This is a genomic window from Vibrio sp. SBT000027, assembly GCF_963894355.1.
Classification (GTDB): domain Bacteria; phylum Pseudomonadota; class Gammaproteobacteria; order Enterobacterales; family Vibrionaceae; genus Vibrio; species Vibrio splendidus.
Genome location: NZ_CAWQGD010000001.1, coordinates 865,073 through 922,743, shown reverse-complemented (window position 1 = coordinate 922,743; position 57,671 = coordinate 865,073). Strand labels below are relative to the sequence as shown.

The window sequence follows — 57,671 nt, the reverse complement described above, 5'->3', positions numbered from 1 at the left end:
CACTAACCCGACCGTTCAAGCATTAGGTAAAGGCTCGACAGCTACTGATACCATCACCGTTCATTCTGCTGATGGCACGCCGCATCAAGTGACTATCACAGTAAATGGCACTAATGACGCCGCTACTGTCAGCAGTGCGACCGTCGCCATCGATGAAACCGACAAAGCGGTAACGACATCAGGTACGCTAACCAGTACTGACGTGGATAATACAGATAATACCTTCACGCCGGATTCCGTTGTTGGATCTAATGGTGACCTGACTATTGATGCCAATGGTCATTGGACGTTCACTGCGAACAGTGCGTTTAACCAATTGAATGTCGGCGATAAGGTCGAAGAGACCTTCACGGTGTCGTCTATTGATGGCACACCGTCTACCATCAAGGTGACGATTAACGGGACTAACGACGCCGCTACTGTCAGCAGTGCGACCGTCGCCATCGATGAGACTGACAAAGCAGTAACCACATCAGGAACATTGACCAGTACCGATGTAGACAACCCAGACAATACGTTTACGCCGGATTCTATTTCAGGTACCAACGGTGACCTGACTATTGACACCAATGGTCATTGGGTGTTTACCGCCAACAGCACGTTTAATCAATTGAATGTCGGCGATAAAGTCGAAGAGACCTTCACGGTGTCGTCTATTGATGGCACACCTTCGACCATCAAAGTCACGATTAATGGCACTAACGATGCCGCGACAGTCATTACCGCAACAGTCAGTGTGGATGAGACTGGTAAAGCAGTAACCACATCAGGCACCCTAACCAGTACCGATGTAGACAACCCAGACAACACGTTTGCGCCGGATTCTATTTCAGGCACCAACGGTGACCTGACTATTGATGCCAATGGTCATTGGATGTTCACCGCCAACAGTGCGTTTAATCAACTAAACGTTGGCGATAAAGTCGAAGAGACTTTCACTGTCTCTTCCATCGATGGCACATCATCGACCATAAAAGTGACGATTAACGGTACTAATGACGCAGCTACTGTCAGCAGCGCGACCATTGCCATCGATGAAACTGACAAAGCGGTAACGACATCAGGAACCCTCACCAGTACCGACGTGGATAATCCAGATAATGCGTTCACGCCGGATTCTATTTCAGGCACCAACGGCAACCTCACCATTGGTGCTAATGGCCAATGGACCTTCACCGCCAACAGCGCGTTTAATCAATTAAACGTCGGCGACAAAGTCGAAGAAACCTTTACCGTCACTTCCGTTGATGGCACACCTTCGACCATTAAAGTCACGATCAATGGCACTAACGATGCTGCTACTGTCAGCAGCGCGACCATTGCCATCGATGAAACTGACAAAGCGGTAACGACATCAGGAACCCTAACCAGCACCGATGTTGATAATCCAGATAACACATTTACGCCAGACTCCATTGTTGGAGCTAATGGTGATCTCACTATTGATGCTAATGGTCATTGGGTCTTCACCGCCAACAGCGCGTTTAACCAATTGAATGTCGTCGATAAAGTAGAAGAAACCTTCACTGTATCGTCTGTTGATGGCACACCCTCGACCATCAAAGTGACGATTAATGGCACCAACGATGCAGCGACAGTCAGTACCGCAACAGTCAGTGTGGATGAGACTGATAAAGCGGTAACGACATCAGGAACATTGACTAGTACCGATGTAGACAACCCAGACAATACGTTTACGCCGGATTCGATTGCAGGCACCAACGGTGACCTGACTATTGATGCTAATGGTCATTGGGTATTTACTGCCAACAGCGCGTTTAATCAATTGAATGTCGGCGACAAGATCGAAGAGACCTTCACTGTCTCGTCTATTGATGGCACAGCGTCAACGATCAAAGTGACAATTAATGGCACCAATGATAAAGCGACGGTCAGTACCGCAACGGTCAGTGTGGATGAAACTGACAAAGCGGTAACGACATCAGGTACGCTAACCAGTACTGACGTGGATAACCCAGTCAATACCTTCACACCCGACTCGATTACTGGATCTAACGGCGACCTGACTATTGATGCTAATGGGCATTGGACATTCACAGCCAACAACGCGTTTAACCAATTAAACGTCGGCGATAAAGTCGAAGAGACCTTTACTGTATCGTCTGTTGATGGCACATCCTCGACCATCAAAGTGACGATTAATGGCACTAACGATGTAGCGACAGTCAGTACCGCAACAGTCAGTGTGGATGAGACTGACAAAGCGGTAACCACCTCAGGCACGTTAACCAGTACCGATGTTGATAATCCAGATAACACATTTACGCCAGACTCCATTGTTGGAGCTAATGGCGACCTAACTATTGATGCTAATGGGCATTGGGTGTTCACCGCCAACAGCGCGTTTAATCAGTTAAACGTCGGCGATAAAGTCGAAGAAACCTTCACGGTGTCGTCTATTGATGGCACACCTTCGACCATCAAAATCACTATTAATGGTACCAATGATAAAGCGACAGTCAGTACCGCAACGGTAAGTGTGGACGAGACTGACAAAGCGGTAACTACTTCAGGAACATTGACTAGTACCGACGTGGATAACCCAGATAATGCGTTTACTCCGGATTCTATTGCAGGCACCAATGGCGACCTGACTATTGATGGTAATGGTCATTGGTCGTTCACCGCGAACAGTGCGTTTAATCAATTGAACGTCGGCGATAAAGTCGAAGAGACCTTCACGGTGTCGTCTGTTGATGGCACAACGTCGACCATCAAAGTGACGATTAATGGCACTAACGACAAAGCCACTGTTAGCAGTGCAAGCGTCGCCATCGATGAAACTGACAAAGCTATAACTACCTCAGGAACGTTGACCAGCACCGACGTGGATAACCCTGACAACACATTCACTCCGGTTTCGCTCACAGGAACCCACGGCGGCTTAACCATTGATGCCAACGGGCATTGGGTGTTCACCGCCGGCAGTGCGTTTAATCAGTTAAATATCGGCGACAAGATCGAAGAGACCTTCACGGTGTCATCCATCGATGGCACACCGTCGACCATAAAAGTGACGATCAATGGCACCAATGATAAAGCTACTGTCAGCAGTGCGACCGTCGCCATCGACGAGACTGACAAAGCGGTGACAACCTCAGGCACCCTAACCAGTATCGACGTCGATAACCCAGATAACGCATTCACACCGGATTCGATTACTGGCACCAACGGCAACCTCACCATTGGTGCCACTGGCCACTGGGCATTCACTGCCAACAGCGCATTTAATCAATTGAACGTCGGCGATAAGGTCGAAGAGACCTTCACGGTGTCGTCTATTGATGGCACACCGTCCACTATCAAGGTGACAATTAACGGGACTAACGACGCCGCTACTGTCAGCAGCGCAACCGTTGCCATCGATGAAACTGACAAAGCGGTAACGACATCAGGAACATTGACCAGTATCGATGTTGATAATCCAGATAACGCATTTACGCCAGAATCCATTATTGGATCTAATGGTGATCTCGCCATTGATGCCAATGGCCACTGGGTATTCACCGCCAACAGCGCGTTTAATCAACTAAACGTTGGTGACAAAGTCGAAGAAACCTTTACGGTGTCGTCTGTTGATGGCACACCGTCGACCATCAAGGTAACGATTAACGGTACTAACGACACCGCTACTGTCAGCAGTGCGACCGTCGCCATCGATGAAACCGACAAAGCAGTAACGACATCAGGAACATTGACCAGTACCGATGTAGACAACCCAGACAATACGTTTACGCCGGATTCTATTTCAGGCACCAACGGTGACCTGACTATTGATGCCAATGGTCATTGGGCCTTTACAGCCAACAGCGCGTTTAATCAATTGAACGTCGGCGATAAGGTCGAAGAGACCTTCACTGTCTCATCTGTTGATGGCACACCTTCGACCATCAAAATCACTATTAATGGTACCAATGACAAAGCCGTGATAAGCGGAACAAGTGCCGGCGTGGTAACCGAAGAATCTCAGCTTAAAACCTCTGGCTCACTGACTGTGACTGATGTTGATGCCGGTCAAGCACACTTCTCCAATACCGATATTGCTGGGACTTTAGGCACCTTACACCTCACTAATTCAGGGACATGGACTTACGACTTAGATAACACCAACCCAACCGTTCAAGCGCTAGGTAAAGGAACAACCGCTACCGATACCATTACTGTTCATTCTGCTGACGGCACACCACATCAAATTACTATTACGGTTAATGGTACTAACGACAAGGCCATCATTGGCGGGACAAACTCTGGTACAGTGACTGAAGAATCTCAACTTCAGACGTCAGGTACACTGACCGTCACTGACGTAGATACTGGTGAAGCACACTTCTCCAACACTGATATTGCAGGCACATTAGGCACTTTACATTTAACTGATAACGGCACTTGGACTTACGATTTAGATAATACGAATCCACAAGTTCAAGCCTTAGGTAAAGGCGCGACAGCGACTGATACTATTACTGTCAACTCAGCAGATGGTACGCCGCATCAAATTACCATTACGGTGAATGGGACTAATGATACGGCTGTAATTGGTGGGACTTCTGCAGGCGCAGTGACCGAAGAAACGCAGTTACAAACCTCAGGCTCGCTGACTATTACAGATACCGATACCGGTGAAGCACACTTCTCAAATACAGATATTAAAGGCTCGCTTGGGACATTGCATTTAACCGATGCTGGGCAGTGGACTTACGATTTAGATAACACAAACCCAACGGTGCAAGCCCTAGGTAAAGGCGCTGCAACAACCGATACCATTACAGTTACTTCAGCAGATGGTACAACTCACCAAGTGACCATTGCCGTTAATGGAACTAATGACAAGGCTGTTATTACTGGCACAAATACGGGAGCAGTTACCGAAGATCAAGATTTAACAAATCAGTTGAATGTTCACCCAAACTACATGCTTACACAAGGCAAGCTATTCATTACCGATGTAGATACGAATGAAGCTACATTTCCGATGCAATCTGGCATTGTTGGCGACCACGGGATCGGCTCATTTACACTTATACCAAGTGGCATTTGGCTATTTTCCGCAGATTCAAAACAAGCGGCTGTTCAGGCTTTAGGTGTTGGTGAAACTTTAACAGAGTCGACAACAATAACCTCGGTTGATGGCACACAGAAAACTATTTTGGTAACCATCAATGGTACCAATGATGCACCTGTTATCACCCCTGTTGCGACGCAAACGGTAACCGAGGATGGCAGTAAAACCATTACCTTCCATGCAACGGATATTGATACGACGGATACGTTGACCCCGAGTGTGTCAGCGACACACGGTAGTGCCTCGCTGAATGCGCAAGGTGAAATCGTGTTTACGCCTGATGCTAATTACAATGGTCCTGCTATAGTTGTTCTTTCAGTGACTGATGGGCATACGACAACCAGTCAAACTATCAATGTTGATGTAACACCGGCAAACGATGCGCCTGTTATTAATTCGATTGTGCCAGTGAACGCCACTGAAGATGGTGCAGTAGTCACAGGTCAACTCACCTCAACGGATATTGATGCGGGTGATACTGCAACCTTCACAACCACATCAACACAGGGTGGATTTACACTCAATGCAGATGGTAGCTACAACCTAGACCCAACAGATGCAAGCTTCCAACACCTTAAAGCAGGTGAGATAAGCACGTTCACTATCCCTGTTACCGTGACCGATTCTGCAGGTGCAACAGATACTAAAGATTTAGTGATTACGGTGACGGGCACGAATGATACGCCGGTCATTAGTGGTGTCGATACGGGGACATTAAAAGAAGATGTGAGCGCTAATCCTCAGAGTAATGAACTGACTGCGACAGGTAAGTTAGATATTGTCGATATAGATACAGGTGAAGGTAGTTTTGTATCCCATGGATTTAACAAAACGGCCCTACAAGGTCATTATGGTAAATTGGAGATCAGTCAAGATGGGAGCTGGAGTTACTCTGCCGATAATTCTCAAACAGCGATTCAATCCTTAGGCGAAGGTGAGCAGTTAACAGATACAATTAAAGTGACTTCGAAAGACGGTACAACGCATGATGTCGTGGTAACCATCAATGGCACTAATGATAAAGCCGTGATTGGCGGATCTAATACTGGCGCAGTAACAGAAGAATCTCAACTTCAGACCTCAGGCACACTGACTGTCACCGATGTCGATACAGGCGAAGCACACTTTGCGAATACTGATATCCAAGGCACCTTAGGTACATTACATCTAACAGATAATGGCGCTTGGACGTACGACTTAGATAACACTAACCCAGCAGTTCAAGCGTTAGGTAATGGCGCAACCGCTACTGATACCATTACCGTTCATTCAGCCGATGGCACACCTCATCAAGTCACCATTACGGTGAACGGCACTAATGATAATGCTGTGGTAGGTGGAGTAGATACTGCAAGTGTCACTGAGAAAGCGGCTGGAGATAATATGTCACCAGATCATGCTCAATCGGGTATGGCGACACTTCGAGTTAGTACACTAAACGCTAATGGACATTTATCTGTGATTGATCCTGACTCTGGTCAGTCTGGCTTTGCTGATAATAATGTGGGGTATAACTATCACGGTACATATGGTGACTTAATTTTAAATCCAAATGGCGATTGGAATTACTATGCCGATGCTGGAAGTCTCACTCACATTGGTGGAAGGCCCACGACCAGAGGCTCCGCTATCGATAAGTTAGGTGAGGGTGAAACACTCACAGACACTATCACCGTTCACACAAAAGATGGAACACCACATAATATAGTCATCACTATCAATGGTAGTAACGACAGGCCTTATTGCTCTTCAGAAGTACAACTCAACGCAGGTACTGAAGATACGAGACAAACCATTACAGCTGCACAACTGTTACAAAATTCAATAGATGTCGATAAAAATGACTCTGGACTGCTTACAGTAGCAAACCTTCATCCAGATCACGGCTCGATTTTAGATAACCAAAATGGTATATACACTTTCACACCAGAAAAAGACTATAACGGTAAAGTTCATTTCACCTATGATGTCAAAGATGCACATGGCGGTGTCACTCATACTGGAGCTACCAGCAGTTTAAGTGCAGTTGCTGATAAAGCGGTTATAAGCGGTAGTGATACCGGAACGATTATTGAAGATCATAATGTGGGTCACAGTTCATTACAGCCTGTCGTTGCATCGGGTTTGCTGAGTGTGACAGATCCTGATGCAGGGCAAGACCATTTTCAGGTCAATCTGTTATTAGGAGAACAGGCGATTCACGATCCCTTTGGTGGTTTTTTACGCATTACACCAAGTGGCGCTTGGGGATATGAAGTAGCCAATAGTCGCTTGCAATCATTAGCTGAAGGTGAAGTAGAAAAAGTTGTATATCGTGTTTACTCTGCAGACCACACTGCCCACGATATAACAATAACGGTGACAGGCACCAATGATAAGCCAACCATCACTGCGACGACACTGGCACATGGCACTGAAGATACACACTACCAAATACAAGCCAGTCAGTTTGGATTCAGTGATATCGACACAGGCGATACGTTACATTCCATAGCAATCACAGATCTACCATCAGCAACACAAGGTAAGTTTGTGCTTGATGGACACGATGTTACAACGGGACAACACATCCCTACAGCTGACATCAGTAAGCTTCAGTTCGTTCCTGCGCAAGATTTTAATGGCGATGTTCAGTTTAAATATACTGTTAACGATGGGCATACCGACTCTGCAGAGGCTACCAACACACTTCATATTGATGCGGTGGGAGATAAAGCCGTTATATCAGGTGTGGATACTGGCGATGTTTATGAAAACAGAAACCCTGATATGTCGCCAGACTTTGCCCAGTCAGGTATGGCGCATTTAACTAATAGTATGATTCATGTTGAGGGGCAACTAACAATCATCGATCCAGATACCGGCGAGAATAGTTTTGATTCTAAAGGTATTGGTTATACCTATCATGGAAAATATGGCCATTTGATTCTTAATACAGATGGTAAATGGTTTTATGGTGTTGCGACCGGCACTGCTGATGTAAATGGTGGATTAACAACAAATGTAGGATCGACGATTGATCAACTTGGTGCAAATGAGACACTCACTGATACGATAACGATACAAAGTAAAGACGGTACTACTCATGATATTGTTATCACCATTCATGGCGACAACGACCGTCCATACTGCTCTTCAGAAGTGCAGCTCAACAGCGGTAAAGAAGACCTCGCGCAAACCATCACGGCCACCGAACTCTTAGCAAACACTATAGACGTGGATAGCAACGACCTAGGCAAACTCACCGTTGCGAATCTTCACGCTGATCATGGTTCTATTCTAGATAATCAAGACGGAACATACACTTTTACCCCAACCAAAGACTATAACGGCCAAGTTCATTTTAGCTATGACGTCACAGATGCGCATGGCGGAACGACTCATACAGGAGCAAACACGTCTCTTGCTGCTGTTAATGATGCCGCCACATTTGCCGGTGACTCCAGTAGCATAAAAGAAGATACAAACATTCACCACAACGCGCATATCACGGGGTCAGCAACTATTCCAGATGCCCTTTCTTGCCATGGTCACCTGATTGTTTCTGACGCTGATGGTCATGGCGAAGCTGCATTAGATCTTAAGGGGCAACCGAAAATATCTCTGGATGGAACCTATGGTCATTTCGACATCACTAGTACTGGGACATGGGTTTATAAAGCAGACAACAAGAGTACGCCGATTCAAGACTTAGACAATGGACAAACACTCACAGATAGCATTGAAGTCACATCAAAAGACGGTACCAAGCATTCAATTACCGTCACTATTAACGGGACCACCGATGATCCTGTTCTACACAGCCTCAGTGATTCTGGTGTTCAACATAGTGGTCCAGTTGAAGGGAATCTACTTACTGGCTCTGGGACGGATCAAGGATTGAGTGGTGCAGCAACAGACACCGATTCCAACGCACATCTGGTGTTGCAAGATATTCAAATAAAAGACCCGGTGTCAGGTTATGTCGCGGTAAGGCCGGGGCAACCACATACTATGGCCGGTATCGGTACACTCGCGATCGAAGCGAATGGTCATTATACCTTCACCCCGGAAGCTGGCTTTACAGGTAAAGTGCCAAGTATGGTTTATCGAGTCGGCGATGATGGTGGTAACCCAATAGGAGACTCTTCTCAAAACTCTCTCTCTATTGAAGTCACCCCTCCTCTACAACATGCGCCAACGGTGACAGGGCAAACCGTTTCTACAAATGAAGACATCACCAGAACCATTACGACCAGTGAATTTGGTTACAGTGATCAAGATGGCGATGCGTTACAGTTCGTGACTATTAGCAGCATACCGAGTCATGGATTATTACTTCTAAACGGTAACGCCGTAACCGCCAACCAGCAAATCAGCAAGGCTGACTTAGACGCAGGCCATTTAACTTTCACGCCGAACAATAATGAAAACGGCGCCAACTATGCGCAATTTACATTTACTGCGAATGATGGCCATAAAAATTCGGCAGGCGCAACGATGGTAGTGGATGTCAATGCAGTCAATGATGCACCTATCGTTGGATCGAGTTTTATTAGTTCTTTAGAAGATAAACCTCATGCGTTCACCACCGCAGACTTTAAATATTCTGATATTGATGGAGATGCGTTAAACCACATCACGATTACCAATGTCGCCCATGGCGTGTTATCGCTGAATGGCACCACAGTGAATGTTGGTGATAACGTCAGCGCCTCCGACGTTTCATCACTCATCTTCACCCCAACTCACAACTACTTTAGTTCTGGTGTCAGCGGATTAGGGGCGGTGCAATTTACCGCAAACGATGGTCATCTTGATTCAAAAGAAGGGTCAATACTCATTAATATAGCGAGTGTCGCTGACCCAGCAACATTCAGTGGAGACTCCACAGGAGTGGCAAAAGAAGACATAACACTTCAAGCTTCAGGTACGTTGACGGCGAGTGACCCTGATGGAACAGCAGGGTTTACCGCGGTACAGGGTGGAGCTGGAATAGCCGGAAGCAAAGGCTATGGGCACGCTCATATCGATGTAAATGGTCACTGGACTTACGACCTTGACAACAACCATCCTATAGTTCAACAGCTTGGCGAAGGTCAGACAGACACTGAAACCATCACGGTTCAATCTGCAGATGGCACGCACCATGATATCGTGGTTACCATTACCGGCACCAATGACGCACCGATTCTCGGCGTTAACCAAACATCATCAACAGCAGGTACATTAACAGAGACAGATGTAGACGTTAATGACACTCATACCTTCTCTATTGTCAGTTCAACAGGGCAATTCGGTTCATTGTCGGTAGATCCAAACACTGGTGACTACATCTACACACCAAATACGTCTATCACAGGAATGAGTTATAACTCTGCCACCAACTCCTATCATGGTGTCGATGTATTCGAAGTAAAAGTCAGTGACGGCCATACTGAAGATTCGAAATTCATCACCTTTGATGCCTCGGGACATGTCACCATGTCACCAACGGGTAGCTTAGTCACCTCGACGACTGTTCCGCACCAACCTGTGGTAACTGCGACGCAACCAACCTTGCCTTCAGGCACTAACGTCGCGCCAACGAACACCGTTACTCTGGATCTCGCGTCAACAAGCGATTCAGGTTCATCGCAAACTGACAACCTGACCAACGACACTACCCCAACGATTACCGGACACACTGATATTCCATTCTCGAAAGTCACGATTTACGATGGTTCCACACCCGTTGGACACTCGGTATCTGATGCCTCTGGCCAATATAGTGTTGCCGTAAGCAGCTTATCGGAGGGTGATCATAATCTATCCGCCAAAGCATTGGCTCCTTCGTCAGTGCTACCGGCTACATCTTCGCTTCTTTCCGTCCATATAGATACACAAGTACACGTCGGTATTCAAACAGACCCAATTACCGCCGACAATGTGATTAATGCTCAAGAATCCAACAGCTCCATTGACATCACCGGATCCGTTTCTGGCGATTATAATGCAGGCGACATTGTGACTTTAGATGTAAATGGGACACAGCATACTGGCGTGGTCGATGCAAAAGGACACTATTCAATTGCCGTACCTGGCAGTGAACTCATTGCCGATGCTGACCAAAAAATAGAGGCATCAGTAGCGGTAACAGATACCGCAGGTAATAGCGCTCATGCCACTGCAGATGTTACTTACCAAGTCGATACACAGGTTAGCGTTCCTACGATTACCTTTGAAAACGCAGGGGCAGACAACTTATACAGCAAAGCTGAAATCGCCCGAGGACAAGCAAACACGATCACAGCAACCGTTACGCCTCCTGGTGATGCCAAAATCGGTGAGCATCTTGTCGTTAACGGTCAGGATCATGTATTAGATGCTCATACTCTACAGCACGGAATACAAATTGAAGTTCATCCGGGTTCTAATGTACAAGCAACAATGACTGACGAACACGGTAATACCGCAGGTAGCCAAGGTTTTGCTGCAAGCGCTATTCCTGAACCAATTATTGTCAGACCACCATCGGGAAGCCACCAAGTGTCTGGCACTCTTGGAATACCACCACTGTTACCATCTTTAACTCCGGTACCAACAGCACAAAGCGGTTGGAGAATCCATTTACCTAATGGACAATATGTCACCAGCCACCACGGGCAATATGGAACATTAACCATTGACCCTCAAACCGGCCACTTACATTACCAAGAGCAAGCTCAGGTTCATACGGGCCCACATGGCAGCGCTTCAGGTATCGGTCAACATGAAGATAAATTTGAAGTAGCATTGCAAGGGTCAAATCAAGATGAAGTGGTCGCCCATGTGAATATCCAGATACTCAGTCATGGGCCAGGAAATAGTGGAAAGCTGACAGTTGGAACTGAAGTGGTTGATATGACAATCACTCCTTTAGTCCATACATCGCACCCTGCTCCACCGCCACCGCCTCCTGTTCAACATGACGAGCCAGACATGGCTTCGCAAGCCGACTTTACGGTCACTCTAAGCGATGATAGTAATCTGGATTTAACCCAGCAGACCCATCAAGAACCCGATCAGAAAACCAGCCACCATGGTGCAGCCGCTTATCTGGATGCATTGGGCATAAAACCCGATGCGACATCGACAACGGTTCACGATCAACCTGCGGATATGGATATCGTACTTGCACAAGTCGACCAACAAGATACAACAACACATGACCAAGCGCACTTGGATATGTCAGACGCGTTGGAACACCATGACGCGAACATCAACCATAACCAAGATGATGAGCACCATCACCACAACGATATCGATGGGTTACCGGACATTGATCCAAATAGTTAACCGATAACGAGACCAAACAGAAGGGAGCACATGATGTGCTCCCTTTTTATTATTTGCTGTTGTTATTCGTTTACTCTCAACACTCTATATAACGATTACCTTTCACCAAATGCGACACTGACATTGGTGTAGATCGGTTTCCATAAATACTGGAAAACGGACTTCTCACCGGTTGTAATATCTACCTCACCCGTCATACCTGGCAAGATAGAAAAGCTCTCCGGATTATCACGGAAATAAGGAACATCCACAGAGACGACGACTTCATAATAGATTTCACCGCGTTCACTTTGACTTGTGGTCGGTGAAATACTCTCAACCGCCCCTTTTAGCGCCCCAAAGCGGCTGTAATCAAACGCATCAATCTTGATACGAGTCGGCTGCCCTACACTCACAAAACCAATATCTCTTGGCGACAAACGTGCTTTAAAGTCTGCTTTCCCACCAACAGGAACAATTTCAACCACTGTCCCACCCGGCTGAATAACACCACCGTTTTGCGTGCTTGGCAGGCTTTGCACCAAACCTTGTAGAGGCGACACTAACATGGTGTTGGTCAATTTCGCTTGGCTTGAACGTACTCTGGCGTTCAGGGCTGACAAGTCAGAGACGGCTTTAGAACGATCATCGCTCACTTTAGCTTTCGCCTCCGCCAGAAGCTGTATGATTTTTTGGTCATTACTGTCAGCTTGTCTAATCAATACCGACTTCTTACCACGAGCTTCTTCGATTTTCTGTTCGATACTGGCCAATTTTTGTCGCATTTCAAGCACACGTAAACGTGAAATGTTACCCGCTTTGTAACCCTTCTCCAGTATGTTCAACTCTTGCTTAGTCGCATTTAACTCTTTCTCATAACTCGGCAAGGCCTTTTCTACGCTACGAAGCTGCTCTGCAATTTGCTCGCTCTCTTTCTCAAGCACCACACGCTTTTGGAAGTAGAGGGCTTTTTGCGCGTTCAGCTGCGCTTTTTGTTGGCTGACGATCTCTGGGTAATCGACCTCAAACTCAGCAAGGTTAGGCTCACGCTGCTCAAGCAGCGCATTCATACGTTCCACACTGGCTAGAAGCGTCACTTGTTGGGACTTTAGCTCTTCAAGGGCGGTACGCTGGAAAGTGGCATCAAACTCAACAAGCGGCTGGCCTTTCTCAACCAACTGCCCTTCTTTAACGAGAATTTGCTTTAACTTACCGCCAATCGCACTTTGTAATACTTGCTTCTCGCCTTCTGGAATCACAGCACCTTTGGCTTTGGCGATTTCATCAACTTGAGTGACTACAGACCAAGTGGCAAAAGCAATAACACATAAGGCAACCGACCATGTGGCCAGCGCCAATGTACGAGCCGTATTTTGTGATTCAACAAGTTCACCGTAGCGCTTGCCCTTCTCGATAGATTGTTTAGTCATTAGCGACTCCTTGCTTAGACTTTGATTGTTCTTGTTGGGCTGCATTTTGTTGAGCAGACGCCTCTTGAGTTGACGGCTGTAGCTCTTGAGATAACGGTTGCTCAGATAACTGCGGTTCTTGAGAAGCTTGAGGCTCTGAAGGCTGTTCCTGCTTCGAAGACTGCTCCGGCTCTAATGGACCGGCATAAACCACTGCACCTTCATTTAATACCACCACTTTATCGGCAAGCTTGATTAAATCCGGATCGTGGGACGTGTAGATCACCGTTGCTTTTCCTTTTTTCGACTGCACAAACTCACCAAATATACGTTTAGCATTTGGGTGAGCATCAGGCACAGGGTTATCCATTAAGAACATTGGGTAGTCATAAACCAGCGCTTTCGCGTCAATGAGGATCTGCGCGACGCTGCCAGACAACATGTCAAAAAGGCTGTCCGGCTGAATACTGCTGATGGAAGTATCGAGCCCACCTGATAATGTCTCGAACCAACGCTTTCCGCCCACCATTTCAATTGCAGATATCATTTTCTTATCTTCGACTTTGTGACCGTCGTTTAGCCACTCTCGAATACTCAGCGTAAGCAAATCAGGATATGCGGCTCGAATGAAACACCAGTGGCGATAAAGCTGCGGATCATATTGAACGAGGTTAACGCCTTCAAGCTCGACCATGCCGTTTTGGATAGGCTGCAAGCCAGACAGCACTTCAATTAATGTTGATTTACCGCTCCCAGAAGGGCCGGTAATCGCGACAATTTCACCGGCTTCAATATCAAAGCTCACACCATTCAAAGCGGGGCGACTCTGTTTAGGATAACGCAGTGTCACTTGCTCTAATTTCAAGTTAGGCGCTACCACAGGTAACGGGTGATGCTGGTAACTGAATTCACGCTCAGACGGCTGAGACAAAATACGGTTCACTTGCAGCTTGGATTGATTGAAGCTATTAAAACGCATAGCGCTGTTTGCCAACACCTGAGCTGGGCCAGTCACCTTAGATATCAACATCATTGAAGCAATCAAACCACCGGGCGTCATCACTTGTTCAAAAATAAGTCCTATGCCTAACCCCATCACGGCGAGTGTCGAGCCCACACCAATGAAATAGTAAATCGAGGTGTACCGACTCTGGAGAACCGATTGATTAAAGGTCACTGTTGAAGCAAGAAGATTGGCTTTTTTGAAACGTTGAATCCAGTGCTCTGAGAATCCAGCACTGCGAATAAAGGCAAGCTTGGATGACAGCTCATTAGTCATGTTTTGACGATTCGTACCTGCCACTGTCGATTGCATAGAGCGCTTGCTGCTAGAGCGTATTGAGCGTTTTGCTAGCAAGTAATAAAGGATTAAAGAGACGACTGGAACCAGTACCAACCATCCGCCTAAAACACCTATCGCAAGTACAAAAATAAGAATGAATGGCAGATCAAACAGCGCATTTCCTAATGGCCCCGATAGCACACCTGAAATACGCTCTGACAGCATCACTTGGTTTTGCTGACTAGAAGAAGCTGTTTGCTGATTTTGAGCATAGCTATTACGAAGCAGACGCTGCACGAGGGATTGAGAAATCTCACGACTTACTCGGTTCGACACTGAAGCAAACACTCGGCTGCGCAATGTTCTCAACCAACCCATCATTACAAACAACAACGCCGCGCCAATGGCGATACCTTGCAGTTCATGCCCCGCATCTCCACCAATCACATGGTCATAAATCGACATCGTGATGAAGGGGACGGCAAGTGCAAACAAGTTGGTAATAAAGCTGACCAACAACAATTTAGGAATAATGGGGCGAAACGCATGTAGTCGTTCGCCAACCCAATCAGGAGAAGCCTTCTCTAGTGGTGGACCTTCGATAACAATACAAAACTGAGGGACGTCGGTAATGTCGTCATTGGCATTAAAGGCAACAAATTGTTTGGATTCTAAATGACCAGAGACCAGCTCATGTTCACCAAGTACCAGTAAGACCAATTTATGTTCACCAACGTCATCTAGGTTGGCAACCAAGCGATAAGGCAGTGCAAGCCTGTCGAACAAGGCAAACATATCGTCGATTGATTCAATGCCATTTTCATCAACCCATTGATGTGCGAACAACTGGATATTAGCATTAACTTCCAACTGCTTAAGAACGGAAAGGCTCTCGGTTTCTAAATGATTCATCACCTCTTGTCGACCGCTGGTATCTGCACGGTTGTTCGTACCTGAAGGGTTACCAATATCTAAACGATTCATACGACGGCCTCCTGATTGCTCTCGCTGTCGACCGTAATAGCTCGACTTTCCACTGTAATGATTCGATTAGCAAATTCGCGAAGCTTCGAATGGTAGCTCACCATCAGTATCGTGCGTCCTGCCGTTACTTCTTCCTCCAACACCTTAGCTAGATTCCCAAGGGCGTCTAAATCAAGTGAAGAATCCGGCCTTTCCAACATGATTATGGGTTTATCACTTGCCAATTGAGCCGCGATATTGAGCATTTTCACGTTACCCATACTCAACAAAGAAGCACTCGTATGGCCAATTTGTGTCTCTAGTCCATCGGGTAATCGAGTAATCTCTTTGGTTAAACCCAAACGCTTTGCATAGTCACTGGCGCTTTGCGTTTTCTCAGGGTCAAAGCCACACAAGTTGTCGAGAATAGTACCCGACACCAACTGCCCTTTAACGCCACAGTAGGCCACAATATTGGTTACGGATGCGATTGAAACTGGAGCTCCGTTAATGAAGCACTCACCCGCTTTTAGATCATCAATACCTGCAATCGACGACAATAGATGACTGTTGGTGTGGCGATCCTCACTCTCTAACAATATCAACTCACCTTTATTCAGTGTGACATCTGCATGAGAGAGTTCACCGTACCTTTCAACGGTCGCTTGCTTGATTTCCAACGTCTCAAAGTCAGATAAATGGTTCTCAACTTGCTCAGAATCTGAAGATTCCGATAATGATAAGTCACTCAATTTTTCTATTGCCTGATTAGCACTGTGTATTGAATTAAGCTTAATTCGAACTCCCACCAAAGCACTTAAAGGTGCGACGGCTCTGCCCGATAAGATAGAACATGCCGCCAATCCACCAGTGGTTAACTGGCCATCCAACACCCACAAGCTCCCCGTAATCACGAGTAAAACTGACGTGGCTAATGCAGCAAGCTGAATACACTCTTGGGCGAAGGCGTTCTGTTCTTCTTCTCTCGCTTTAGACTGAGAGCGAACGTTATTGAGGGATTTAAACTGATTGAAGATTCGAGACTCAACAGCCTGGCGTTTGATTCCCTGAATGGTTTGGCTCAGTAAAATCAAGAACGCTTTTCGCTCCTGCTCATCTTGGGAAGCTTCTTCACTTAAGCTTTTAACGCGAATAGAAGATAACCAAACGATTCCGAGAGTAATCAGCCAAACTGCCAAAGGTATCGCCACCAGCTCACCGCCGATGTAAGCCACCAAGCCCAAGAAGATCAATGCAAAAGGCAAATCAATAAAGCCTGCAATCACACCACCGGAATACCAATCTTTGACTTTTGATACTGAGCCCAGCCCCTCTTCCACGCCGCCAACACCAATGTGGCGAAGATGGCCTGATGAAGCCGTTGTTACTCTTTCAACCAAGGTTTGATAGGTCGCTTTCTCGGTATTGCTGGCCGCGGCTGACAAAAGCCAAGTACGCACAAACCGGATTAATGCTTCCATGGCAACAGCCAACGCTGCACCCGCCAACAACAAAGTGGCAGTACCGTAACTTTGGTTAGGTAAAATACGATCGTAAATTTGTAAAACCGTTAACGGAACGGCGAGAGAGAGAAGATTTATGAGTAAAGAAGGCAGTAGGACTTTCCCCACCACCCCTTTGTTTTTCATTGAACTTGCGGGCATACACAATCCTTATCCATGCTTATGAAATAAGATTGGTACACCATGTTGAGTATTGCAAGGTAACGGACTGATTTAACGTGTTTTTCAATATAAATATGACACAGATCTTTCTACACAAATCTGTGGCTATACCTGTACCTTAAAAACGCTCGTTACAAATGCTCGTTACAAGCGCTCCTTACAAACAATTGTCGTAATCCGTTATCGCCTGCTTTAGCTTTGAAAAGTCTGAGTTACATAAATACGGTTTCAGCGCTTCAAATTTATCTGAGGGCCACTCGTATATTTTGAATGACATGAGTTCGTCAATAACGGACTCATCAAAGCGGTATTTGACGACTTTAGCTGGAGAACCACCGACAATGCTGTATGGAGCGACGTCTTTAGTCACCACACTATTCGCTGCAACCACAGCGCCTTCGCCAATCGTCACACCGGGCATCACCATCGCTCTCATGCCTAACCACACCCCATCTTCAATGTGAGTGTCACCTTTGCCAATGTAGGCATCGTCGATAACATCCATAAATGGATACAGTGAAAACCAATCAACTCTGTGGGTATGGTTGCCACCCATTAAAATCACGACCTCTGCGCCAATACAGACATAATCACCGATATAGAGTTCGTCGATTTCCCATCGAGGCTCCCACTGGCGGCTGACTTCGTCGCCGTGTAAATAACGCACTACCGATTGTTCAAAACCATTATCCCAGCAATCGCTGTAATAACTGTGTTGACCTTTTACATGAATATTGGGGTTGGTTACGACTTCATGCAGCAACTCGAATTTGGACCAATGCTTCTTTTGCATTTTTACCTCTGAATGATCTATTTAGTTTTATTCGTTAACTATCAAAAATGTTCGACGATGCAAATCCAAGGTGCACAAACTAATGCCCTATAAACACACGGTTCACTGGGATGAATAATAAGTATCACGCTTAAATCATAGCAATGTCGCTAAAACTAAAGAGGCGTCAGTGGATTCGAGGTTGCTTAAGAAGAGGAAGTAGTTTCAAAGTTTGCTCAGTTTTTATCGATAACTTGGTTGGATAATTTACAGGCGTAGTGTAACTGTTTAGTCGCGCCAATTTGACAGGAAGATGTGATTAATAAGGTTTCAAATTTCGTTTCGTGGAATACGGAATGAACAAGAGCCTGCGCGATTACACAGGCTCAAACTTAGACTCAGCTATAAACTTCGGAGCTCGCTTGGAGCTGGGCTCAGCGACTACATGCGTGCAAGCTGTGCTTTTCTGTCTTTATTCACCACGCAGAAGTTACCGCGCTTCGTACGACACTTAGAGCACCGTTCGCATTCAACAGGGCTTCTATCCCCTTCCTTCCAACGCTTAACTAAATGGGGTTCAGAAAGCAGCGGTCTCGAAAGCGCGAAGTACTCAATGCCCGTGTTGTTTGCAATCGCTTCGATAGCATCAAAATCCGTTAGACCACCTACCGTGATCACTGGGATATTAACGTCTTGGCTGATCGCGTGACCATACTCATGGAAGTAGCCTTCAGCTTGAATGGTAAAACCATCGTGCGACTCGCCAATCATAGTGTCTGCTTTGCCATGAATATTACCTGACACGACAATGCCATCCACGCCCATTTGTTCAAGCTTTTTACAAACAATACGTGTTTCGTCAAAGGTGACACCACCTTCAAAAAACTCCGATGCAGTGAGTTTAACTAAGATAGGGAAATCATCACCCACCAGCTTACGTGTCGCGGTATAGATCTCTAACAAAAATCTCATGCGGTTTTCTAAACTACCGCCGTATTCATCTTCACGTTGGTTGTAATAAGGGCTTAGAAATTGGTTAATCAGGTAAGTGTGAGCTGCATGAATTTCAACGCCATCAAAACCTGACTTCTGTGCTCTTAATGACGCTTGAGCAAAGGCATCAACAATGTAGTCGATCTCGCGTTTGGTCATCGCTTTGCCTAGTGTTTGAGTTCCTTTTTCTGGAACCTCACTTGGTGCGTAGATGACTCGTTCACCAAGATCATGTGTGGTTTTGGTGCCACCATAAGCCAACTGCATCACGATTTTAGAGTCGTTGTCGTGCACCAGCTGAGTCAGCTTCTGATACTCTTCAATGAATGAGTCGTTATACATACCCATCATGCCCGCATTCGGCTTTTCTTCTTCAACGATGTTCGCGTAACCCGTCACGATCAGGCCGACTTCACCTTGAGCCAACTCTTCATAGATAGCGTACAGTTTATCTGTCATATGCCCGTCTTCGGTGGCCATATTTTCCCACGTTGCACTTCTCATGAAGCGGTTCTTTAGTGTCATCTTGCCAATGTGGGTTTCTGTAAACAAAGTGCTCAAGTGTCTTCCTCTCAAAATCGTGTTACGCGAGTTACCCATCAAGCATGGGCACTGATTCAGGCGGATACTACAGAGAATAAACTAGGGAAAACTTAATCTAGATTAAGAGAGCGCCACTCTCAGATGAGAAAAAGGCAGAAAGAGACAGCAAAAGATGAGAAAAGAGAAATTAGAGAAAACTGAGGAAGCAAACAAAAGCCGCTTAGTTTAGCTAAACGACTTCAGGGATTTATAAGCTTATAGCTTTATAGATTTATAGATTTATAGCTTGAAGGCTTTACTAAAAATCAGACTTAACAGCGTTATCCATATTGAACCGTAGGATCAACACACTGATAGGTCTGCCCAATGCTCGCTTCATTGGTTAACAAGGCTTCAATAAGGCGCGCCACTTCTTGTCTATAAATCACACCATGAACTTCGACCTGCTGGGACAGCTCACCGTTGCCAGTCTCCTCGCCGTCTAACAAGCCACCCGGACGTAAGATGGTGTAATCCAGAGAACTCGAGTTTAGCCAAGCTTCGGCCAACGACTTTTCACGAACCGCTGCGCCAAACCCTTTTCTAGATCGCTCCGACAAATACTGCCAAGAGTCACCACAACCTAACGACGTTACCAGCACAAATCGAGCAATACCATTGGCTTCAAGCGCATCAGTCAGATGTCGGTGTCCAATGTAATCAACGGGAATGTCAGCTCTGAAGCTGCCCATACTAGAAACGACCAGTGTCGATTTAGGTAACTGAGCGACCACAGATTCAACCTGTTCTTTATCGGTAGCATCACAACGCAGTGTGGTGATACCAAGTTCAGCCAAGCGCGTGTTCTTCTCTGGGTTTCTCGCAATCGCTATCACTTGATAATCTTGTTTGTGAAAATGCTCAACAATTGCAGCACCCAGTCCACTTCCTGCTCCCCATACAACGACCGTACTCATAAAAAACCTCATAATATTCATGTTGTAGTGATACTAACCAGACAATTTAAACCGTTCCTTTATCGAGATCAACAAATGAGAATAAGTCTCAATATTATTTTTATTTTTTTGCTGGCTCTCACTAATCCGCTCAAAAGCACGTCCACTTATCATAATTAGACATTGGTTAATTGAATTGCCCAAACATGTCTACTAAAGTAATTTTAATACAATGACTTAGTCTCGGTGGTTATGAAAAAAGAACGCATTCAATACTCTTTCGACGTGTGGTTATTTATTCCTGATGAAGACAAACTCATCATGAATGATGAAGACGTGATCATCGACAATCGCTTGTCCAAGCTACTCAACTTTTTCTGCCAAAATCCTAAGATCGTATTCTCACGAGATGAACTGATTAATGAAGTCTGGAATGGCTCAATCTTGACGGATCAGGTGATCACGCAAGCCATTTTTGAACTGCGTAAAATACTCAAAGCGGCTGAACGACATTCAATGGGACACATCATCACCGTGCCCAAACGCGGTTATAAACTCGATGTTGATGTCCACAAAACGATCTTAGTACCTGCAAGTGTCACCACAAATACCGTGTCAGTTGCAGACATAAATCATGCACCTAATGCTTTTGGTTCCTTTCCTTCAACTCAATCAGACGCACCAGATACATCGCCAGTTTTGGATGAGGATAAAAAACAACAAGTCGAACCAAAAGCAGAATCGGTTACTGGTGAGAACCTAATAAGCAATCAAGGCTCAGAGGCCAAAACCGTACTCGAAGAATCTGAAGAGAGTTCAATCGATGCAACCTCAGAAAAACCTGCTTCACAAGAACCTATTCAGCCTGTTGATCCGCAACCTAGCGCTTCGAAACCTAGCGATCCACAACCTAGCACTTCGAGACCTAACGATTCGAGCTATGTCGATCCAAGCCATACCGATTCGAGTGCAGCACAGTTCATTCAACAGTCACCTGTAAATAAAACAGCTAACGACAAACAAGCGCCTATCGCAGAAAATAAACCTCAGAAAAGAACGTCTCGTGCTGTGATGTTTGGGGGCGCTATAGTTATTGCGCTTGGACTTATTTGGTGGACGTTAAAACCGACCAGTCCTACATCGGACGCCTTCGATTTGAGCAGTTTAAATACCGCCGCTAATGAATCAAACCAACCACTCGCTGACTCAAATCAATCAACGGAACAAAATCGTCTTAATCAAACAGCAGACAGTCAAAACCTAGATGTCCACAAAGCACACGAATCTGTGCACTACTTGTCTTTAGAGCCTAGATATATCTACGTAAGTATCGATGACAACTTGAAGATGGATGCCTTTAAGCGTGGGATCATCCATAAATTAATGAGCTACTTGACCACCTATCGCGATTTTCGTGTCGTAGTCGATGAAACCTTGGTGCCGAATTCAGCCAACGTGATCAGTTTCAAGAGTGAAATTGATGGCGACAGAGAATACCTTGATATCACCTACTTCAACCGAATTTCTAATTTCAGACACCTAGGTCGAGATTACCTGATTGACCCAGCTTCACTCCACACGACCATGCGTTCAATGCTCGATGATCTATTGGATTCATTTAATTTGGATATTCAAAAATCGATATTGAAGCAGCAAATCTCTGAGTTACCCAAACAAGAAGAAGCCTTAAAGCTCACCCTTGAAGCACTCGGGCTCACCTTCATGACGTTAGACAGAACCGACACCTTGTCTAAGATCGCCCAAGCCAATGAGCTAGAACCCGACAACCACTTCGTTATGTCGAACCGCTACATGTATGAGCTTGCCGACATTTTTATAATGAGATCGAAGAATAAGAATAAGCAGGTTGAAGCGCTCAATAAGAAATTCAAAAAACAGTTACTCAATGCTCAGAACAATGCTAACTCTTATCGAGTCTATGACGCGTTAGCAGCCTACTTCCTCACTGAAGATAACCCTGACCAAGCCGAATACTATCTGAGCTTGATTCCGAGGAATGAATACAGTGTGATGTCTATGATTATCTTGGCAAAAATTGAAGAATCTCAAGGCAACCCTTCAATGGCGGAAGAGTATTACTATGAAGCGATATTAGAATCTGGCCACCCTGTGGTTTTGAAAGTCGCTCAAACACTGTTTTTCAAAAGTAACATCACCGAGATTGAATCCAAACTGGGTATCAACCAATGATTAACAGCTCTTAGCTCTTAGCTCTTAGCTATTGGCTATTAACTATTAACTATTGGCCGTTAGCCGTTAGCTATTAATATAGCAAACACACCGCTTACTCAGGCGGTGTGTTTTTTTCTCTCACAGAAATCAGTAATCGCTAATCGCTCAATCGTTGATAAAAAAGCGATAACCGCTATAAGGCATTAGTTAGCAGAATACCCACACCAATCCTTTCACTGTTGTAGTCATAATCAATCAAGCTTTCTCCATAGCCTTTGTAGTACTGGACATACCCTTGAAGCCGGCCATATAGAGGAAAGCTGAGTGATGTCTGTATCCCGCCATACCCGGTTTGAAAGTTGTAGCGACCCAATGCTGAAACCTCAAAACCATCCCATTTGTAAGCACCAGACAATTCGTAGTGACCGAGATAGTCTTGAATATCAGGGTTGTCATCGCTACTGCTCGACTCAGGAATTCGGTACCAAGGCTGGAAATAAACCGCAAAGTCATCTTCGGTATACCCTAGCCCAACATAAGCGCGGTTCCAGCTACGACTCAGCTCTGCCGTTCGTCCGTTAGATTCATGCTCTAAACCTAAGCGCGAGAACCACACACCATCAGCTGACTCGATGTTCAAAGGCGTTTCGTAAAAGATCTCTGGGCGATAGTTAGTCTCTCTAAATGGTGCCGAGATATCAGAAGAGTACGCCTGCCAAAATGACTTGAGCGTAAAACCAAAATAGATTTTGTCCGCTTGATTAAACACACCATCATCGACCACTGGGATTTTTAAACTTAACTGCAGTTTGATCTCTTCATCGCTGAGGTCATCCGCTTTACCTCCGAATCGCTCATCTCCATAGGGCTGTGTATTCACGTTGGTCATGTGAGTCACTGGCAAAATGTAGTTCAAACGATAAGGCGTTATAACAAACGGGTTATCTTCAGTTGTGTACTCCATCTTCAATCGCGGGACTTTAGACTCCAGTGCACTTTCGCTGATGGAGTCTAAACCGTCTTCGCTGGTTTCACCCGAGAACTTATTTTCGGGTGTTTTGTTTGATGTAACGGCTTCTTGGGATGCGCATTGCTGCTTTAACCACTCAATACTTTGTTGATTGGTTGCTTTGGCCAATGAAGACAAAATACATTGCTCATAGCTTGCTCGTTCATCAACACCAATAGTATTGGCATACGCTGAAGCATTCACAGCGAGGCCAATAGCCAGTAGAGCAAGCGTATTTTTGTGTCCAACTAGCCTTTCACCAACCCCAAGGCGTTTACTCGCGCTGTTCTGTTTACGAGCTCGCATAACTCTACCCTTGGTCTTTATCTTGGTAAGTCACTTCAAACGCAAAGTCGACCGCTTGCTGAGTAATTTGCTCAACGTTTTTATCAAGCATCTCGATGGTGATTTCTGATTTGTCGTTCTCAAGTACGCCATTATCGTTCACGACGAAAATACGGCGACCAATGAGCTGAGATGAATCATGATCTTTCAGATCCACACTCGCCAATATACGAATAGAGCGATCACGAGTGCCTGCCGCGTATTTTACAGCGCCGATAACCGAACCTACTGGGATAAACTCAGTCACACGCATGTCTTCAGGAATGTCATTGATATCATATAACTTCACGCTAATATCAAGCTCCTTGTTCTCCAAAACTACGTTCTTGTAGCCCTGTAATTTATCAGCCAACTTTTCATCCATTTTCTTATGGATCTGTGCTTTAAATTGAGACTGAACCTCCTTTGATACATGCTGATCAACACCCGAGCTTTTCATGCTAACGGTTGTAAATTCAAATTGATTAAAGTGAAGTGACGCGCTGTCTTTCGCTATCCAAGAAACGCCTTTCCTATCATCATCAAACTGGCTATCAATAAAATAATGATTTGAGTCGACGCTCTGGATCTCTTGTTTATCTGGCATGTTGCTTGAACAGCCAGCAGTGAATAAAACGAACAATGGGAATAGGTAATGTAGTTTCATGTGAACCTCTAGTTTTCTAAATTTTGAGTGCACGAATCCCTGAGCGATAAGGCTCATAAAATGGGACTCGTGTTGATTAAACTTTTATGTTTATTGGCCGCGTAAAGTAACCAGCCAGATAACGGACTAAACTTCTTGCTCTTGCCCGCGGTGATCCGCAGCCAAGTAGGTGTATATCGTTGGTACAACGAACAGAGTGAATAATGTGCCCACCGACATACCAACCGTGATGACCAAACCAATCGAGAAACGGCTTTGAGCACCGGCTCCGCTTGCAATAAGCAGCGGTACGACACCGACAACCATCGCAGCTGTGGTCATCAATACTGGTCTCATTCGAACAGTCGCTGAACGAATAGCGGCCTCGCGTCGGCTACATTTCAATTCCTGTTGCATTTGGTTTGCAAACTCCACAATCAAAATACCGTGCTTACTGATTAAACCTATCAAGGTCACCAACCCCACTTCGGTGTATATGTTGAGCGTATCAATGCCCAAGTACAGTGGCATCAGAGCGCCAAAGATAGACAATGGCACACTGGTTAATACCACTAGTGGGTCTCGCAAACTTTCAAACTGAGCCGCCAGCACCAAGTAGATAATCACAAGCGCTAGGAAGAACGTCGTAACCAGTGAAGAGCCTTCTTGTAGGAACTGTCTCAATTGGCCTGAAGTATCCGTCGTATAAGACTTAGGCAATATCTTCGCTGCCCCTTCTTCCATCACTTTATAGGCTTCACCGATACTGATTCCTGGCATCATTTTCGCTTCAATCATGGCGCTATTAAGCTGTTGAAACTGATCCACTTTCGATGGCTGCACTGATTGACTAATTTCAATCAATGACGCCAGCGGTACCATCTCATTGGTGTTAGAGCGTACGTGGTAGTTCTTTAAGTCATCCCAAGAGTTACGGTTCTCGTTAGGTACCTGAGTGATAACTTGGTAGCTGCGCTGATCCATCGAGAAGTAATTCACGAAGCCTTCACTGATAAAGCGAGACAACACGGTACCGATGTCTTGTGCGTTCACGTTCATCTGAGCCGCTTTATCGCGGTCAATGCGAATCTCTACCTGTGGCTTATTAAAATTCAGGTCGTTTTGCACATAGATGAACTTGCCACTCTTCTGTGCGTACTCTTTCAGTTTTTCAGCGTACTGATAGAGATCCTGATAAGAGCCCGTTGGCGTTTTCAGAACCATCTGGAATGGCAGACCTTGCGGTGTGCCTGGCAAGTCCGGTGGAGAGAAGGTATACACCTGCAAACCCGGTAATACAGAACTCTCTTTTTCGAAACGTTGCATTACTTCTTTTGCCGTTGCGTCACGCGAATCCCAATCTTTCAAAACACCCAAACCAAAGAACGCATTGTTGTTCATGTAACCGTTATCTAGCATGGTCATTTCGACTTCATCGTTCTTGCTGATAGAGTCAATAAGAGCCGGAGTAAAGTGGCGAATGTAATCGGTATTCGCTTGTGCAGGACCTTGCCCCATCACAATCATCACGCCCTGATCTTCTTCAGGTGCCAGTTCAGATGAAGTATTCATAAACATGAACACCAGACTGATCAGTAACGTTCCTACCACCGGCCAAATATAAACACGGTTGTTCAACACATGTTCGAGCACTTTTCGGTAGCGCTCTGTTACGCCTTCAATCACTGCATCGATCTTCTTAACCAGTTTTCCGTCGAGAACCGATTTATTAAGCAGTTTTGAACACATCATCGGCGTTAGCGTTAAGGCGATGAAACCCGAAATGAGTACTGAACCCGCCAAAGTGAATGCGAACTCAGTAAACAGCTTGCCGGTGAGTCCTCCCATGAAACCAATCGGCGCATACACTGCGGCCAATGTAATGGTCATCGCGATAACCGAGCCTGCAATTTCACGAGCACTGTCTATAGCAGCCTTAATTGGGCTGGTACCATCTTCTAAGTGACGAAAGGTGTTTTCCACAACAACGATGGCATCATCAACCACCAGCGATATTGCTAATACCATGGCAAGCAGCGTCAACAGGTTAATACTGAAGCCCATGCTCAACATGAAGAACATAGAGCCAATCAATGACAAAGGAATCGTTACAAGTGGTATCAACATCGCTCGCATTGAGCCCAAAAAGGCGAAGATAACGATGACTACGATCAGTGCGGCTTCGATTAAGGTTTTTGCTACTTCATCAATTGAGGTTTCGATAAACTTAGTCGAGTCATAGATTACATCCGCTTTAATACCTTCAGGTAAGCCTGCTTGGATCTGTGGAAGCAATTCGTAAATGCCTTCAACAACGGTCAATGGGTTAGATGTTGCCGTATTACTGATCGCCGTTGATACGGTAGTCACACCATTGAATTCAACGTCTGAGTCATAGTTTGCTGCGCCTAGTTCAACCGTCGCCACATCTTTTAAGTGCACCAGTTGCCCGTCGTGCGCTTTCAAAGCCATATTCTTGAAATCGTCTACCGAACTTGAATCGGTATGAGCGTTAATATCAACTTCGATATAAGGGTTTTGCAACTTGCCCGCCGCACTCACAATGTTATTTGCACGAAGCGCGTTTTGAACATCTTCAGCCGTCAGACCATATGAAGCCAGTCGTTGAGGGTTCAGCCAGATTCGCATTGCAAAATCTTCTTGCCCCAATATGTCGACCTTTGACACCCCCTCAACAGTAGAGAAAGTCGGCTTAACTACGCGGCTCACATAGTCCGAGACTTGCTCCGTCTTCAATGTGTCACTCGAAAATGAAACATATAAGATCGGAGATTGAGACGTCGATTTAAGAATACTCGGGTCCAATACACCCGACGGCAGCTTATATTTCACTTGCTGCACGAGAGACAAAATTTCGGTCAAAGCACTATCCGACGGATACCCTAGCTTCAAATAAACCGTGATAACCGACTTACCCAGAGCACTATCCGATGTCATGTAATCAATGCCCGCTGTTTGAGCAATTTCTGCCTGCAGTGGCTGCGTCACATACCCTTGAACACTGGATGCACTGGCACCTGGATAACTCGTTGTAATGGTAATAACGCCCGTTTCAATTTCTGGATATTGACGAACTTGCAGTGAGGTAAAGGCTTTAAGACCTAACACCAACAGTACAAGGCTTAATACCGTAGCCAAAACTGGACGTTTGATAAATACATCAGTAAATGTCATGGGAGTTTCCTAGTTACTTTGCTTAGTACTTTTGTCAGTAATCAGCGGATGTTGGTTATTAACCAGAACCCATCCACTATTCTTGAGTTGGTGTTGGTTTGAAGTCACAACCACATCCCCCTCTTTCAAGCCCGAAACCACGCCAACATAGCCACCTTGTTTAGGGCCGACTTCAACAGTGCGCTGCACAACCTTGTACTCGTAAAATGGTGATGCATTGTTGCTCGAATGTTCGCTGGCCTTTTTAGTCGACGTATCCAACACAAACACGGTGTTCCCATATAAGGTGTAACTGATCGCAACAGAAGGTACCGCCACGATAGTGTCCGATTCCGATGTGATTAACGTAGCGTCGACATACATACCCGCTTCTAACGGCACAGCTTGGTTAGCCATGGCTCTCAATTCGATATTGTGCGTGTTGCTGTCTGAGCTCGGTTCAATGGCAGAAATCGTGCCGTGAAAGACTTCGTCGTTCGTTGCTTCTGAATAAAACTGTAAATCTTGCCCTACCTTCACATCGTGTAAATAAAGCTCTGGAATAGAGAAATCGACATATTGCTTTGATTTGTCTTCTAGCTCGACAATCGCTGTGCTTGAATTAATAAAATCACCCACATCGATATTACGAATTCCAACGCTACCAGAAAATGGCGCTTTCACTTTCATGTAGTCAATTTGCGTAGCAATATATTCCAGCTTTGCACCTTCAGCATTAAATTGAGCTTGTAGCTTATCAACCGAGTTTTTTGAAACACTGTTATTTCTAAGGAGCAATTTATTTCTCATCAATTCGACTCTTACCAATTCAACTTTGGATAGCTGGCTCTTATAGTTGGACTTCAATAACGCATCATCCAATTTAATAAGAACATCACCCTTATTTACTTGCTGACCTGAAGTAAAGAGAATCTCTTTTACTTGGCCTGACATTTGGCTCGTCACATCAATAGATTGATTAGAATGAATGTTACCAATGACTTTTAAAATTTTATCCCAAGTATCTTGATTTACTTTTTCCGTTGTTACAGATATAGCTGGCAATTTAAAATTAGCGACCTTCTCTTTGATCATTTCACCTTTTACATAATGAAAGCCAAATACAAAAGACAGTAATATAAAAAGAGCTGACCCGACAATAACGCCTTTATACTTACTCATGTGTTCACCTTGTTTTTTAAGTCTGGTCATTCTATCTATCGACACTGCCAATAAATCAAACTCATATAACATCCACCCAATCTTATATAAAATAAAAATCAAACCTTAAAAATCAAACACTTAAAATAAAAATATCAATCGGCACTCAATTTTTGTTTTATTGCTATTTTATTTGAACATGATTTATCTATTTTCTCGATCGATATAATTCTCATCGTTCCTTAAACAAATAAACGAGTTAACTATGTCGAATCAAATTAATCACACTAAAGTCGCTATTAAAGAAAAGATGAAACGTATATATGGAGAAGATGTTACCCATAAACATAATAAAGACCATTTAGAATATAGAGAACATCAACCCTCTCATTCTGGTCAACATGGTGGCGACCCAGAAGGTCATAAGCATTTAGTCAATCACCATTCTGATGGTCATCATGATAAACATCACAAAGATAAAATGCATGACCATAAAAAATCATCGCGACTGCATCATAAAAAGTAGAAGACTGGATGAAGCCCAGATTATTAAAAATAAAGCATTAGATCAGTTCATCAACCAAATGTTGATTAATGCTTAATCAAACGTTAAACCAAATTAAAAAATGAAATAGCGAGTCAATTATGATGCTATTTCATTCAAGGATTACTATGTCATTTATTATTGAACAACTTAGAGACTATCCGTTTATAGCGCTCTTTTTATCACTCGGTCTCGGTTACTTAATCGGTAAAATTAAAATCGGTAAGTTTGAATTAGGTGGAATCGCAGGTTCACTGCTTGTTGCTGTAGCACTTGGTCAGATCGGCGGTATCACGATCTCTAACGAAGTAAAAAGCATCTTCTTTGCTTTATTTATTTTTATGGTGGGTTACAACGGCGGTCCGCAGTTTTTCTCGTCATTCCGCCTTTCATCGCTAACACGCTTATTCGCTTCGTTTGTGATGACGTTTGTAGGATTAATCACGGTTGTGTTGCTCTCTAAATGGGCAGGACTAGATAAAGGTTTAGCGGCGGGCCTTGCGGCTGGTGGCTTAACCCAATCAGCTATCATAGGTACTGCAGGTAATGCTATCGATCAGCTGAACCTAGCACCAGATGTCACCTCAACGCTTAAAACAAACGTGGCTGTGGGTTACTCAATCACCTACATCTTCGGCTCTCTTGGTCCGATTCTAATGATGTCACTCATTCCAATGGTAATGGGTTGGAACATAACCAAAGAAGCGAAGAAGCTTGCGGAAAAAATGGGCGCAGGCAGCAAGCAGCTAAACGAGGGTGAATTCTCTGCATTGAACCGCGTATCTTCTCGTGCTTATCAAGTGACCGCGAACTCTATGTTTGTTGGAAAAAGTGTTGTCGAGTTAGAAGAAGCATTCGATGCCGACCTCACAATTGAAGCGATCTACCGCTCACACCAAGACACAGAATCAACGTTAGATTTGGCGAAGAACCCTATTTTAGCGGCGGATGACAAAGTTTACCTTACTGGTCTGACTCAGGCATTTCCTAAAGTGACCTCGTTGGGTATCGAACTCGGTGAATTTAGTGAAGAAAGCAATGTTGTCCAAACACAACAGAAGGTCGTACTCACGAATAAGAAACTAGCGGGTATTACGCTACGTAAGCTTCACGATGAAACGAACGCACGTATTCGTCGTGGTGTTTATATCACTCAGCTATCACGCATGGGCCATGATATTTCGACTTTGCCAGAAACCGAACTGCACATTGGTGACGAAATCACCTTAGTAGGACAAAAAGAAGACATAGCTAAAGTCATCAAAAAAATTGGCTACAACAGCCCACTGCCTAGTGTTACCGACTTCGTAACAATGTCTTTCGGCATGGTGCTTGGCTATCTGATTGGCGAGATTGGTTTCACTATCGGTGGTTCTCATATCGCTCTAGGTTCAGGTTTAGGTTGTCTGGTTTCCGGCTTACTTGTGGGCTACCTAAGAATGCGTACACCTCGTTTAGGCAGTGTTAACCATGGCGCAGCCAACTTTATGCAGACATTCGGCCTTGCAGTATTTGTTGCGGTTGTTGGTATTAATGCAGGTGCTCCAGCGCTGACGGCAATCAAAGAGAATGGCGTAACGCTCTTACTGCTGGGTGTGTTGGTCACTCTAATTCCTCAAGTACTGACGTTCCTATTCAACTACTACGTACTCAAAATCAAAAACCCAGTAGAAGCGCTAGCGGTTATCGCGGGTAGCCGCAGTGCAAACCCTGCATTCGCATCGCTACTAGAAAAAACACAAAACAGCACACCAGTACCGAGTTTCACGATGACTTATGCGGTTGCCAATATCTTCCTCACCTTATGGGGTCCGATCATCATCAACCTAATTACCAAAATCTCGTAATCAACATCGAATCAGCCAATTGATGATTCAACTTATTCATTAACTACTTAACACAGTAGCTAGCCAAGCAGGCTAGCTGCTCAAAGAAATTAACTCATTTATATATCCAAAAAACTTGGATCTTAAACAAATTTAAAGAGAAACGACTATGAAACGCACAGATGAAAAACGCCTAGAAACACTAAGCCCATTCGAAGTAAAAAACACACTGATCGACCTTGCTCAACATTCACATGAAAAAACCATGATCAACGCTGGTCGTGGTAACCCAAACTGGGTCGCGACAGCGCCACGTGAAGCCTTTTTCCAATTAGGTATGTTTGCACTAGAAGAATCAAAATCGAATTTCTCAGGGTATGAAGGCTTTGGTGGAATGGGAGTTCAACAAGATATTAGCCTGCGCTTTCTTCAGTTTTGTGAAAAATACGAAGACCAAGAAGGTGTGCAATTCCTCATTGAAGCCTTCCAGTTTATTACGGATCAATATCAGGTAGACGGTGATGCGCTTATTTATGAATGGGTTGAGGGGATTCTAGGTAACAACTACCCAGTGCCTGATCGCATGCTCAAATATTCAGAACTTATTGCTCGCAAATACATTGAGCAAGAAATGGCGGGGTCGCAGCCATTACCTGCTGGGAAGTTTGACCTATTTGCTGTTGAGGGTGGCACAGCGGCCATGGTTTACATCTTTAACACGCTAAAGAGTAACCGACTATTGAACCCTGGTGACACCATCGCGATTGGTGCGCCGATTTTCACCCCGTATATTGAAATGCCAGAGCTAGAAGATTACGCGCTCAACAAAGTAGAAATCATGGCGGATGAAGCGTCTGCGTGGCAAATTCCAGACTCTGAGTTGGAAAAACTGAACGATCCAAGTGTTAAAGCTTTCTTCCTCGTTAACCCAAGCAACCCAGCTTCGGTTCGATTAAGCGATGAGACACTCTATAAGATTGCAGAGGTTGCTAACCGTCGTCCTGACCTCATCCTTCTTACTGATGATGTTTATGGCACTTTCGCTGATAACTTCACATCATTAGCAATGCTGGCTCCGAAAAACACGATTCTAGTGTATTCGTACTCTAAGTACTTTGGTGCAACAGGCTGGCGTTTAGGCGTGATTGGCGTGCACGAAGACAATAATTTCGACCGCATGATTCGAGATCTTCCAGAAGACACTCGAAGCACGTTATCTCAACGATACCAAGGCATTGCACTTGAGCCGAGTAAGATTAAGTTCATTGACCGTTTAGTGGCAGACAGCCGTGCAGTGGCACTGAACCATACCGCCGGTCTTTCAACACCTCAGCAGATTCAAATGACAATGTTCTCGCTGCTGTCTTTGATGAAGGATGGCGAAGAGTACAAGCGACTCGCAAAACAAATAGTGCGTCGTCGCTACCACACTCTAATGCAGAAGAACTTAGCCGCGCCAATCGTTGCTGAAGGCGATCAAACCGGTGCATTCTATTACGTGGAGATAGATCTGAAAGAGATTGCTCAAACGATTCACAGCAACGATTTCTTCACATGGTTAGAAGAAACGTATGAGCCGCTTGATTTCTTGGTACGCCTTGCAGAAGAACATGGCGTGATTGTGATGCCGGGTGCGGGTTTTGATGCGCCAACGTGGTCTCTGCGTGTATCTCTCGCGAACCTAGAAGAAGCTCAATACGCAAATATCACTAAAGCGATGAACGCGGTAATGCAGAGCTATGTTGAACGTTACGAAGCGGCTTGCTAACACGACCTCAACACTAGAAAGCTCATAGAAAAGCGATAAATTCTGAGTGTAGATTCACTAAATTAGTGAGCCTACACTCAGTTCTTTTTATCTAGGACGATATATGAGAATAACTATTTGAACTCATAGGTGTAAGACGCACCAACACTGTTATTTTCACCAAAGTCATCCTCAGCAAAAATAGTGAAGAAGTTGAATGATTGAGCATCACTCAACTTGTAGCTAGCACCGACGCCTGCCCAATACCCTGAATAATCATCAGACCCCATTGAACCACCACCGAAGCCCATGATAGACCATTCATCAGTAATCGTTTTTAAACCAAACGCACCAATGTAGCCACCGTGTGTTGAGCTCGGCATCAATACATAGTCAGAACCAACATTATCGTCATCGAAAACAGCTACTTCGCCGTCATTATAGCTGTAACCAGCCATAGGGAAGATTTGCCAACCGAACGGCTCAATATCGAAATAGCTCAGTGGTATAAATGTGCCGATACTGTAGTTGTTCTTATAAGCATCGTTGTCATATTCAGAACGGCTAAAGTTGAAGTTCACGATACCCATAGGCAACAGCCATGAACCGCCTAATCGCCACTCTTCACCGTCCGCATTGACACGAGCATTGATCATTCGCGCTTCATCTAAACCAATAGAGCCTGAGAACTGCAAATCTTCGTTATAAGCAACGCCCGCTTTGGTCACGATTTTAGTCGGATCATCAGGGTGCTTCTCTTCAGCAAAAGCACCCGTCGAACCAAGCATTGCCGCAGCAACAAGTAATAGATTACGTAATGTCATTAGAAGGTCGCACTAACGCCAACGAAGTGGATACGGCCATCGAACGAGCCGTTTAACAACATATTACCTTCAGGTCCTGTTCGGTTCATATCGACTGAACCCAAGTCTGCATACTCATAAAACACATCAATTAAGATGTCGTCCCAGTAGGTAGATGCGCCCACTGAATAGCGATATTGCTCACCCACAGGTAAATCAACCCATTGCATTGCAGGATCGTCTTGTGGTGAAGTTTCGTAAGAGAAGCCTGCTTTCAAACGCCAGTCTGAGTTCAGTTGGTAGTCCGCACCTACTGCAAACTTCCACACGTCGTCCCAATCGCGTTCAAGTGGAACACCACTAATTGGGCTTCCAGCAACACCAAAATCAAGAACTGTTGTATCCCACTCACTCCAACGATGTAATTGCACACTAGCCAATAAGTCGAGCTTTGGGTTAAGTGCGTAACTAGCGCTGATATCAACGATCTCTGGCAAAGCAAGATCCATAGCTAGAGAGTTAGACAAATCTTCTACCCCTCTTAACTCATTATTAAACTCGTGCTCAAGCTTTGACCGATAGCTAGCACCCAACTTAAGTTTATCCGACGGCGTAAACATTACACCTAGGTTATAACCATAAGCCCAGTCAGTGTCTTGCTTTGCTGTGAAAACAGAGGATGACTGTTGTAACGCAGCCCAACTTAACTGGATACCGGCACCAACCGACCACTGGTCATTCAGTTGGTAGCTTAGTGATGGGTTTACTTGCATCGCAGTGAGGGTGATATCTTCTAAGAGTTCAGCTCCCGCCCAATCACTGCCGTAATCAAGGCTAGAGCCCCCGACTGCACCCAGCGCGATACCAAGGTGTAATTTGTCTGTGACTTGATGCGCGTGGAAGGCACCAAATGAAGGCATGACTGAATGAGCTTTACCATCTTGCTTGTCGCCGTTGTCTTGATATTGCATCTCAAGATCAAACGCCATGGTATTGATCGTGGTTTTGCTTTCGCCCATATGAGACATAGTGGCTGGGTTGGTCCACATCGCCGCAGCCGAACGAGTATAAACACCGTCACCGGCACCAGTAGTACCGGCATTGGCGACAACAGCTTCTTGTAAAAACAAACCACTTGCGAAAGCATTTAAGCTTGTAAAAATTGCGGTGGCAGCTAGCGAGTAAGTAAAAGTTTTGTTCATCAGATTGCTCATTTAGCCTTTGACATTAAATTGCTCTAAGGTTACCGCAAAGCCCCATAAGCAAATGGAATATCCGTTATTCCTGTACAAACGCTATTTGAACTTTCTCGCGACGTATGGACGTGGTTTGTCGCGGTTGATTTCACGTTGAGCAGCGATTGCTCTATTCTTGCCTAACCCTACCTTTATCTGATACCAGGTTTCATAAAACACGGCCATGCCAGGGCTTGACCACCAAGTCTTGTTGTAGAGTTTCTTATTAGCAGCGACAACATCTGGCGACCGATTCGCACACTCAAGTGCCAACGCATAAGCTTCAGCGTAAGGGTCTTCGGCAATCTTGGTTACCAGTCCATAATCTTTTGCTGTTTCACTGTCGATCACCTTGGCCGTCATTGCCATTTCTAACGTATGATCCTTACGCATCAACTCACGAAATGCGATGGCCCCTCCCATGTCTGGAATTAACCCCCACTTAGCTTCTAAGATAGAGAAATTTGCGTCTGGGCTAGCAATTCTAAAATCACCACCGCTGACCAATTGCAGACCGCCTCCCCAACAACGACCATGAATCGCAAAAATGACTGGGCATGGAATTTCTCGCCAACCCAATGAAAAGCGTTGTGCAGCGTTAGGCAATATCGGCAACCATTTAAATAAAAGCTTCATCGCCCCAGATTTACTGGTCAAAAGAGACTTAACATCAAGCCCTGAACAAAAATCAGATCCCTCGCCCTTCACTATTACGGCACGAATCTCGGTGTTCTTTTTCAGCTGAGTCACCATGTTATTCACGCCTTGGAACATTGCCATATCAATGGCATTCAGTTTGTCAGGGCGATTTAATGCCACGGTCGCGATTTGGTTTTCATCAATGGAGCAAGTAATGCGGGAGAGATCGGTCATGTGAGCTACTCAATTAAGTGGTCAGACCTTTAGGTTATGCATTTTATTAACATATGCCAAACTTGCACATTAAGAAGCGAGAGCTGTGTTGTTCATTTTATCGTCTATACGCTCTCAACACTCCACTCTCTTCCAACAGCCGAAAGCAAAAAAGCAGTCATAGATCGTTCTACCACTGCCTTAATATTCTGCTTAACATTTCATTAAATAGGTAACACTGTCTCTACGACCTTCTAGACTTTAACAGCAAGAATATGAAGTAACTGCCACCAATAATTGAAACTAAGGTGCCCGCCGCAAGCTGCGCTGGGAACACCACCACTTGCCCTAGCCAATCTGCAAATAGCATCAATGCCGCACCAATCAAAAACGACAAGATGATCTGCTCTCGAACCAAACGAGCCCCCACCATGGCAGCAATATGCGGTGCCAGTAAGCCAACAAAAGCGACAGGCCCCATGGTGGTTGTTACGACCGAACATAAGATCGCAACAATACACAACAGTGCCACGTAGGCGATATTGATATTCAGCCCTCTGGCACTCGCGAACTGTCGGCCAGTAGCAATTAAGGTCACCCAACGGCTCAGTAACAGAGCAACACCAATACAAGCCGTTATCACGACAGCCATTATAGTGGCTGACTCAGGCTCCACACGGTAAGTAGATCCTGCTAACCAAGCCAATAATGTGTATTTCCCCTCACCCACTCGCGTTAGAGAGAATTGCACCAAAGCTTCCAATACCGCGGTCAGCGAAATACCAGTGAGGATCAAAATCGATGGCGCGAACTGATGCTTCTTGCCAAGGAACAATAACAAACAGAGTGCAATCGCACTGCCCAGACACGCAACCCACGGGCTTAGCGAGTGAATCGAATAGCCCATGAATAAGCTACTGAAAATCAACGCCAGAACCGCACCCGCCGACACACCAAGAATATCTGGGCTTGCGAGCGGGTTGTAGACCAATCTTTGTAAAATCACACCCGCCACCGCTAAGCCGCCACCAGCGAATATCGCGGTTAACATTCTAGGCCAACGAATAGACCATTCAAATGCGTCTGGAATAACAAAGTAGCCCATATCAGAAGAAGGCTGAGACAATGAACTCAACGCCAGCAACCCGAAAATCATTGTGCCCAACAAGAAGTAAGCCACAGGTGAAATAAACTTTGGCCCTTTAGGCATCGAGAAAAACAGCTGATCTTGAGCAGACATTTGCTTGCGAGCAATAATGATCAAAGCTGGAGCACCAATCACTGCGGTTGCCGTCCCTGTTGGAATCATATCCAAAGACCATTGCGCCAAGAAGATCGCCAAGCTGTCAGTGACACACAGCAGTAACGCACCTAATACACAGCTTGCGATGAGTTCAGATTTGGCCTTTAAAAAACCTAGATGCCTAGCGATATTAGGGGCAATCAAGCCGATAAAGCTGATCACGCCCACTGAGGTAATCGACACAGACACCAACCAAACGCCAACCGCCATCAATACAAAGAATGTCGTTCCGATGTTAAGGCCACGCGCTGCTGCCCCTTCTGTGCCGATGGAAAGCAAAGTCAGAACTCGCGGTGCTAAAAAGAATATGGCAAAAATCGGCAACAGCTTAGGCATCAACCAAAGCACTTGTTCCCAACCATTCTGTCCTAGGTCGCCCGCTCCCCATACAAACAGATTCTGTGCGTACTGGTCGTTGAGTAGAATAATCGCCGTTGCAAATGCCCCTAGCAATAAGTTGACCGCCATACCCGCCAATACAATTGGCAAGCCGCTCATATTTTTGATGCCAACAATGGAAACGATAAGCCCCATCGCAAGCAGCGCACCAATTAGAGCAAACCAAACTGAATACTGAGCGACCAACATCGGCGCAACCACATTCAGAATAACCAAACCAAGCCATGCACCCGATGATGTACCGAGTGTCAGTGGAGACATCATGCGATTCTGCGTCAGTTGTTGAAACAAGCTGCCGATGGTGCCAAGTGTGCCGCCAACCAAGATTGCCATCACCAAGCGAGGTAAGTTGACATAGGCTAACGCCATCAACTCGAATGAATCATCGACCATTGAGTTGAATGTAGTGATATCACTGATCTGTGAGACTTGCTGGAGCAACTCACTAATAGGGCCAAATTCCGACTGCCCTAACCACAAATGAACAAGGGCAGCGCAAAACAGCGCAGCCCCCATCATAAAACCACTGGATTTCATTACTGCTCCGCTACCGTCAATAGCGATTTCGCCATGGCTTCTGCGTTATACAAAATCGACATGGCGCCGCCATAACTCCAACTTGCCGCGACTGGGCTAAATTGACCATTGCGAACGAAAGGCATGCTCTTCCAAACCGGAGAACGGTCTAGCTTGTCTTGATATGGGAAAGGTTCAAAGTAAAGTGCAATACCGTTCTTCACGTTCTTGAGCTCGGTCATGCGTTTTTGACTGATGCCCCACTGACTTGCAGGAAGATCCATCGCATTATCAAAGCCAAGCTGCTCAAGTGCATATTGTGGAATCGAGTTATCGCCATAAATGAACACCGATGTAGTGCTCGCAAAACGGAAAGAGGTCACTTTCGGTTTGTCACCCGGATACGCTTTATCTAACTCAGCTTTTAGAACAGCGATACGCTCACCCATTGCGGCCAGCTTTTGGTTCGCTTGTTCTTCTTTACCAAGCAACTGACCTATCTTCTTGAAGTTCTCGATAGCAGCCGCTGCATTGCTGTGTTGTTCGCTGTATGTTTGGTAGTAAAGCACGGGCGCAATTTCAGAAAGTCGTTCCTGAAGATCTTTCTGAGGAGAAGCGATAAGAATCACATCAGGGTTTAGCTTCTTCAAAGCAGAAAAATTAGGCTCTGTTCGAGTGCCAATGTCCGCCACGCCTTCTGGAATCGCAGGTTGAACAACCCAATCGGTATAACCTGCAATATCAGGTACTGCTACTGGCGTGACACCGAGTTCAATCACTTGTTCAGCTATGTCCCAGTTCAACGCCGCGACTCTAACCGGTTGAGCTTCAAGAGTTTTAACACCCTCACTGTCTTCAACTTGAAAGTTGGCCATCGCATTAAATGATAAAGCGCTCGCTAATACGGTTACTACTAGATTTGTATTCAAGCTCTTTGCTTTAGAAAAATGGGAAGCTATTCGTTGTAAATTCATACTGTTGCCTACTCAATCTAAATTCTATATTTCTTCAAACGACAAAAGCAGCCCAGTGAAGGCTGCTTTAAAATTAATAACCCTAACCTAATTAGAATTCATAGTTCACGCTTAGCTCTACAGACTGCTCAGCACCGAACCAGCAGTTCGATTGGTCGTAGCAGGTGTAGTACTCTTCATTAAACAGGTTGTTAACCAGCAAGTTAGCCGTTGCACCTGACAGAGTTTCACTTGCTTCCCCTAGGTCATAACCCACAGAGATATCAACGACAGTGTAAGACGGCACTTTCCCTTGAATATTGGTTGCATCCATCTCCATGTCACCCATGTAACGAGCTCCCGTGCTCCAACGTGTACCTGCTAAAGCACCACCGTACACATAGTAATTACTCCACAAATTCGCAGCGTGTGTCGGTACATAAATTGGTGTAGTGCCTTCTAGATCTGGGTTCGCATCTTCAGTCACTTCCATGTCGACATACGTATAGCTCGCATTAACATCCCAATCTTCCGTTACAAACCATCTGCCTTCGACTTCGACACCTTGAGAACGCACTTCGCCTAACTGAATCTTAGAGCGATACGTTGGATCCGATGGATCGGCAGCAATTGAATCTTTTTTAGTAATGTAAAAGTATGATGCTGTAAGTTGCTGTGCCATATCAGCAGACAGGTATTTCACACCGAATTCGACTTGCTCACCCAGCTGAGGTTTCAACGAGTTACCGTTAATATCAGTACCAGCAGCTGGTTCAAAACTCGTCGCGTAACTTACAAATGGAGAGATGCCATTATCTAACTCATACAAAGCACCTACGCGGTAAGAGAACTGATTGTGATCCGCTTTTTCTGTGCCATCGCTTGTTGGATAAATGCTCGTTTTTTCGTCACTCGCTTTGAACATGTCGTAACGTCCACCAGCAAGTAAAACCAGCGCGTCGTAGCGAACTTGATCTTGGAAATATAATCCTAACTGCTCGGTAGTAATGTCGTGGGATTCACGGTAATTCTCTTGAAGCTGACTTTTATCCAAAAGGTCGTTATCTGGATTGTATGCGTTGAAATCACCGAAACTACTGTTTGCATCAAACTCTTTGTACAAAGAGTCACCCGTCAGCTTTAGGTAATCGAGACCAAACAATAAGTTATGCTCTAGCCCAGCAACCTCGACGCGACCTGATACTTGGTTGTCGATAACAAAGCTTTGAGAGTCTTCATCCGTGCTATACACATTTCGAATTAAGCTACCAGTTGCGGCGTTAAAATTCGTACCGCGATGGTAGGTGTTTTCTTGATATAGCGACGCATCGGAATAACGAGCATTCTGAAGGAAAGTCCAGTTGTCATTGATTTGGTGGTTAATTTTGTAACCTAACATCAAGACTTCACGTTCAAAAGTACTCCAGTTTTTGTCGCCCATAGACACAGATGGATCACTTGCCTTCAATACTTCGAGCGGCATTGCAGAGTTAGTACCCATTGACGGATCATTCTGATAGTAAAGATTGAAGTTAATAAGTGTTCTATCAGATATCTGCCAATCTAGCGATGGAGCAATCACATAACGCTCTTCTTCAGCGTTATCAACTTGGCTGTCTTGTTTACGAGCGAGTGCAACTAAACGATATGAAAAGTCACTGTCACCTAACTGACCTGAAGTATCAATTGACGCTTCCATCAAGTTTCTTGAGCCTGTAGATACACCCACTTTTGTCGACCCGTCTTCTTGCGGTGCCTTCGCGATCATGTTGACCATACCACCCGGCGGCATCGATCCATATAACACAGACGTAGGGCCTTTAAACACTTCAACTTGCTGAATCGCAATAGGGTCGATCTGAGGTTGCAGGTTCCATCCAGTCAGGAACGGCAGAATCAAGCCATCGTAGTAACTCTGATTGTTACTAAACCCACGAATCGAGAACGTATCGTACATGGTTACTGATGCGCCCTTTTGCTCAGTCACAACACCCGGCGCGTATCTAAGCGCTTGGTTAAGAGACTTTACACCTCGTTGATCTAACTGTTCTTCATCAATGACTGTAATACCTTGAGGTGTTTCTTCTGGCTCAAGTGCCGATTTAGTTGCTGTATTACGATACGCTTTACCCATAACTGTAATAGTTTCTACATTCGAATCTGCCGAAGTAGCGGTATCTTCCGCGAATGCTTGCGCTGAAAACGCAGTCAGCAACGCGACTGCCAATGATGAATACTTAAAACGAGTGTGAGTGGTCATAATTCCCTCGGTACCAATGCTTAATATAAATAATAATAAATCTCATTTGCATTGTATGTATCTAGAGGTGGGATAATTAACAATTTGGTGCAAATTCAAAAAGAACTTGACCTATTTTTAGTAGAAAACGGTCAATTGGTGATTAAAAAGACAATTGACCCTATTAATAGGAAGGCTTTGCTAGAAGAGAGTGAGCGGGAATATGACTACGATTTAATAATAGGAACCCAGTACTCCATTTCAGCGTCAGAGGCATGTGCTTGATAGGCAAACGGGTACACTTCAAGCTCATATCCATCGACGCCACGATAACCTGAACTTGGCATCCAATTCAGCACAAACCAACTCAAGGTGTGTCGTAAATTCTCAATTGGACCACAGTGCTTCACTACAGCATAAGTTTGCTTAGGAACCGTCAGTACCTCTAATCTTTCAGAGATAATACTCGGTAATTGCGGGATTGAAATTCCTTCCTGAAGTTCTACCCCTGCCCAATAGTGAATATTCGTCCCGTCAAAGCAAGACTGAGTCAGGTCAACCACGCCAATGAACTGGAGCACGTTGTCGTCAGGGATCTCAACTTCACCTTCTAAACGTGACCATAGCTGAGGGACTTTCTGAGCGAAGTCTTGCGTGAGTGAAAACAAACCACTGATTTCTGATGTCATACCTTTCACTAGGAAAGATTCTCTTTCATCAATGCGCACTTCCACAAAGCTTAACGCCCCCTTTTCAGAAGTACTCGCCGTTTCAGATACTTGTATCGGCTTTCTTAGTCCGACTCTTTTGCCTGCTTTTCTATACTGACTTGGGCTAGACCCAAACATCTGCTTAAACGAGCGGCTAAAGCTTATTTCTGAATTGAACCCGAGCCCAAGAGCAATATCTATCACGCGCTCTTTTCCATCAAGCAGGTGTTCTGCAGCTTGGCTTAACTTTAGCTCTCTCACATAATTCGCCACAGTAAGCCCAGTCTCTGCTTGAAACACTCTTTGAAGCTGCCAACGAGACCAACAGCTTTGTGTCGCAATATCTTCTAACGATAGCGAGGAGCTAAGGTTCGAATGGATATAGGTCAAAACGCGACTGATACGACCAAATGCAGGTGTGTTCATATTTAAGCTTTCATATTCTCTATAGTTGGCAGCGACATATTCGATTCACCAATACTTTTATCATTTAAAGCGGCTTTTATCACTCAAAAAAGAAGCACTCATATGTGTTCTATAAAATAACCAAAAGACAGAGACACGAGTAGATGCTCCATTTTGTATGGTTATCCTCGATTATGTCCGTTATGATAACGCTACTGATTCTCATTTAATGGTTTATGATGCTTTCCCAGCTGCACAATATTATCACTCGTCGGAGAGCCCCGTCTCTACATCAGAAAATCTTCGCTCACTCAAAACAAGTGACACCTTATTTAAGTGGAAGCTTTGGTACTCTGCATAGCAAGAGCATTGCAATAACGAATGATGATAGCCATAAAGAAATCAAACGAGTTTACGATGGCCTTGCGCAGAGCCACCCTGGAGCAGGCAAAGCCTATTGGTTAACCCGAACGTGGGATCTGGTTTGCTGGCAACCAATCTACGTGACCTTTATATCTATCTACGGCCTTCACTCACTGCCTGATATTAAGAACATCGGCCAGTTTAGGTACAAAGAATTTGTCACAGGCTACCGTTTCTTTAATGGTGATCATCAACACGGTTCACCAGAAGAACTGATTCCACAAGCAGGTGAAGCTATTCTTGCACTCACAGAGTTTTATCGTAGCCAGATTAGTGAGTGGACACGTATTCGTCCGGGGTTTACCAATCATCTACTTGCTGATCTGTTACTAGGCAGCTTGATAAAACTACAGCAGCACGAGCCGAGCCTAACCAACGATTATATCACTGAACAAGCTAAGCTTTGGTTAGAAGCATGCCAGTTACCTGAAAATCATTTAGACAGCCTTAAAATAGACTCTGATTCGGGGATGCTAAAACTGATCAGAATCAGCTGCTGCTTAGTTTATAAGTGCGACTCTAGAAAGTATTGCGACGATTGCCCAAGACACCCCGACAACAAAAAAACAGCTCAATAACACCCTCTATTTTTAAAAGCCAATAAAGCTCGTTTAACTTCACTGAAGCGCTTTATTGGCCTAGGCACAGGACTGACATGTTTCAGCTTTCAAACATCAAAATTGTTCGTGATGAACGAACGATTCTCTCAATCGAAAACCTCACGATTCCGACCAACGAACTGACCGTCGTTCTTGGCCATAATGGTTCAGGTAAATCTACACTCGTTAATTTACTCTCAGGGCAGATGTCACCTGATCATGGCAGCGTTGAATTAGACGGCGCTTCCCTCTCTTCATTCAAAAGCAAAGACTTAGCCAAGCAGATTGCTTATTTACCGCAAAAGCTCCCAGCCTCTGCTGGCTTAACTGTCGAAGAACTGGTTCGTTTAGGGCGTTTCCCATGGCGAGGCGCACTAGGTCGTTGGAATTCAGAAGACAAATCGATTATCCGACAAGCGATGGAAAGAACCGGTGTCACTGAATTCTCACAAGCTTTGGCGGATGATTTGTCTGGAGGAGAACGTCAACGAGCATGGGTCTCTATGTTACTGGCTCAGCAGTCACCGGTATTGATCCTTGATGAACCGACCTCTGCATTGGATGTTCATCATCAGTTTCAGCTAATGGGCTTACTGTCTGAACTCAACAAAAAAGAAGATGTTGGGGTGATCGTTATTTTGCACGATTTGAACCTAGCGCTTCGTTACGCGACGCACATTGTCGCCCTGAAAAAAGGTCAGATTGCGTTCGAAGGCAGCGCGGATAAGTTACTCGATGAAGAAGCTTTGTCAGCACTGTATGAGTCCCCTATCCGATTGATCGATCATCCAGCTCCAGCTAATACTGCAGCAAGTGAGAAGGTTGCAGTCGTCTGTGAATAGTTCGGGCATTTCAGTTTAAGTCTAAGCGTTAGGCTCTAAGTTCTAAGTTCTAAGTTCTAAGTATAATTAAGGCCATTGAAATCATAAACTTCAATGGCCTTTTCGTTTTTCGCTCGCTAGCTAAATAATAAATAATTAAATAACCAGATAACCAAATAACTAGCTAAGCTGAGACTCTCTCGCTTCTTGGCTACTGAAACCACGTAAAATATTAAACAGGGTAATCAGTGTGAACAACATGATGACAAGCGATAGATGCCACGCTTCTCCTAGCCCTAACTGAACCAGCCCCATACTCACCATTGAAGACACCACCATCTGCCCTCCGCCAGACATCGCAGCAGCCGCGCCAGCGTTCTTCTTATAAGGCAACATCACCAAGGCCTGAGCACAAGGTAACGCAATACCATTGCCAAGAATCATCAAGAACTGGCCAAGCATTAAATACAGTGGCTCAAGTGGACAAAAGAAAAGCCACAACGCTGCAGCAACATGTAATACAGGTGTGCATAACAGAGTTTTCTTGTTACCCAGCATAGGGCGAATACGGTTACATAAGCTTGTTCCGCCCAGCATACCTAATGCAGGAATCACCGCCCACATCGCGTATTCATCAGACGTCATGCCAATCTGGTTTTGCATAATAAATGGCATCACTGATACGGTGGTGATCATCAAGCTAAAGTTAAGCCACCCGATACTCGCAAAGCTCATAAAATAACGAGAAGTAAGTAACTCTTTATATTGAGAAACCATTTTCTTCGGTGAAGGGATAGCCGAAACCTGAGTGACGGTTTCCTTAAACTTGAACGCCAACACCACCCAAGCCAATGAGACATAGCCAAGTAGTGAGATAAACACCATACTCCAGCCAAAGTGGAAGTTAATAAACCCACCGATAACAGGCGCGATCAAAGGTGTTATAGACGCAACCATCGCAATATAAGACATAGCCAAAGGCAAGTCTGCGCCGTTGAATCTATCGCGCGTCGAGGCACGTGCAAGTACAGCACAACAGCCGGTTCCTAGGCCTTGCAGAAATCGCCCCATCACCATATTGGTAAACGAGTGGCTGAAGAAAATGATCATCAATAGTCCCAGCATGGCGATTAATAATCCGCTCAGCAGCACTTTCTTTCGCCCAAGAGCATCGGAAATAGGGCCATAAATAAACTGGGAAGGCCCAAAACCTAATAGGTACACGCTTACCAATAGCTGAGCTTGCTCTAGTGATACATCGAAGTCTTTGGCGATCCAAGGTAGTGATGGAAACACAAGCCCCATACTGAGCTGACCGATACTGATGACCAAACACGCAAGTAAGATCGATTTAAAATCAAACCGACGACTCATCGTTTAATACGTCCGTTCGAAGAAAAAACGTGCGTACCTAAGCCGCAACATAAAAACAGAGAAAATAGCGGAAACGCTGCTGGCGAGTTGTTCATAATGCTCCGACTGGATCAAATAGAGAAAGGCACAGTAAACATACGTGAGCTTGTATAATCATACAATAGGCGTTCAACTAAATATGTGAATAGTCACTTTTCAGCAACCTCAGCTTTCCGCCTGCCCACGACAAGCGCTAGACTAACACTAGACGCTCATAATCAAGGGACTTCAATGAACACTCATCACCGTATTTTTTCATGTGCTTTGGCGCTGCTTGCCCTTGCTCCTACAACGTCAGCCTTTGCGTGGCAGGCAGAGAAGATCACCGACGGACTCGTGATCCCTTGGGGGTTGGCTTATATCAACGATAACTCCATGCTAGTAACAGAAAAATCAGGCGTCATTAAACACATTGATTTAAAGACCGGCGATCAAAACACATTGTTCAGGCTGCCAAATGTTTGGGCGAAAGGCCAAGGTGGATTATTGGATATCGCACTCTCTCCTTTTGAAACCGGAAGGTTCTACGTCACTTATAGTAAAGACGTCGATGGTGAAGGTGTAACGACACTGGCATCTGCTAATTACAGTAATAATGAAATCACTAATTGGACAGACGTGTTTGTGTCGAAATCCAGAACGGACACAGGGCGTCACTTTGGTAGCCGTATCACCTTTGATGAGAACCACCTGTATTTTTCAATCGGCGATCGTGGTGACAGGGACAACGGCCAAGACACCATGACTCATGCTGGCTCAATATTGCGATTAAATGCCGATGGAAGCACGCCAAGCGATAACCCATTCACTGACAACAACAAGGTACTCAATGAGATTTGGAGCTATGGCCATCGTAATCCACAAGGGTTGTTCTATGATGCCCCGACTCAAAAGCTTTGGTCGATTGAACACGGCCCGCGCGGTGGTGATGAAATCAACCTAATAAAAGCAGGCGCCAACTATGGATGGCCAGTCACATCGCACGGAAAAGAGTATTGGGGCCCAATTAGCGTTGGCGAGTCTAAAACCAAAGATGGTATTGAAGCGCCTAAAAAAGTCTACGTTCCTTCAATCGCTCCGGGGAGCTTGATTGTTTACCAAGGCGATAAGTACACAGAGTTGAAAGGAAAACTGCTGGCTGGCGCACTTAAGCTTACCCACATTAATATTGTGACAGTCAATGAACAAGGTGAGGCAATCAAGGAAGAGCGTATTTTAGAAGACTTAAGCGAAAGGATAAGAGACATCGAAACTTCACCAAGCGGCGACATCTTTTTCAGTACCGATAATGGCAACCTGTACCGCTTGAAAAAGTAGTCTAGTTCTCGTTCAAGTAAAGACATTTCCCTTACAACGACAGTTATAAATATAAGCCGTTAAAAGTGGGCTCAGCACCCAGTTAGCGGCTTCTAATTTGCAAAAATAAATGCGCTAAAACAGTGCATTCACTCCAAATTCGTCATCAATTTCGACCACTATTTTCACAAAAACGACAACAAATCACCATACAACTGTAACTCCATGATATTTAAGGAATGCAAAGTTTGACTACCCCCAAGTTTCTGCAACCTTTCACTATGGATTCGATTGACTATCCCCTGATTTGATTTAGACTTCATCTCGGCTAGAAAGAAAGTTCTTTGTATATAAACATTTCGTTGGATTACTAGTAACCCCGTTGTGTTGTACGCAATAGCAATAAACTTTTCCACGCTATCAGTGCCACAATTGGCTCATAATAAAAATTTAATTTTAGGATATCATCATGTCTAACACAGTTACTGGTAAAGTAAAATGGTTCAACGAAACTAAAGGCTTCGGCTTCATCGAGCAAGAAAACGGCCCAGACGTATTCGCACATTTCTCTGCAATCACAGGCGACGGTTTCAAAACTCTTGCTGAAGGCCAACAAGTTGAGTTCACTGTATCTCAAGGTCAAAAAGGCCCTCAAGCTGACAGCATCAAAGTACTTTAATTTAGTATTTTAAAGCTTTCTAAAAATAGCCAGCCTCTGCTGGCTATTTTTTTACCCGCTATTCAGAGATTTAAGGTAATATTCCCCCTCACTATTTCTACCTAAGACACCCTATCAATGGCTCTTAAACCGACAATCTATAAGTTTCGTATCTCTTTAACCGATATGAATCGCGACTATTACGACTCTTTTAATCTAACGGTTGCACAACACCCTTCTGAAACAGAACAGCGCATGATGGCTCGTATCATTGCTTTCTGTATCAATGCATCTCCTGAACTTGAGTTCACTAAAGGGTTGTCTAGCATTGAAGAACCCGATTTATGGCAGAAGTCGTTAGATGACCAAATCTTAGAGTGGATTGATGTGGGCGAACCCGATCCAGAACGCGTTAAGAAAGCGACTCGCTTATCTAAGTCTGTGAGCGTGTTCAGCTTCAACACTAAATCGAATGTTTGGTGGGAACAAAACAAAGGTAAGTTCGGTTACCTGAAAGCTCAAATCGTTCGTCTAGACAACGATGGTATTGAGCAACTAGCAGCGATGACACAACGAACTATGGACCTTTCAGTAATGCTGTCGGGTAACTCTGCGTTCGTAAATAGCGACACGCAATCTGCAGAAGTAACGTGGGAAGAGCTACAGAGTAATGACTGAGATCCAAACTCAGACTGAACCTCAGCGCCAAACTAAGCTCGAAGCGTGTTTGCAACTCGCTGGTCTCGATTCAGTCAAAGCGCTCTCAACAGGCTACGAGAAAGAGCTTTCGTCATTTATTGATGAAAACCACGCTCTGTTCAAACACGCTTGTGAGAACAAGCCGGACAACTCTGCACGTCAGACGTTGCTTGGCCTGTTAACCAAGGTACATATCGATGCAAGCTATCGCTTTGAAAGTAATAAAGAAGCGAATGAAGCGATGCAAAATGTATTCGATAATACAGTGGGTACTGAGCACAGCGACAAGTTTCAAAGCTCTAACGCTCAGCAGTTAAAGTTAATCACTCATTTGTGGTTGTTCATTCAAGGACGACTAGGAATGGATTACAGCCTTGCTAATGATCATGCTGCTGTAGCCGCTACGCTGTTGTCTCGTATATCGAGAAGCAGTGATGATGAGATTCGCGTAGAGTTTATGGCAAGTTTTTATGATGGTTTGAATATCTATCAAGCTGAGAACAAGCCGTCCGGTTTTGTTCACCACTTTAAGCGTTTGTTTAATCTTACTTAAGCATTCCACCAGCTGCTGTACCCAAATTTGCGCTTTATAGATTCTGTAGAGCGCATCTAATTTCCGTTCCAACCAACCCACATCGAAAATGCAGATTCCCTATTACGCTCGTTCCTCGCTTTAGGGAATGACGAAAGTGACTAAGTCACTCATTCTGCAAGATCATCAACGTTTGCTTCTAATAGGCTGGCGTAGAATACACTCTGAACCCCCACCCTCGTATTTTACCTCACTCGCCGTCGTCCTCGAGAAGGAGGAACGACTGAGTCGGGGATCTCCCGCTAACCACACTAATAAACACCTAATCAAAACAGATTCCCTATTACGTTCGTTCCTCGCTCTAGGGAATGACGACATTCGCGGTCTTTGCAGTTTACTTCATTACAAGTACAAAAAAGCCCCGCAAAAAGCGAGGCTTAGAATATATTTCAACGAACATCAATTTACAGAGGCTAAATCGCGTTCATCAAATAACGAAACGTATTAACGCAGGCCGTGTAAGAACTCGTGGCGCGTTGCTGGGTTTGATCTGAAGATACCACCCAATGCTGTTGTTGTCGTTTCGCTGGTTGCGTCCATTACACCACGAGATTTTACGCAGTAATGAACCGCATCCATGGTTACAGCAACATCATCCGTTTCTAGTAGCGTTTGCAATGCTACAAGGATTTGCTGTGTCATGCGCTCTTGAACTTGAGGACGTTGAGCAAAGAAACGAACGATTCTGTTGATCTTCGAAAGACCAATAATCTTACCTTGAGGAATGTAAGCGACTGCGGTTTTACCATCAATGGTCACTAAGTGATGTTCGCATGTGCTGGTGACGGTAATGTCTTTTACACGAACCATTTCACGAACACCCATCTTGTTTTCGATCACGGTGATTTTAGGGAAATTGGCGTAATCCAAACCAGAGAAAATCTCATCCACATACATTTTTGCAATACGTTGCGGTGTTTCTTCCAGACTGTCATCTGCAAGATCAAGTTCAAGGAGAGTGAGAATCTCACGCATATGGTGTTCGATTCGTTCCTTTTTCTCTTCTCGGCTAACCTGGTTAGGACGCATTGGTGTCTCTAATCCGCGGCTTGCTAGCGCATCTTTAACCAACTTCGCTGATTCGCTAAGACCTGACATTGAACTTCCTCTTTTAATACCCCTTCTGGATGGCAAACAAGGATACTCGGAATTTTGAATAAATACACCCATATTTTAAGGGAGGTCATTATTTACGGGGCTTAAACTATGCTAAAGTGGCTGCAATTTCGTTGGCGAACAACCGTGATTTGATAATTATTGAGCCACCATTGCCAACCACTAAATCAAAATAATAACGACCAAAGGATTTCAATTATGGGCTGTTGCGACGCTCCGGGCTTGATGCCAATTGAAGAAGCACTAGATAAGCTGCTATCGCCAATTAAACCTATTCAAACGACCTTATCATTGCCATTAGCAGAAGCATTGGGTTACGTACTTGCTGAAGATATTCTATCCCCTATTTTCGTCCCTCCTTTTGATAACTCAGCAATGGACGGCTATGCATTGCGCTTAGCAGACTTAGAGAACGGTAAAGTTCTTCCATTAGCAGGCAAGTCTTTTGCGGGCCAACCGTTTGAAGGTGAATGGCCAGCAAACACCTGTATTCGCATTATGACAGGCGCAAAGATCCCGGAAGGTTGTGACGCTGTAATCATGCAAGAAAATACGGCCGAAACTGACGCTGGCATTGAGATTCGACAAGACGACATCAAGCTGAACAATAACATTCGCCCTACTGGTGACGATATCAAGCAAGGCGATATCGTACTTAGCCGTGGTGAGCGTTTAACACCTCGTGACATTCCAATGATTGCTTCATTGGGTGTGAGCCACGTGACAGTGTTACATAAACCTAAAGTCGCTTTCTTCTCTACTGGCGATGAGCTAAAGCCATTAGGTCAACCGCTTGAAGACGGTCAGATCTACGACAGTAACCGTTACGGTATTAAACCATTAATCGAAGCATTTGGTTGTGAAGCTATCGACTTGGGTATCATCCCAGATTGTCCTGCAACGCTTAAAGAAACGTTCGAGAAAGCACAGCAAATAGCAGACGTGGTTGTGACTTCTGGTGGCGTGAGTGTTGGTGAGGCGGATTACACCAAAGATATTTTGGAAGAGATCGGCCAAATCGGATTCTGGAAACTGGCAATCAAACCTGGCAAACCGTTCGCATTCGGTGAATTAGATAACGCGTGGTTCTGTGGTTTACCGGGTAACCCAGTGTCGGCGATGATGACCATGTATGTTTTGGTTCAGCCTATGTTAGCTAAATTGGCTGGTCACGCAGCATGGACAGCACCAGAGTCGATTCCTGCTATCACTAAATCTGCATTCAAAAAAGGCCCAGGCCGTACTGATTACCAACGTGGTATCTACTCGATTGAAAACGGTCAGTTTGTAGTAGAAACAACAGGTAACCAAAGTTCAGGCGCTTTCCGCTCAATGAGCTTAGCAAACTGCTTTGTGGTACTAGAGCGCGAACGTGGCCGTGTTGAAGTCGGTGAAACGGTTCAGATTCAACTGTTTAACTCGACGCTTTACTAACGAGGCTTGATGATGGAAATACTGTCTGATGCTGAGATGCTTCGCTACAACCGTCAAATCATTCTTAAACAGTTTGATTTTGAAGGCCAAGAGGCTCTGAAACAGAGCTCAATCTTGGTACTGGGTGCCGGCGGCTTGGGTTGTGCCTCTGCGCAATACCTTGCGACGGCGGGTATTGGTAAGCTGACACTGATCGACGATGATATTGTCGAGCTTTCAAATTTACAGCGACAAGTACTTCACACCGATGCTGATATTGGTAAGAAGAAGGTCGATTCTGCCGCTGAATCGTTACAGATACTGAACCCTCACCTGACGATTGAAACTGTTGACCACAGGCTTGATGACCAAGCACTTGGCAAGTTGATTGAAGCACATTCACTTGTTCTTGATGCCAGTGACAACGTTGAAACGCGCAATCAACTCAACCGCTTGTGTTACGTCTCTAAAACGCCTCTAGTATCGGGCGCTGCGATTCGCATGGAAGGTCAGATTAGTGTGTTCACTTATCAAGACGCAGATGCACCTTGCTACCAGTGCTTGAGCGCTCTATTCGGCAACGCTGCTTTAAGCTGTGTTGAAGCCGGTGTGATGGCACCTGTTGTTGGCATGGTAGGCGCGGCGCAAGCTCTAGAAGCGATTAAGGTGATTGCTAAATTCGGGCAACCAAAGCAAGGCAAACTTTTGATTCTCGATGCTATGTCGCACAGCTGGCGTGAGATGAATTTAATGAAGATGCCTAATTGTTCGGTGTGTGGATAAGCTAAGTCCTATCCCCTCTTATCGAAAACCCAAGCCTTGACTAAAAGTCAGGGCTTTTTTAGAGCTCAACATCAGCTTCTCAAATCGCTTTATCAATTTGAAAGACTCTATGAGAGATTAATTTCATTTGAGTTCTCATTTTGAGAATACAATAAAAACCCCAGCACCAAAAAATATAAACAATAAAAATCAATAACTTAAAATTGGCACGTAACTTGTAAAAGTATCTAGACCTTCCATGACAAGGATGTAGATATGAGAATTACAACGTTAAGTTTGCTATTAAGTGCGCCCCTAGTCGCCAACGCAGCGCCATTCGATACATGTCCAAGTAAGGCGTACCTCTTTCAATCCACCCCAGTGCAAGTTTGGGGCGTTAACCTAGTGACAGGCTCAACCACTCTGTTAGAAGACGATACGGGTATGAATGCCAATATCAATGGTGTTGGTTTCGACTTTCAAGACAGATATATTTATGGCTATGACACCACCAACAAACGCTTGGTGCGCCTTGGGCAGGATTTCCAAGCTGAAGTCATCAATACCAGTGGATTGCCCACCGATCACACCTTTTATGTAGGTGACGTATATGATCACGTTTACTACTTATACCGTACAGGAAAAGGGCTATTCACCGTTGACCTATCTCCTTTAGATACCGACCCAAACGCGACCGTTACGGTTAATAAAATAGCTGGTAGCCCGGCAACCGTAAAACTGACCGATTTCGCCTTTCATCCAAGTGATGGATCTTTGTATGGTATTGATAACAACTCGGGTGGCCTGTACAGCTTCAACCCCACTACAGGCGCAGAAACCTACATTGGTGACACTGGAGAAACAGGTACATTTGGCGCAGGTTATTTCGATGTAAACGGCTACTACTACGTATCTCGAAACCAAGACGGTAAAATTTACCGTATCAATCTGTCTCCAGACAACGCTGCCAATATCGCAGCAGGTATTGTTCCAGCCGTTGAATTTGTTTCGAATGGCCCAGCTTCTGGACAAAACGATGGTGCTCGGTGTGCGAATGCGCCTGTTGTAGATGAAGATTCAAACATCGACTTCGGTGACGCGCCAGATAGCTACCTGACTCTTCTCGCAAGTAATGGCCCTCGACATGAACTGGATGGCGTCACATGGTTAGGTACAACACCTCCAGATGCGGATCTAGATGGTTATGTCACACCTCAATCAGATGAAACTGTCGGGGTGGATGATGAATGGGCCAACGGTGGTATCGGTTTTGTTACCGCGCTTGAAGCCGGACTTGATTCAAAAGTAGTAATTGAAGCTTCAACAACTGGTTACCTTTCAGCTTGGATAGACTGGAACCAAGATGGCAGCTTCGATGGTGCTGACGAACAAGTATTTACCGACTACCAACTGGATGCGGGTGAGAATGACCTGTTCCTAAATGTCGATATCAACGCACTGACCGGTACTACCTGGGCTCGATTTAGATTCAGTCAACAAACCAACCTGAGCTACTTTGGCGGTTCTACCTCTGGTGAGGTGGTCGATATTCAAGTCGATGTCCTTAACGATGGCGCCACCGCTCGTTACTTCCCAAGTGCTTCTGGCTACGCAACGCTCGCGTACGAAGATAACTGGCCTTATAAAGCCGACTACGACATGAACGATGCTGTTCTTATGTATCGCATTACTGAGATCCTTAAAGATGGAAAAGTCGTTAAGTCCACTATCGACGGACGCTTAGCTGCTGTCGGGGCATCATACAGAAATGGTTTTGCTGTTCGACTTCCTAACCTCGACCCGAGCTCGGTGAGTAGTGGTAACTCTTACATGAAACACAACGGTGTATTCACTGACCTCGACTTAGAAGATGGACGTAGCGAAGCAATATTTGTAATCGCCAATGACCTGACAGAAAAAATCAGCACTGGCTGTACCTTTTACCGCACCAGTAATGGATGTAAAGAGGATGAGCAGTTCTCATTCCAAATTGGTATTACTTTAGCCGGTGACGGTGTGAGTACTGGCAGTTGGACTGATATGCCTTACGACCCGTTCATTTTCGCAACGCCTGGTTATTATCACGGTGAAAACCTACCTCTACATCCAGGACGCAGTTGGGAGGTTCACTTGCCAGACCAAGCTCCAACCGAGGCATTTGATACCACGAACCTCTTTGAAGCTGGATTAGGCGTCGATGACAGTAATCCATCAACAGGTAAATACTTTAAAACAGCAGAAAACCACCCTTGGGCTCTCATAGTAACTTCGGATGACGAATGGGAGTGGCCTTTAGAGTACGTCGATATTGTTACCGCTTACCCAGAATTTAAACCATACGCAGAATCCGGCGGTGAAACGAACCAGACATGGTACCAATCACCTGCAGACAACCAACGTTACGAACCATAAGGAGAGACGTTATGACTATTCACACTAAACAATATCGAGACAATCATTGCGTTGATTCAAACCGCAATCTCTCTGAGGAAGAACATATGTCTGTACAAAGCACTTGGAACATGAAGAAGTCACTAGCCGTTATTTTAGCTGCAGCGCCATTGGTATTAGCCGGTTGTGGGGGCGGTGGTGGCGGCGGCGGAAGTGCATCTACTCCATCGCCATCTACACCCTCGACACCTGCAACACCTGCAACACCGTCGACTCCGGTAACAGCAACGCCTTCGCCGTCTCCCACGACAAGTGCGGTAGCAGCGCAAAGCTATACGATGAGTGATTTGGTGGTACCTGACGGGTTTGACTACAGCTCTGTTGAGCAGTTTGATCTCGACATCGACATCAGCAGCATTTCGACAGACCGTTCTTTTGTGACCGTTTATAGCCGATTTAGTACAAGAGATGACTCAACCTTGAAGCCGGATTACTCCAGTAAAGTCATTGCAGGTCCATTAAATAATGGTGTGTTCGCCTCCAACTTTGCAGCACCGGTAAACCATGAAGCACTCTTGATAGAGATTTGGTTCTACGATGGTCAACCTCCATTACAACAAGTGGTTTCCAGCGGCGATTCTCAGATTGTCTGGCAGTAAGTCGTTAACAACAGGTAAGTCGTTTAACAGCAGCTAACTTGTCGTCAGCGAGGTCTATGACGAAACAGATTCAAAATTGATTCTTGTAGGTAGAAAGTGAGCAGAAATGCTCACTTTTTTGTTTTCGCCGAAGTGCGGTTAATTCAGATTTCTTAGCCAGTAACATTCACTTTACCGCCAATCTCACTTATATTTTCAATATAACCTTCAAAGACTTACTCTCATGAAACAGTTAAAAATAGGTCTATTTATATTGATGTGCGGTGTGGAGGTGCTATTGGCCCTCTTCTATTTCCAGCTAACATCTGAGACAGGACAACGCATTCAAGCCAAAGTAATTTCGAACACGCTGACTCAATCCTTAGATGGACACAGGCGTTATCTTACGGTTCAGACAAAAGATAATGACGTATTTCGGGTCTCTATTGCTCCAACCACAGACTGCCCTATTGATTCTGTGGTCGCGCTTGATACATTAAACAATCAAATAACCGGACAAAGCAGTTATCAGTTCATCCACTGTCGAGCCGCACAGTAGCTATCGAGACAACAACGGTATTAGTAAAAGCAACAGTAATCTCTCTAACAACAAGAATCGCTCTAACACTGTATTAGCTAAAACAGTAGTAATGCATAACAACAATAATCGCTATAACAACAAGAATGGATATAACAATAATGAATCAGCCACTCATTTCACCACAACAACTTCAACAACGTTTGCTAGCAGAAGACAACATCATCCTCCTCGACGCCAGTATCGAGTTTCAAATTCCAAGCGAGTCAGAAAAGATCAAAGGACAAATGATTCCTGGGGCTATTCGTTTTGACTACGACAAAGATTTTTGTAACAAGCATACTCTGCTTCCTCACATGTTCCCGACCGAAAAACACTTCAACACACGTGCACAAGAAATTGGCATCAATCAAGACAGCACGATTGTGGTTTACGATAACGCCGGAACCTTCGCTTCGCCCCGTGCGTGGTGGATGTTTATGGCAATGGGACACAACAACGTATACATCTTAGATGGTGGTTTACCTGCGTGGATCGAAGCTGGTTACGCGACAGAGACTGACTATCGAACCGAAGTGAAAACGGGCAACTTTGAAGGCCATATTCAAGACAACTATTTTGTCAGTGCTCAGCAGATTGAAAGTTGCTCAACTGATAAGAGCGCAAACATTGTAGACGCGCGTTCTCAAGCTCGCTTCGATTCAGAAGTTCCTGAACCACGTGAAGGCTTACGTAGTGGCCACATCCCAAACTCAGTTTGCTTACCGTTCGCTCAAGTATTAAATGATGGCAAATTAAGAACTCAACAAGAGTTAATTGAGATATTTTCCACCATAGAGATCACCCCTTCTCAACCTATATTCTTTAGCTGTGGCTCTGGAGTAACAGCCTGCATCATATTATTGGCCGCTAAACTCGCTGGCTATACAGGTGAAATGGGCGTTTACGATGGCTCATGGACTGAGTGGGGCGCTAACGAGGAGCTACCTATCGCCGTAACTGAAAAGTAATTCAACTTCACTTAGTGCTACTGTTAACCATACTGCTAGAACATACGACGTGCGCATAAGAAGCTTATTCACAGTGAGAACAAAACCTCATGGAGTAAGCTTTTTACTCTGTAGCTAACGGCTACCTCCGCTTGAAGCCAGAGCTCGATTAGCGTTACTGCTATAAACGATGACCGTTTGCTAACTATAAACTGTGATTAACCATGGGTTATTCGTTATCAAAATTCTGAATACTAATATTTCGCTCAAGAATCTCTGCTCGTAGTCGTTACACTATTTAATCATTAATACTTTCATTATTGATATTTGTATCCTTCGTTGCA

General features: G+C 44.9%; 36 protein-coding genes (1 of these 36 cut by a window edge). 17 read left to right on the top strand and 19 right to left on the bottom strand.

Annotation, left to right across the window (positions count from 1 at the left end; translation table 11 throughout):
* A protein-coding gene (locus AACU28_RS03855) for a VCBS domain-containing protein (protein WP_183091172.1) crosses the window boundary here: on the top strand, nt 1-12,379 show its 3' portion. It extends 1,895 nt beyond the left edge of the window; the window shows 12,379 of its 14,274 coding nt (coding positions 1,896-14,274); its start codon lies off the left edge, out of view; the stop codon is at nt 12,377-12,379.
* Between the two features lie 95 nt (nt 12,380-12,474).
* Here the strand turns inward: AACU28_RS03855 and AACU28_RS03850 are convergent, their stop codons facing one another.
* From AACU28_RS03850 to AACU28_RS03825, 6 genes are all read right to left on the bottom strand, one after another.
* Complete coding sequence (locus AACU28_RS03850; protein ID WP_017077554.1) at nt 12,475-13,788, bottom strand: HlyD family type I secretion periplasmic adaptor subunit; 1,314 nt, start codon at nt 13,786-13,788, stop codon at nt 12,475-12,477.
* Nucleotides 13,781-16,033, bottom strand: a complete 2,253-nt coding sequence (locus AACU28_RS03845; RefSeq protein ID WP_121602389.1) for an ABC transporter transmembrane domain-containing protein — start codon at nt 16,031-16,033, stop codon at nt 13,781-13,783. The genes AACU28_RS03850 and AACU28_RS03845 overlap by 8 nt, the downstream gene beginning before the upstream one ends.
* Nucleotides 16,030-17,676: an ABC transporter transmembrane domain-containing protein gene (locus tag AACU28_RS03840; RefSeq protein ID WP_102495052.1), complete on the bottom strand. Its 1,647-nt coding sequence runs from the start codon at nt 17,674-17,676 to the stop codon at nt 16,030-16,032. Before AACU28_RS03840 ends, AACU28_RS03845 begins: the two co-directional genes overlap by 4 nt.
* Nucleotides 17,677-17,854: 178 nt before the next feature.
* The gene (locus tag AACU28_RS03835; RefSeq protein ID WP_017082045.1) at nt 17,855-18,490 is read right to left on the bottom strand and encodes a CatB-related O-acetyltransferase; all 636 of its coding nucleotides are present in this window, start codon (nt 18,488-18,490) and stop codon (nt 17,855-17,857) included.
* Nucleotides 18,491-18,910: 420 nt separating this feature from the next.
* A complete protein-coding gene (locus AACU28_RS03830; protein ID WP_121602388.1) occupies nt 18,911-20,023 on the bottom strand; it encodes an NADH:flavin oxidoreductase in 1,113 nt (370 codons plus the stop codon).
* Nucleotides 20,024-20,325: 302 nt separating this feature from the next.
* Nucleotides 20,326-20,961, bottom strand: a complete 636-nt coding sequence (locus tag AACU28_RS03825) for an SDR family oxidoreductase (RefSeq protein ID WP_121602387.1) — start codon at nt 20,959-20,961, stop codon at nt 20,326-20,328.
* 231 nt (nt 20,962-21,192) lie between these two features.
* On the opposite strand from AACU28_RS03825, the gene AACU28_RS03820 reads away from it, so the two are divergent.
* Complete coding sequence (locus AACU28_RS03820; RefSeq protein WP_121602386.1) at nt 21,193-23,151, top strand: winged helix-turn-helix domain-containing protein; 1,959 nt, start codon at nt 21,193-21,195, stop codon at nt 23,149-23,151.
* A gap of 175 nt (nt 23,152-23,326) precedes the next feature.
* On the opposite strand, the gene AACU28_RS03815 is transcribed toward AACU28_RS03820, so the two are convergent.
* The 4 genes from AACU28_RS03815 to AACU28_RS03800 all read right to left on the bottom strand — a co-directional run bounded on the left by AACU28_RS03815 (nt 23,327) and on the right by AACU28_RS03800 (nt 29,468).
* Complete coding sequence (locus AACU28_RS03815) at nt 23,327-24,448, bottom strand: phospholipase A (protein ID WP_121602385.1); 1,122 nt, start codon at nt 24,446-24,448, stop codon at nt 23,327-23,329.
* Between the two features lie 4 nt (nt 24,449-24,452).
* Nucleotides 24,453-25,133 (bottom strand): DUF3313 family protein, encoded by a 681-nt coding sequence (locus tag AACU28_RS03810; protein ID WP_102537781.1) that lies wholly within the window; start codon nt 25,131-25,133, stop codon nt 24,453-24,455.
* A gap of 126 nt (nt 25,134-25,259) precedes the next feature.
* The gene (locus AACU28_RS03805; RefSeq protein ID WP_054542537.1) at nt 25,260-28,307 is read right to left on the bottom strand and encodes an efflux RND transporter permease subunit; all 3,048 of its coding nucleotides are present in this window, start codon (nt 28,305-28,307) and stop codon (nt 25,260-25,262) included.
* 9 nt (nt 28,308-28,316) lie between these two features.
* Nucleotides 28,317-29,468 carry an efflux RND transporter periplasmic adaptor subunit gene (locus AACU28_RS03800; RefSeq protein WP_259462611.1) on the bottom strand — a complete coding sequence of 384 codons (1,152 nt, stop codon included), beginning with the start codon at nt 29,466-29,468 and terminating at the stop codon, nt 28,317-28,319.
* Nucleotides 29,469-29,712: 244 nt separating this feature from the next.
* On the opposite strand from AACU28_RS03800, the gene AACU28_RS03795 reads away from it, so the two are divergent.
* The 3 genes from AACU28_RS03795 to AACU28_RS03785 all read left to right on the top strand — a co-directional run bounded on the left by AACU28_RS03795 (nt 29,713) and on the right by AACU28_RS03785 (nt 33,585).
* Nucleotides 29,713-29,973, top strand: coding sequence for a hypothetical protein (locus AACU28_RS03795; protein WP_017081481.1), 261 nt, complete (start codon nt 29,713-29,715; stop codon nt 29,971-29,973).
* A gap of 146 nt (nt 29,974-30,119) precedes the next feature.
* Entirely contained in the window at nt 30,120-31,838 is a 1,719-nt protein-coding gene (gene aspT / locus AACU28_RS03790; RefSeq protein WP_121602383.1) for an aspartate-alanine antiporter, read from the top strand.
* A 148-nt stretch (nt 31,839-31,986) separates the two neighbouring features.
* Entirely contained in the window at nt 31,987-33,585 is a 1,599-nt protein-coding gene (locus AACU28_RS03785) for a bifunctional aspartate transaminase/aspartate 4-decarboxylase (protein ID WP_004731521.1), read from the top strand.
* Nucleotides 33,586-33,698: 113 nt separating this feature from the next.
* Here the strand turns inward: AACU28_RS03785 and AACU28_RS03780 are convergent, their stop codons facing one another.
* From AACU28_RS03780 to AACU28_RS03750, 7 genes are all read right to left on the bottom strand, one after another.
* The gene (locus AACU28_RS03780) at nt 33,699-34,388 is read right to left on the bottom strand and encodes a hypothetical protein (protein ID WP_017089667.1); all 690 of its coding nucleotides are present in this window, start codon (nt 34,386-34,388) and stop codon (nt 33,699-33,701) included.
* On the bottom strand, nt 34,388-35,569 hold the full coding sequence (locus AACU28_RS03775) for an OmpP1/FadL family transporter (protein WP_121602382.1): 1,182 nt from the start codon (nt 35,567-35,569) through the stop codon (nt 34,388-34,390). Before AACU28_RS03775 ends, AACU28_RS03780 begins: the two co-directional genes overlap by 1 nt.
* Nucleotides 35,570-35,662: 93 nt before the next feature.
* Nucleotides 35,663-36,475: a crotonase/enoyl-CoA hydratase family protein gene (locus AACU28_RS03770; RefSeq protein ID WP_121602381.1), complete on the bottom strand. Its 813-nt coding sequence runs from the start codon at nt 36,473-36,475 to the stop codon at nt 35,663-35,665.
* Between the two features lie 223 nt (nt 36,476-36,698).
* Nucleotides 36,699-38,693, bottom strand: a complete 1,995-nt coding sequence (gene fhuB, locus AACU28_RS03765; protein WP_121602380.1) for a Fe(3+)-hydroxamate ABC transporter permease FhuB — start codon at nt 38,691-38,693, stop codon at nt 36,699-36,701.
* Nucleotides 38,693-39,646 carry an iron-siderophore ABC transporter substrate-binding protein gene (locus tag AACU28_RS03760; RefSeq protein WP_121602379.1) on the bottom strand — a complete coding sequence of 318 codons (954 nt, stop codon included), beginning with the start codon at nt 39,644-39,646 and terminating at the stop codon, nt 38,693-38,695. The genes fhuB and AACU28_RS03760 overlap by 1 nt, the downstream gene beginning before the upstream one ends.
* A 91-nt stretch (nt 39,647-39,737) precedes the next feature.
* Entirely contained in the window at nt 39,738-41,885 is a 2,148-nt protein-coding gene (locus tag AACU28_RS03755) for a TonB-dependent siderophore receptor (protein WP_121602378.1), read from the bottom strand.
* Between the two features lie 206 nt (nt 41,886-42,091).
* Complete coding sequence (locus tag AACU28_RS03750; RefSeq protein WP_017091277.1) at nt 42,092-43,000, bottom strand: AraC family transcriptional regulator; 909 nt, start codon at nt 42,998-43,000, stop codon at nt 42,092-42,094.
* A 218-nt stretch (nt 43,001-43,218) separates the two neighbouring features.
* Between AACU28_RS03750 and AACU28_RS03745 the strand changes: the two genes are divergently transcribed.
* Together AACU28_RS03745 and AACU28_RS03740 are read left to right on the top strand one after the other, a co-directional pair.
* Nucleotides 43,219-43,980, top strand: a complete 762-nt coding sequence (locus tag AACU28_RS03745; protein WP_121602377.1) for a siderophore ferric iron reductase — start codon at nt 43,219-43,221, stop codon at nt 43,978-43,980.
* A gap of 77 nt (nt 43,981-44,057) precedes the next feature.
* Nucleotides 44,058-44,843 (top strand): ABC transporter ATP-binding protein, encoded by a 786-nt coding sequence (locus tag AACU28_RS03740; RefSeq protein ID WP_121602376.1) that lies wholly within the window; start codon nt 44,058-44,060, stop codon nt 44,841-44,843.
* 159 nt (nt 44,844-45,002) lie between these two features.
* Here AACU28_RS03740 and AACU28_RS03735 read toward each other — a convergent pair whose 3' ends face one another.
* Nucleotides 45,003-46,196 carry a multidrug effflux MFS transporter gene (locus tag AACU28_RS03735; RefSeq protein WP_004731540.1) on the bottom strand — a complete coding sequence of 398 codons (1,194 nt, stop codon included), beginning with the start codon at nt 46,194-46,196 and terminating at the stop codon, nt 45,003-45,005.
* A gap of 270 nt (nt 46,197-46,466) precedes the next feature.
* On the opposite strand from AACU28_RS03735, the gene AACU28_RS03730 reads away from it, so the two are divergent.
* From AACU28_RS03730 to AACU28_RS03715, 4 genes are all read left to right on the top strand, one after another.
* Nucleotides 46,467-47,552: a PQQ-dependent sugar dehydrogenase gene (locus AACU28_RS03730; protein ID WP_121602375.1), complete on the top strand. Its 1,086-nt coding sequence runs from the start codon at nt 46,467-46,469 to the stop codon at nt 47,550-47,552.
* Nucleotides 47,553-48,000: 448 nt separating this feature from the next.
* A complete protein-coding gene (locus AACU28_RS03725; RefSeq protein WP_004731543.1) occupies nt 48,001-48,210 on the top strand; it encodes a cold-shock protein in 210 nt (69 codons plus the stop codon).
* A gap of 117 nt (nt 48,211-48,327) precedes the next feature.
* Entirely contained in the window at nt 48,328-48,867 is a 540-nt protein-coding gene (locus tag AACU28_RS03720; protein WP_004731545.1) for a YaeQ family protein, read from the top strand.
* Entirely contained in the window at nt 48,860-49,441 is a 582-nt protein-coding gene (locus AACU28_RS03715; RefSeq protein ID WP_102503524.1) for a hypothetical protein, read from the top strand. Before AACU28_RS03720 ends, AACU28_RS03715 begins: the two co-directional genes overlap by 8 nt.
* 483 nt (nt 49,442-49,924) lie before the next feature.
* On the opposite strand, the gene folE is transcribed toward AACU28_RS03715, so the two are convergent.
* On the bottom strand, nt 49,925-50,578 hold the full coding sequence (folE, locus tag AACU28_RS03710; protein WP_004731548.1) for a GTP cyclohydrolase I FolE: 654 nt from the start codon (nt 50,576-50,578) through the stop codon (nt 49,925-49,927).
* 216 nt (nt 50,579-50,794) lie between these two features.
* On the opposite strand from folE, the gene moeA reads away from it, so the two are divergent.
* The 6 genes from moeA (at nt 50,795) to AACU28_RS03680 (ending at nt 57,348) form a co-directional block, all read left to right on the top strand.
* Nucleotides 50,795-52,030, top strand: a complete 1,236-nt coding sequence (gene moeA, locus AACU28_RS03705; protein ID WP_121602373.1) for a molybdopterin molybdotransferase MoeA — start codon at nt 50,795-50,797, stop codon at nt 52,028-52,030.
* Between the two features lie 12 nt (nt 52,031-52,042).
* Complete coding sequence (gene moeB / locus AACU28_RS03700) at nt 52,043-52,792, top strand: molybdopterin-synthase adenylyltransferase MoeB (RefSeq protein ID WP_102482568.1); 750 nt, start codon at nt 52,043-52,045, stop codon at nt 52,790-52,792.
* A gap of 255 nt (nt 52,793-53,047) precedes the next feature.
* Entirely contained in the window at nt 53,048-55,183 is a 2,136-nt protein-coding gene (locus AACU28_RS03695) for an LruC domain-containing protein (RefSeq protein WP_121602372.1), read from the top strand.
* A gap of 11 nt (nt 55,184-55,194) precedes the next feature.
* Nucleotides 55,195-55,821 carry a hypothetical protein gene (locus AACU28_RS03690; protein WP_121602371.1) on the top strand — a complete coding sequence of 209 codons (627 nt, stop codon included), beginning with the start codon at nt 55,195-55,197 and terminating at the stop codon, nt 55,819-55,821.
* 223 nt (nt 55,822-56,044) lie between these two features.
* Entirely contained in the window at nt 56,045-56,359 is a 315-nt protein-coding gene (locus AACU28_RS03685; protein ID WP_121602370.1) for a hypothetical protein, read from the top strand.
* Nucleotides 56,360-56,499: 140 nt separating this feature from the next.
* Nucleotides 56,500-57,348, top strand: coding sequence for a sulfurtransferase (locus AACU28_RS03680; protein WP_121602369.1), 849 nt, complete (start codon nt 56,500-56,502; stop codon nt 57,346-57,348).
* Nucleotides 57,349-57,671 lie beyond the last annotated feature (323 nt).

What these genes read in the sequence shown, in the direction of transcription:
- AACU28_RS03850 (WP_017077554.1), bottom strand. Translation starts at nt 13,788, where the DNA reads ATGACTAAACAATCTATCGAGAAGGGCAAGCGCTACGGTGAACTTGTT.
- AACU28_RS03800 (WP_259462611.1), bottom strand. Translation starts at nt 29,468, where the DNA reads ATGAGTAAGTATAAAGGCGTTATTGTCGGGTCAGCTCTTTTTATATTA.
- AACU28_RS03845 (WP_121602389.1), bottom strand. Translation starts at nt 16,033, where the DNA reads ATGAATCGTTTAGATATTGGTAACCCTTCAGGTACGAACAACCGTGCA.
- AACU28_RS03835 (WP_017082045.1), bottom strand. Translation starts at nt 18,490, where the DNA reads ATGCAAAAGAAGCATTGGTCCAAATTCGAGTTGCTGCATGAAGTCGTA.
- moeB (WP_102482568.1), top strand. Translation starts at nt 52,043, where the DNA reads ATGGAAATACTGTCTGATGCTGAGATGCTTCGCTACAACCGTCAAATC.
- moeA (WP_121602373.1), top strand. Translation starts at nt 50,795, where the DNA reads ATGGGCTGTTGCGACGCTCCGGGCTTGATGCCAATTGAAGAAGCACTA.
- AACU28_RS03715 (WP_102503524.1), top strand. Translation starts at nt 48,860, where the DNA reads ATGACTGAGATCCAAACTCAGACTGAACCTCAGCGCCAAACTAAGCTC.
- AACU28_RS03825 (WP_121602387.1), bottom strand. Translation starts at nt 20,961, where the DNA reads ATGAGTACGGTCGTTGTATGGGGAGCAGGAAGTGGACTGGGTGCTGCA.
- AACU28_RS03815 (WP_121602385.1), bottom strand. Translation starts at nt 24,448, where the DNA reads ATGCGAGCTCGTAAACAGAACAGCGCGAGTAAACGCCTTGGGGTTGGT.
- AACU28_RS03775 (WP_121602382.1), bottom strand. Translation starts at nt 35,569, where the DNA reads ATGAACAAAACTTTTACTTACTCGCTAGCTGCCACCGCAATTTTTACA.
- AACU28_RS03725 (WP_004731543.1), top strand. Translation starts at nt 48,001, where the DNA reads ATGTCTAACACAGTTACTGGTAAAGTAAAATGGTTCAACGAAACTAAA.
- aspT (WP_121602383.1), top strand. Translation starts at nt 30,120, where the DNA reads ATGTCATTTATTATTGAACAACTTAGAGACTATCCGTTTATAGCGCTC.
- AACU28_RS03750 (WP_017091277.1), bottom strand. Translation starts at nt 43,000, where the DNA reads ATGAACACACCTGCATTTGGTCGTATCAGTCGCGTTTTGACCTATATC.
- AACU28_RS03840 (WP_102495052.1), bottom strand. Translation starts at nt 17,676, where the DNA reads ATGCCCGCAAGTTCAATGAAAAACAAAGGGGTGGTGGGGAAAGTCCTA.
- AACU28_RS03730 (WP_121602375.1), top strand. Translation starts at nt 46,467, where the DNA reads ATGAACACTCATCACCGTATTTTTTCATGTGCTTTGGCGCTGCTTGCC.
- AACU28_RS03735 (WP_004731540.1), bottom strand. Translation starts at nt 46,196, where the DNA reads ATGAGTCGTCGGTTTGATTTTAAATCGATCTTACTTGCGTGTTTGGTC.
- AACU28_RS03740 (WP_121602376.1), top strand. Translation starts at nt 44,058, where the DNA reads ATGTTTCAGCTTTCAAACATCAAAATTGTTCGTGATGAACGAACGATT.
- AACU28_RS03795 (WP_017081481.1), top strand. Translation starts at nt 29,713, where the DNA reads ATGTCGAATCAAATTAATCACACTAAAGTCGCTATTAAAGAAAAGATG.
- AACU28_RS03810 (WP_102537781.1), bottom strand. Translation starts at nt 25,133, where the DNA reads ATGAAACTACATTACCTATTCCCATTGTTCGTTTTATTCACTGCTGGC.
- AACU28_RS03745 (WP_121602377.1), top strand. Translation starts at nt 43,219, where the DNA reads ATGCTTTCCCAGCTGCACAATATTATCACTCGTCGGAGAGCCCCGTCT.
- AACU28_RS03780 (WP_017089667.1), bottom strand. Translation starts at nt 34,388, where the DNA reads ATGACATTACGTAATCTATTACTTGTTGCTGCGGCAATGCTTGGTTCG.
- AACU28_RS03770 (WP_121602381.1), bottom strand. Translation starts at nt 36,475, where the DNA reads ATGACCGATCTCTCCCGCATTACTTGCTCCATTGATGAAAACCAAATC.
- AACU28_RS03755 (WP_121602378.1), bottom strand. Translation starts at nt 41,885, where the DNA reads ATGACCACTCACACTCGTTTTAAGTATTCATCATTGGCAGTCGCGTTG.
- AACU28_RS03820 (WP_121602386.1), top strand. Translation starts at nt 21,193, where the DNA reads ATGAAAAAAGAACGCATTCAATACTCTTTCGACGTGTGGTTATTTATT.
- AACU28_RS03785 (WP_004731521.1), top strand. Translation starts at nt 31,987, where the DNA reads ATGAAACGCACAGATGAAAAACGCCTAGAAACACTAAGCCCATTCGAA.
- folE (WP_004731548.1), bottom strand. Translation starts at nt 50,578, where the DNA reads ATGTCAGGTCTTAGCGAATCAGCGAAGTTGGTTAAAGATGCGCTAGCA.
- AACU28_RS03690 (WP_121602371.1), top strand. Translation starts at nt 55,195, where the DNA reads ATGACTATTCACACTAAACAATATCGAGACAATCATTGCGTTGATTCA.
- AACU28_RS03695 (WP_121602372.1), top strand. Translation starts at nt 53,048, where the DNA reads ATGAGAATTACAACGTTAAGTTTGCTATTAAGTGCGCCCCTAGTCGCC.
- AACU28_RS03680 (WP_121602369.1), top strand. Translation starts at nt 56,500, where the DNA reads ATGAATCAGCCACTCATTTCACCACAACAACTTCAACAACGTTTGCTA.
- AACU28_RS03805 (WP_054542537.1), bottom strand. Translation starts at nt 28,307, where the DNA reads ATGACATTTACTGATGTATTTATCAAACGTCCAGTTTTGGCTACGGTA.
- AACU28_RS03685 (WP_121602370.1), top strand. Translation starts at nt 56,045, where the DNA reads ATGAAACAGTTAAAAATAGGTCTATTTATATTGATGTGCGGTGTGGAG.
- AACU28_RS03760 (WP_121602379.1), bottom strand. Translation starts at nt 39,646, where the DNA reads ATGAATTTACAACGAATAGCTTCCCATTTTTCTAAAGCAAAGAGCTTG.
- fhuB (WP_121602380.1), bottom strand. Translation starts at nt 38,693, where the DNA reads ATGAAATCCAGTGGTTTTATGATGGGGGCTGCGCTGTTTTGCGCTGCC.
- AACU28_RS03720 (WP_004731545.1), top strand. Translation starts at nt 48,328, where the DNA reads ATGGCTCTTAAACCGACAATCTATAAGTTTCGTATCTCTTTAACCGAT.